At 48.6% G+C, this 57,671-nt stretch carries 55 protein-coding genes and 1 riboswitch (1 of these 56 running past the window's edge); of the genes, 41 read left to right on the forward strand and 14 right to left on the reverse strand.

All coding sequences use genetic code 11. The features are described 5' to 3' along the window. Together HNR77_RS29980 and HNR77_RS22665 are read left to right on the forward strand one after the other, a co-directional pair. On the forward strand, positions 1–233 hold a 233-nt coding region (locus HNR77_RS29980; protein ID WP_221443963.1), incomplete at its 5' end, for a hypothetical protein. 78 nt (positions 234–311) lie between these two features. After that, positions 312–1,835 (forward strand): HD-GYP domain-containing protein, encoded by a 1,524-nt coding sequence (locus HNR77_RS22665; protein ID WP_184189495.1) that lies wholly within the window; start codon positions 312–314, stop codon positions 1,833–1,835. Here the strand turns inward: HNR77_RS22665 and HNR77_RS22670 are convergent. Continuing rightward, the gene (locus HNR77_RS22670) at positions 1,828–2,481 is read right to left on the reverse strand and encodes a phosphatase PAP2 family protein (protein WP_184189497.1); all 654 of its coding nucleotides are present in this window, start codon (positions 2,479–2,481) and stop codon (positions 1,828–1,830) included. The two genes, HNR77_RS22665 and HNR77_RS22670, sit on opposite strands and share 8 nt — an antisense overlap. Positions 2,482–2,723: 242 nt before the next feature. On the opposite strand from HNR77_RS22670, the gene HNR77_RS22675 reads away from it, so the two are divergent. The 4 genes from HNR77_RS22675 to HNR77_RS22690 all read left to right on the forward strand — a co-directional run bounded on the left by HNR77_RS22675 (position 2,724) and on the right by HNR77_RS22690 (position 6,762). Then, complete coding sequence (locus tag HNR77_RS22675; protein WP_184189499.1) at positions 2,724–4,133, forward strand: sensor histidine kinase; 1,410 nt, start codon at positions 2,724–2,726, stop codon at positions 4,131–4,133. A gap of 124 nt (positions 4,134–4,257) precedes the next feature. Beyond that, positions 4,258–5,505, forward strand: coding sequence for an MFS transporter (locus HNR77_RS22680; protein ID WP_184189596.1), 1,248 nt, complete (start codon positions 4,258–4,260; stop codon positions 5,503–5,505). Between the two features lie 77 nt (positions 5,506–5,582). Further along, complete coding sequence (locus HNR77_RS22685) at positions 5,583–6,254, forward strand: oxidoreductase (RefSeq protein WP_184189598.1); 672 nt, start codon at positions 5,583–5,585, stop codon at positions 6,252–6,254. A gap of 133 nt (positions 6,255–6,387) precedes the next feature. Then, a complete protein-coding gene (locus tag HNR77_RS22690) occupies positions 6,388–6,762 on the forward strand; it encodes a RidA family protein (RefSeq protein WP_090918620.1) in 375 nt (124 codons plus the stop codon). 130 nt (positions 6,763–6,892) lie between these two features. Here the strand turns inward: HNR77_RS22690 and HNR77_RS22695 are convergent, their stop codons facing one another. After that, a complete protein-coding gene (locus HNR77_RS22695) occupies positions 6,893–7,651 on the reverse strand; it encodes a tryptophan-rich sensory protein (protein WP_184189501.1) in 759 nt (252 codons plus the stop codon). Between the two features lie 245 nt (positions 7,652–7,896). Here HNR77_RS22695 and HNR77_RS22700 point away from each other — a divergent pair, with 245 nt between their 5' ends. Further along, complete coding sequence (locus tag HNR77_RS22700) at positions 7,897–8,877, forward strand: arsenic resistance protein (protein ID WP_184189503.1); 981 nt, start codon at positions 7,897–7,899, stop codon at positions 8,875–8,877. Positions 8,878–8,957: 80 nt separating this feature from the next. Here the strand turns inward: HNR77_RS22700 and HNR77_RS22705 are convergent, their stop codons facing one another. Both HNR77_RS22705 and HNR77_RS22710 read right to left on the reverse strand, forming a co-directional pair. Continuing rightward, positions 8,958–10,586: a response regulator gene (locus tag HNR77_RS22705; RefSeq protein WP_184189505.1), complete on the reverse strand. Its 1,629-nt coding sequence runs from the start codon at positions 10,584–10,586 to the stop codon at positions 8,958–8,960. A 5-nt stretch (positions 10,587–10,591) separates the two neighbouring features. Beyond that, positions 10,592–12,427, reverse strand: a complete 1,836-nt coding sequence (locus tag HNR77_RS22710; RefSeq protein WP_184189507.1) for a cache domain-containing sensor histidine kinase — start codon at positions 12,425–12,427, stop codon at positions 10,592–10,594. Positions 12,428–12,571: 144 nt separating this feature from the next. Here HNR77_RS22710 and HNR77_RS22715 point away from each other — a divergent pair, with 144 nt between their 5' ends. From HNR77_RS22715 to HNR77_RS22760, 10 genes are all read left to right on the forward strand, one after another. Further along, complete coding sequence (locus HNR77_RS22715; protein WP_111269203.1) at positions 12,572–13,453, forward strand: carbohydrate ABC transporter permease; 882 nt, start codon at positions 12,572–12,574, stop codon at positions 13,451–13,453. Beyond that, complete coding sequence (locus HNR77_RS22720; protein WP_111269202.1) at positions 13,453–14,289, forward strand: carbohydrate ABC transporter permease; 837 nt, start codon at positions 13,453–13,455, stop codon at positions 14,287–14,289. Before HNR77_RS22715 ends, HNR77_RS22720 begins: the two co-directional genes overlap by 1 nt. A 585-nt stretch (positions 14,290–14,874) precedes the next feature. Further along, complete coding sequence (locus HNR77_RS22725; protein ID WP_184189509.1) at positions 14,875–16,176, forward strand: ABC transporter substrate-binding protein; 1,302 nt, start codon at positions 14,875–14,877, stop codon at positions 16,174–16,176. A gap of 338 nt (positions 16,177–16,514) precedes the next feature. Further along, the gene (locus tag HNR77_RS22730) at positions 16,515–17,081 is read left to right on the forward strand and encodes a TetR/AcrR family transcriptional regulator (RefSeq protein ID WP_184189511.1); all 567 of its coding nucleotides are present in this window, start codon (positions 16,515–16,517) and stop codon (positions 17,079–17,081) included. Between the two features lie 129 nt (positions 17,082–17,210). After that, complete coding sequence (locus HNR77_RS22735) at positions 17,211–19,157, forward strand: alpha/beta fold hydrolase (RefSeq protein ID WP_184189513.1); 1,947 nt, start codon at positions 17,211–17,213, stop codon at positions 19,155–19,157. Positions 19,158–19,621: 464 nt separating this feature from the next. Then, positions 19,622–20,059, forward strand: coding sequence for a chemotaxis protein CheW (locus tag HNR77_RS22740; protein WP_167434083.1), 438 nt, complete (start codon positions 19,622–19,624; stop codon positions 20,057–20,059). A 211-nt stretch (positions 20,060–20,270) separates the two neighbouring features. Next, positions 20,271–23,573: a DEAD/DEAH box helicase gene (locus tag HNR77_RS22745; protein ID WP_184189600.1), complete on the forward strand. Its 3,303-nt coding sequence runs from the start codon at positions 20,271–20,273 to the stop codon at positions 23,571–23,573. Between the two features lie 126 nt (positions 23,574–23,699). Further along, on the forward strand, positions 23,700–24,506 hold the full coding sequence (locus tag HNR77_RS22750; RefSeq protein WP_184189515.1) for a hypothetical protein: 807 nt from the start codon (positions 23,700–23,702) through the stop codon (positions 24,504–24,506). A 345-nt stretch (positions 24,507–24,851) separates the two neighbouring features. After that, positions 24,852–25,829, forward strand: coding sequence for a M15 family metallopeptidase (locus HNR77_RS22755; protein ID WP_184189517.1), 978 nt, complete (start codon positions 24,852–24,854; stop codon positions 25,827–25,829). A 168-nt stretch (positions 25,830–25,997) separates the two neighbouring features. Next, positions 25,998–26,387 carry a RidA family protein gene (locus tag HNR77_RS22760; RefSeq protein ID WP_145405712.1) on the forward strand — a complete coding sequence of 130 codons (390 nt, stop codon included), beginning with the start codon at positions 25,998–26,000 and terminating at the stop codon, positions 26,385–26,387. Between the two features lie 139 nt (positions 26,388–26,526). On the opposite strand, the gene HNR77_RS22765 is transcribed toward HNR77_RS22760, so the two are convergent. Further along, the gene (locus HNR77_RS22765) at positions 26,527–27,588 is read right to left on the reverse strand and encodes a copper amine oxidase N-terminal domain-containing protein (RefSeq protein ID WP_184189518.1); all 1,062 of its coding nucleotides are present in this window, start codon (positions 27,586–27,588) and stop codon (positions 26,527–26,529) included. 270 nt (positions 27,589–27,858) lie between these two features. Here HNR77_RS22765 and HNR77_RS22770 point away from each other — a divergent pair, with 270 nt between their 5' ends. After that, entirely contained in the window at positions 27,859–28,335 is a 477-nt protein-coding gene (locus tag HNR77_RS22770; protein ID WP_184189519.1) for a GNAT family N-acetyltransferase, read from the forward strand. A gap of 65 nt (positions 28,336–28,400) precedes the next feature. Further along, a complete protein-coding gene (locus tag HNR77_RS22775; protein WP_184189520.1) occupies positions 28,401–29,471 on the forward strand; it encodes a Gfo/Idh/MocA family protein in 1,071 nt (356 codons plus the stop codon). Between the two features lie 194 nt (positions 29,472–29,665). Here HNR77_RS22775 and HNR77_RS22780 read toward each other — a convergent pair whose 3' ends face one another. Together HNR77_RS22780 and HNR77_RS22790 are read right to left on the reverse strand one after the other, a co-directional pair. Beyond that, positions 29,666–30,034, reverse strand: coding sequence for a hypothetical protein (locus tag HNR77_RS22780; RefSeq protein WP_184189521.1), 369 nt, complete (start codon positions 30,032–30,034; stop codon positions 29,666–29,668). A gap of 241 nt (positions 30,035–30,275) precedes the next feature. Then, entirely contained in the window at positions 30,276–33,020 is a 2,745-nt protein-coding gene (locus tag HNR77_RS22790) for a UvrD-helicase domain-containing protein (RefSeq protein WP_260410787.1), read from the reverse strand. A 372-nt stretch (positions 33,021–33,392) separates the two neighbouring features. Between HNR77_RS22790 and HNR77_RS22795 the strand changes: the two genes are divergently transcribed. After that, on the forward strand, positions 33,393–34,208 hold the full coding sequence (locus HNR77_RS22795; protein WP_184189522.1) for a zinc ribbon domain-containing protein: 816 nt from the start codon (positions 33,393–33,395) through the stop codon (positions 34,206–34,208). 60 nt (positions 34,209–34,268) lie between these two features. Beyond that, a complete protein-coding gene (locus tag HNR77_RS22800; protein ID WP_184189523.1) occupies positions 34,269–35,072 on the forward strand; it encodes a TrmB family transcriptional regulator in 804 nt (267 codons plus the stop codon). 855 nt (positions 35,073–35,927) lie between these two features. Here HNR77_RS22800 and HNR77_RS22805 read toward each other — a convergent pair. Further along, a complete protein-coding gene (locus HNR77_RS22805; RefSeq protein ID WP_184189525.1) occupies positions 35,928–36,635 on the reverse strand; it encodes an NUDIX hydrolase in 708 nt (235 codons plus the stop codon). A 129-nt stretch (positions 36,636–36,764) separates the two neighbouring features. On the opposite strand from HNR77_RS22805, the gene HNR77_RS22810 reads away from it, so the two are divergent. After that, entirely contained in the window at positions 36,765–37,067 is a 303-nt protein-coding gene (locus tag HNR77_RS22810; RefSeq protein ID WP_184189527.1) for a hypothetical protein, read from the forward strand. 136 nt (positions 37,068–37,203) lie between these two features. On the opposite strand, the gene mscL is transcribed toward HNR77_RS22810, so the two are convergent. Continuing rightward, on the reverse strand, positions 37,204–37,698 hold the full coding sequence (mscL, locus tag HNR77_RS22815) for a large conductance mechanosensitive channel protein MscL (RefSeq protein WP_145405721.1): 495 nt from the start codon (positions 37,696–37,698) through the stop codon (positions 37,204–37,206). 268 nt (positions 37,699–37,966) lie between these two features. After that, positions 37,967–38,066, forward strand: a riboswitch (purine riboswitch). Between the two features lie 223 nt (positions 38,067–38,289). Here mscL and HNR77_RS22820 point away from each other — a divergent pair. Together HNR77_RS22820 and HNR77_RS22825 are read left to right on the forward strand one after the other, a co-directional pair. After that, positions 38,290–38,877, forward strand: coding sequence for a xanthine phosphoribosyltransferase (locus HNR77_RS22820; RefSeq protein WP_184189529.1), 588 nt, complete (start codon positions 38,290–38,292; stop codon positions 38,875–38,877). Between the two features lies 1 nt (position 38,878). After that, positions 38,879–40,240 carry a nucleobase:cation symporter-2 family protein gene (locus HNR77_RS22825; protein ID WP_184189531.1) on the forward strand — a complete coding sequence of 454 codons (1,362 nt, stop codon included), beginning with the start codon at positions 38,879–38,881 and terminating at the stop codon, positions 40,238–40,240. A gap of 358 nt (positions 40,241–40,598) precedes the next feature. Here HNR77_RS22825 and HNR77_RS22830 read toward each other — a convergent pair whose 3' ends face one another. Further along, positions 40,599–40,937 carry a DUF4870 domain-containing protein gene (locus tag HNR77_RS22830; RefSeq protein WP_184189533.1) on the reverse strand — a complete coding sequence of 113 codons (339 nt, stop codon included), beginning with the start codon at positions 40,935–40,937 and terminating at the stop codon, positions 40,599–40,601. 91 nt (positions 40,938–41,028) lie between these two features. Continuing rightward, positions 41,029–41,301, reverse strand: a complete 273-nt coding sequence (locus HNR77_RS22835; RefSeq protein WP_111272198.1) for a transposase — start codon at positions 41,299–41,301, stop codon at positions 41,029–41,031. Between the two features lie 395 nt (positions 41,302–41,696). On the opposite strand from HNR77_RS22835, the gene HNR77_RS22840 reads away from it, so the two are divergent. The 9 genes from HNR77_RS22840 (at position 41,697) to HNR77_RS30410 (ending at position 49,144) form a co-directional block, all read left to right on the forward strand. Beyond that, positions 41,697–41,885 carry a hypothetical protein gene (locus HNR77_RS22840; protein ID WP_017690840.1) on the forward strand — a complete coding sequence of 63 codons (189 nt, stop codon included), beginning with the start codon at positions 41,697–41,699 and terminating at the stop codon, positions 41,883–41,885. 207 nt (positions 41,886–42,092) lie between these two features. Continuing rightward, on the forward strand, positions 42,093–42,848 hold the full coding sequence (gene map, locus HNR77_RS22845; RefSeq protein WP_184189535.1) for a type I methionyl aminopeptidase: 756 nt from the start codon (positions 42,093–42,095) through the stop codon (positions 42,846–42,848). 564 nt (positions 42,849–43,412) lie between these two features. Continuing rightward, positions 43,413–44,465 carry a cytochrome c oxidase subunit II gene (gene coxB, locus HNR77_RS22850; RefSeq protein ID WP_184189537.1) on the forward strand — a complete coding sequence of 351 codons (1,053 nt, stop codon included), beginning with the start codon at positions 43,413–43,415 and terminating at the stop codon, positions 44,463–44,465. 71 nt (positions 44,466–44,536) lie between these two features. After that, complete coding sequence (gene ctaD, locus HNR77_RS22855; RefSeq protein WP_397367408.1) at positions 44,537–46,387, forward strand: cytochrome c oxidase subunit I; 1,851 nt, start codon at positions 44,537–44,539, stop codon at positions 46,385–46,387. After that, positions 46,384–47,010: a cytochrome (ubi)quinol oxidase subunit III gene (locus HNR77_RS22860; protein WP_111272194.1), complete on the forward strand. Its 627-nt coding sequence runs from the start codon at positions 46,384–46,386 to the stop codon at positions 47,008–47,010. Before ctaD ends, HNR77_RS22860 begins: the two co-directional genes overlap by 4 nt. Before the next feature lie 3 nt (positions 47,011–47,013). Next, the gene (locus tag HNR77_RS22865) at positions 47,014–47,334 is read left to right on the forward strand and encodes a cytochrome C oxidase subunit IV family protein (protein WP_145405727.1); all 321 of its coding nucleotides are present in this window, start codon (positions 47,014–47,016) and stop codon (positions 47,332–47,334) included. A gap of 108 nt (positions 47,335–47,442) precedes the next feature. Next, positions 47,443–48,372: a cytochrome c oxidase assembly factor CtaG gene (gene ctaG / locus HNR77_RS22870; protein ID WP_184189541.1), complete on the forward strand. Its 930-nt coding sequence runs from the start codon at positions 47,443–47,445 to the stop codon at positions 48,370–48,372. A gap of 43 nt (positions 48,373–48,415) precedes the next feature. Beyond that, positions 48,416–48,880, forward strand: coding sequence for a DUF420 domain-containing protein (locus HNR77_RS22875; RefSeq protein WP_111272191.1), 465 nt, complete (start codon positions 48,416–48,418; stop codon positions 48,878–48,880). A 138-nt stretch (positions 48,881–49,018) separates the two neighbouring features. Beyond that, positions 49,019–49,144 carry a hypothetical protein gene (locus HNR77_RS30410; RefSeq protein ID WP_260410788.1) on the forward strand — a complete coding sequence of 42 codons (126 nt, stop codon included), beginning with the start codon at positions 49,019–49,021 and terminating at the stop codon, positions 49,142–49,144. Between the two features lie 117 nt (positions 49,145–49,261). Here the strand turns inward: HNR77_RS30410 and HNR77_RS22880 are convergent, their stop codons facing one another. Next, entirely contained in the window at positions 49,262–49,627 is a 366-nt protein-coding gene (locus tag HNR77_RS22880) for a hypothetical protein (protein ID WP_184189543.1), read from the reverse strand. 219 nt (positions 49,628–49,846) lie between these two features. Between HNR77_RS22880 and HNR77_RS22885 the strand changes: the two genes are divergently transcribed. The 8 genes from HNR77_RS22885 (at position 49,847) to HNR77_RS22920 (ending at position 56,894) form a co-directional block, all read left to right on the forward strand. After that, positions 49,847–50,560, forward strand: coding sequence for a hypothetical protein (locus HNR77_RS22885; protein WP_184189545.1), 714 nt, complete (start codon positions 49,847–49,849; stop codon positions 50,558–50,560). 162 nt (positions 50,561–50,722) lie between these two features. After that, positions 50,723–51,112: a GntR family transcriptional regulator gene (locus HNR77_RS22890; protein ID WP_184189604.1), complete on the forward strand. Its 390-nt coding sequence runs from the start codon at positions 50,723–50,725 to the stop codon at positions 51,110–51,112. 17 nt (positions 51,113–51,129) lie between these two features. Continuing rightward, on the forward strand, positions 51,130–52,029 hold the full coding sequence (locus tag HNR77_RS22895; RefSeq protein ID WP_184189547.1) for an ABC transporter ATP-binding protein: 900 nt from the start codon (positions 51,130–51,132) through the stop codon (positions 52,027–52,029). Positions 52,030–52,049: 20 nt separating this feature from the next. Then, a complete protein-coding gene (locus tag HNR77_RS22900; protein ID WP_184189549.1) occupies positions 52,050–52,952 on the forward strand; it encodes an ABC transporter ATP-binding protein in 903 nt (300 codons plus the stop codon). Continuing rightward, positions 52,945–54,243 (forward strand): ABC transporter permease, encoded by a 1,299-nt coding sequence (locus tag HNR77_RS22905; RefSeq protein WP_184189551.1) that lies wholly within the window; start codon positions 52,945–52,947, stop codon positions 54,241–54,243. Before HNR77_RS22900 ends, HNR77_RS22905 begins: the two co-directional genes overlap by 8 nt. 715 nt (positions 54,244–54,958) lie before the next feature. Next, positions 54,959–55,816, forward strand: a complete 858-nt coding sequence (locus HNR77_RS22910) for a ParA family protein (protein WP_184189553.1) — start codon at positions 54,959–54,961, stop codon at positions 55,814–55,816. Further along, positions 55,785–56,183, forward strand: a complete 399-nt coding sequence (locus tag HNR77_RS22915; protein WP_184189555.1) for a hypothetical protein — start codon at positions 55,785–55,787, stop codon at positions 56,181–56,183. Before HNR77_RS22910 ends, HNR77_RS22915 begins: the two co-directional genes overlap by 32 nt. A 3-nt stretch (positions 56,184–56,186) precedes the next feature. Continuing rightward, on the forward strand, positions 56,187–56,894 hold the full coding sequence (locus HNR77_RS22920; protein ID WP_184189557.1) for a hypothetical protein: 708 nt from the start codon (positions 56,187–56,189) through the stop codon (positions 56,892–56,894). 278 nt (positions 56,895–57,172) lie between these two features. Here the strand turns inward: HNR77_RS22920 and HNR77_RS22925 are convergent, their stop codons facing one another. Together HNR77_RS22925 and HNR77_RS22930 are read right to left on the reverse strand one after the other, a co-directional pair. After that, entirely contained in the window at positions 57,173–57,421 is a 249-nt protein-coding gene (locus HNR77_RS22925) for a GNAT family N-acetyltransferase (protein ID WP_260410789.1), read from the reverse strand. Between the two features lie 115 nt (positions 57,422–57,536). After that, positions 57,537–57,671: the end of an NUDIX domain-containing protein gene (locus HNR77_RS22930; RefSeq protein ID WP_184189559.1), read on the reverse strand. Its footprint extends 387 nt past the window's final position; only the last 135 of its 522 coding nucleotides appear in the window; its start codon lies off the right edge, out of view; its stop codon occupies positions 57,537–57,539.

Here is a 57,671-nt window from a genome sequence, read left to right on the forward strand (position 1 = left end):
GCACGCAAGCGGTTGAACCGCCGTATACCGAACGGTACGTACGGTGGTGTGAGAGGTCGGCTACTCAACTAATGGGTAGCCTCCTACTCGATTGTTATCAGCCCCGAAGTCATTTAAAAATTACACATAACATCGAGGGAGATGACGATCATATCATTCGAGACAAGCTGCGGGTGAAGATGCAGGATAAATCAAATGACTTTATTAATTTTTTTGACCTGAGCAACCGATAAATAAATGGAGTGAGCATCCTATAATCTCCCTTTTTTATCAGGGCAGAACTGGTTAGACATAGAGAGCGAGGGATTAGATTGGAAGTATACCGTGCATTTATCTTCCGTCTGCTGCGCAACTATCTGATTGGTTCATTAACAGCCATCTTTGTTGTGGGCACAGTAATCATGGTTTCAACCTTGCAAGTACCCCATATCCAATATGTTCGATTAGTTGTCATCGTACTCATCTCCATTCTGTTCATGCTGGTTGCTGAGCTGATTACGCTGTGGTTTCAGCTGGGTCCGATCAGGCATTTTTTTGCCGCAGAGCACCATGAGAAGGCCGAATTAGAGCTAATGTACGAGAGAATTCACCGCTTTCCAGGACAGACCATATATCGTATTATCGGACCGCATATGTTAGGCTTCTCCCTGCCTGCAGCCGGTTTTACACTCTGGATGATCTGCACAGGCTGGTTAGAAATCCCGTATGAATTTGTTGGCATTGCAGCTGCGTGTGCGTTCCTGATCGGCATTATGCATGCACTGATTGAGTATTATCTTGCAGTAAGGGCAGTAAGACCTCTGTTACTTGAGGTACGTCGCAGGGGCAAGATATTGTACGGCGTTGAACCTTCATTAGGTGGACGAGTACTTGTTTCGATGAGACGAAAATTTCAAATCAGTACGGCACTTATCGGGTTATTTCCGCTATGTTTATTTTTTCTGGCTACGTATATAAGGCTTCAATACATAGATCAGCAGTTTGCTAAGGAATATACCTTTTGGGGTGTGCTTATCGTTATTCTGGGAGCCGGATTTGCTCTAGTGGGCAGCTGGCTGTTAATTCGGGATGTCCGTGATCCGGTGACGGAGCTGACCCAAGAGATGATTCGCATACAGGGGGGAGACTTTGGCAGAAGAACACCGGATCTGTATGCAGATGAATTTTCGGCCTTGATCTCCGGATTCAACGTGATGATTAACCGACTGGAGATGAGACAGGAGCGCAATCGGCAGCTGCTGCAAAGTTACTTCTCGCTGCTGGCTGCTGCCCTTGATGCCCGGGATAAATATACAGCGGGGCACTCCATGCGTGTAGCGGAGTATTCCATTCTGATCGGAAGACTGAGCGGAATGAACGAAGAACAGGCCGATTTGTTATACAAGTCTGCACTGCTTCACGACATCGGCAAAATTGGTATACCAGACGAGGTATTGTTAAAAGACGGTAAGCTCAGCGATGAGGAATTTGCCATTATTCGCACACACCCTGTGTTAGGCGAAAGTATTTTACTTCAGATTGAACCTGTGGATGCCATGGCTGACTTTTTACCAGGCGTACGATCCCACCACGAAAGATATGATGGCAAAGGATATCCGGATGGTATGGCAGGTGAGGATATTCCGCTGTTTGGACGAATTATTGCGGTGGCTGATGCTTTCGATGCGATGACGTCAGACCGTCCGTACCGGAATGGCATGAGTGATGAGAAAGCGTTGATGATTCTGGAAGAAGGAAAAGGGACCCAGTGGGATCCCTATTTTGCAGGATTGTTTATTGACGAGTGGAGAAGACAGAAACATCTGGAAACCAAGTCGAACGAGGGGATTAGCTGATCCCCTCCGTCCATTTGGATTCTTTTCTGCGCCGCCGGTGAAGGGCAAGTCCCGTAATGATGGTGAAGATACATTCACCGAGAACAATTGCGCCGAGTGCGTCGTAAATGACATGTTGTTTGATAAGCAGTGTTGATATAATGATCAGGGCTGCCCCGGCAGAGACCAGGACCTTGATGAATCTGCGGATATTGGAGACGGACAGGACAGCGCGCATAACGAGATAAGAGTGCAGGGCATGAATGCTGGGAAAACAGTTGAACGGTCGGTCCTGACTGTAGAGCCAGCTAATCACGGTCGAGCCTGGACCAGCCGCGGTCAGTTCAGGGCGAGGAACCATAGTCTGGAAGTTGAAATAGATCAGGTAACAGATCCAGACACAGATGTTCATGGACAACAGGACACGATAATACATAAGACGATCCTTCGCACAGAGATAAGCGAGCACACCGAACACAAACGGATACCATCCCAAATAAGGAATCGACATCGCAGGTATAAATGGAAGCATCTGATCCATCGGAGAGTTCAGGACAACATATCCGCGCTCCGGACTGTTCAGAATATCATAAAACATGCCCATGACAGCCAGTGATAACATCAGACTTAACGATAACCAATAGGATTTACTTTTTAACACGTGCATGGCCCAACTTCTCCTTTCATCATGTTTTGGAAACAAACATGAGTACAGCGGTAAAAGATAAAAATTAAACAACAATATATTTTACTACGTCCTGCACACATTTTAAATGTTGAATTTGTGCCTTTTTTTTGTTTCTTTTTTGATGGAGATTTCATGCCGTGGTGGTTTTAGCATGATATGATATAACCAAATACAAAAAAGCAAGCACTTGGGTTTAAACGTCGGACAACAGGAGTGAATCAATGCAATTTTCGAAGATGTTCGTACTCAATATGGGCATGCTTATTACGATCGCTTACCTGGCAAGTGTATTCTACAAATATATCGTAATACGTGCCTCGTCCCGAGTGAAACAGATCAGTTCCGTGTTCGCGCTTATTTTTGCCGGCTGGATCAGTACCGTATTTGGATTTCAGCTTACTGATGAAGTTGTGTTTGATCTTCGTTACGTACCTTTAATTGTCGCCGTATTGACGTACAGACAACCCTACAGTGTCATTATTGTAGGTGTAGGCATAGGTTTATCTAGGTTAACCTTTGGCATTACAGATGCTACGATTGCCGCGGTTTATAATATGACCATTCTTGGAGTGCTGTGTGCGGGCTTGAACATCTGGATGAGACGAAGCAGCTACAGACTGATTGTCAAAGGCATTGTGGTTACCGTCATCGTCAACGTTGTAAATAGTGTGAACATCGCTTTTCTTGGCGTCATTCCGCCCGCGTATTTCTTTTCCCATATTATGCCGTATACACTTCCGATCGGCATCGTGCTCAGTCTGATATTTGCGTTTATTTTGCGGGATTTTCAGAACGAGCAGAATCGGATTCTGCTCATTCAGAGTACAAATCGGCTATTGTCCCTCCAGAAGGAGGAACTTCAGAAGGCGCAGATTGTGCTGGAGGACCGGGCAAAGCAGCTCATGATTGCTTCCCAGTACAAGTCCGAGTTTCTGGCGAATATGTCCCATGAATTGCGGACACCGCTGAACAGTGTAATCAACTTTGCCCAGATGATTAGTGAAAATGCCGATACGATGGAGCAGGAGGAGATTATCCGTTTTGCAGACATGATTGATCAATCCGGGCAGGAGCTGCTCAGGCTGATTAATGATATTCTCGATTTATCCAAAGTCGAAGCAGGCCGGCTGGATATTGTACTGGAGGATATCAGCCTTAACCAGCTAGTTGAGGATGCGATGAATCATTTTCAGCTGGTTGCAGACAAAAAGGGGATCGAGCTCGTTCTGGATAAGAAAGCCGGACTGCCAGATACACTCTGGTCTGATCCACAGCGCGTGCAGCAGATTTTACGCAATCTGATGTCCAATGCAATCAAGTTTACTCCTCGGGGAAAGGTTACCCTTACAGTAAGCACCAAACAAACGAAGCAAGCGAATATTGTTAGCGACTGGCTCGTTTTCTCTGTACAGGACACCGGCATTGGCATTCCGGAGGACAAGCATCATTCCATATTTGAAGCATTTCAACAGGCGGACGGCTCTATAAGCCGGAAATTCGGGGGCACCGGGCTCGGCCTTTCCATCAGCAGGGATTTGGCCAGATTGCTCGGCGGTTCTATTGAACTTGAGAGCGCAGCAGGTAAAGGAAGCATCTTCCATCTTCACCTTCCGTTGACCGTGAAAAAATGAGTTGACAACCTTCGTGCCGTGAGTAGAATTTGGGGTGACAACTAGCATTGGCCGGCAAAGCATAACCCGGTCTAAGGAGTGTATCCCCATACAGAAGATGGTCAAGATGAACCCCTCTTCGTTCATGAGCAAGCCGCGGCGCAAGGGTTCGACACAACGCACGAATTTATCGATTGCAACATGGGAGGGCGTGCCGGCAATTATTTTGCAGACGCTGCTTGGCGGCCCATTTCTAACCGGGTTTTTGCTGTATCTTGGGGCGGGGTCAAGGCATATCGGCTTTGTGCTCGCCATTACGACCTTTGTTAACATCGCTCAGATCGGTGCTGCATACTGGATGCAGCGTATTCGCAGCCGGAAGCGCATGCTTCTGCTGTTTGTCGGGGCTCACCGTATTTTGTGGAGTGCAACGGGATTGATTCCGTTCATGTTCCCCAAGGAATGGTGGGTCAGTGTTTATATTGGCTTATATACTATCGCTTTTATATGTAATACCATCGGCGGTATGATCTGGACCTCCCTCATTGGGGATATCGTGCCTGCCAAGGTAAGAGGACGTTATTTCGGGATACGAAATACGATTCTGAATGCACTTGGAAGCGTATGCTTGTTTGGCGGAGGCATTCTGCTGGACCGTTATCCGGGGGAAACGGGTTTTCTGATCCTGTTCATTCCCGTTTGGATCTGTGCCATTGCCAATACGGTAATCTATTTCTTTTACCCCGATATGCCGTTTGAGCGCTCGACAGAAAAGTCATTTTCCCGTATGTTCATCAAGCCGTTTCAGGATCGGGCCTTCTTGAAGGCGACTGTTTTTCTGGCGCTGTGGCTGTTGATTCAGACATTAATTGTTCCCCTGTATTCCTACGTCATGCTGGACCTGTTGAAGGTAAGTTATCAGATGGTCTCCCTGATTACGGTGGTTCAGACCCTGGTGATGATGGCCGGATTTTATATCTGGGGCAATCTGAATGCAAGATACAGCAACAAAACGCTGTTATTCTGGACACTGCCTGTTATAGCGTTGTCCTGTCTGTCCTGGGGTTTGATGTCCTTTGCTCCGATATTGGTTGCATTGTTTCTGTCCCACATTTTCCTCGGCATCGGTGTAGGCGGCTTTAACCAGCTCGCATTTAATTTTACGATTGGAGATACACCAAAAAGTGAAAGACCGATGTTTGTCGCCGTATATTCGGCACTGACGGGGGTAACCTCGTTCATCGGTCCGCTGATTGGCGGTTGGCTCTATGAGAAGATGGAAACACTTTCGGAAGCGACGCTCTGGATTTCTACTTACGGGTTCCAGGTGGGTGTTGGTGCAGTTATGCTGCTGCTTACATTTACGTTGGGACGACGTGTGCTTTTGAAATAGAAACGGAAATGCTGATCACGACAATCATCGATTTGATTTTCAGCTTTATATATGAACAGATAGGGGTGGTTGGAGAGATGCATCATCCTGAGCGTAAAGCGATGGTGATCGGGGCTACCGGGCTGGTGGGCGGGCTTTTGGTTAACAGCCTGCTCGAGCACCCCGCATACAGTGAGGTTCGCATTCTGGTCAGACGCAGGCTTGATCTGGAAAACCCTAGACTGAAGCAATACGTTGTGGACTTCGAACAGCTCGAAGGTCAGGGATACTTGTTTGAAGGGATCGAAGATCTCTACTGCTGTCTGGGCACCACGATCAAAAAAGCGGGCAGTCAGGAGCAATTCCGCGAAGTCGATTTCCATTATCCGGTTCGTGCAGCTGTGCTGGCAAAGCAGCATGGTGTGGAACAGATGCTCGTTATTTCCTCTATGGGAGCCAATGCGAGTTCGCGTGTGTTTTACAGCCGAACCAAGGGAGAGATGGAGGATGCACTCTCCGATATCGGCTTCCGTTCCCTGCACATCTTCCGTCCGTCACTTATTCTGGGTGACCGCGGAGAGAAGCGCTTTGGTGAGGAACTCGCTGCCCATGCGATGAAATGGCTGGATCGCTGGACACCAGCCAAGTACCGTGCTGTACAAGCGTCAACGATTGCTCAAGCGATGAGGAATATCGCCATCGTTCAGACCGCAGGCATTCACGTGTATCCTAATGATGTGATTCATGTTGTTGGAGTGCAGGGGAATTAGGGCTTGTGTGATACAGGAAAACAAGCGTTTCTCCCCTGAATTGCAGCATGATATAATAGGTTTTAAAATAACAGCAACGCCTTGTACACCTAAATTGGCGGCAGGGCAGCGAACACAAAGGAGAAGCTGTCGAATGAAAAAAGCAATCTCGACCGAGCAGGCACCAGGTGCTATCGGTCCATACAGTCAGGCGGTAGATGCAGGTGACTTCATCTATACATCAGGTCAGCTTGGTCTGAATCCGCAAACGGGTGAATTCGGAGCAGATGTTCAGGAGCAGACTCGTTTGTCTCTAAGCAACGTGAAAGCCATTCTGGAAGCCGCAGGCACCAGCATGGATAAAGTGGTCAAAACAACGGTGTTCCTCAAAGACATGAATGATTTTGTTCCGGTCAATGAAGTATACAGCAGCTTCTTCACCCAGCCTTACCCTGCACGTAGTGCTGTAGAGGTTGCGCGTCTGCCCAAAGATGCTTTGGTGGAGATTGAAGTTATCGCATTGAAATAGCATGCTGGGTCGCCCTCTTACGGGGGTGCCATCCTGTCTGCATACGATTACAGCAAAAAGCCGATTCAAGGGTGAATTGACCCGCAATCGGCTTTTTGCTGTCGTTTTGTTTTATAATAAAAGGAGTTATTTAATCCCGGTCTTGATTACGGGCGAAGAACAGCCATACAGCATACACTGCGAGAACAATGGCCAGGATGATTCCTGTGTAATAGACCGAGGTGACGTCCTTTTGTTTCAGTGCAATGGCGATATATGCCCAGGTGAATACGAGCGGGTATACACTGTCGCGGTATCGGAAGCTGACCAGCACAGCCAATACGGAACCAACAATCAGCATAATGATTGTCCATGCGGTTTCACTGATGCCGAATCCATTCCAACCGATTTTGTATAGAAAGACCGCCGCGTTAACGATCGTAGCCACACTGACCCAGCCGAGATATATGCTAAACGGCAGTTTGACAAGCCATATTTCAGCAGTGGTGGGCATGGTGATCTCACGTGTTCTTACATACAGTACAATCAAGCTCAGCAGAAGAAGTATGATAATGATTAGCGCGAGTCCGATGTGCAGATTTTGAAAAGCAAAGATCCAGGCCACATTAAAAACACAGCTGATTAGAAACCAGTAGCCAAGGCGGGTAATCGAATCATTTTTCCAGGATGCAGGAACAAACTGATAGATGACGAAACCTGCCAGAAGCAGGTAGATCAGACCCCAGATCGCAAAGGCATAACCGGAAGGGGTCAGCAGTACAGGGTACATGTCCGATACTTCCTTGTTGGTCCTGCCGCCGATCGGCAGTGCATTGGAGAGATAGTTCACAATAATAACAGCAATAAAACCGAGGGCATTTAACCATTTGTACGGATTGTTGCGGGACATGGCGTCTCCTCCTTAGTTTAACAATTTCAAATGAACCGCGGGTCAGTCTACAATGAATTTACCCACGAATGGCGTGTTCTAATAATGACTGCATCAAAAGTAAGGGATACTTGTTTATTTTCGGGACGACGGGTTTGAAGCGATGTTACGGGAACGGAGCTGTCATCTGTCCCAATGTACGCCAGAACTGGCGCAAATATACCTATAGATGCTCATAGATGCCGGTCCACACGAAGGGGGAGCCAATGTTTACTAGAGAAATGATGGAGAAGCAGCAAACCTGGCTGTATGTAGCAGCCCTGCTTGCGGGAGCATGGATAGGTCTTTCCGCTCCGGAATCGGGAAACATTATTCATCAAGCAGTGTCTCCCATTCTGGCTGTGCTGTTATACAGCATGTTTGTCCAGATTCCTTTTCTGGAGCTCAAAGCGTCCTGGATGAATCTGCGTTTTATGTCTGCACTGCTCGTGGTTAATTTTATCGTTGTACCTGTTGTGGTGTGGCTGCTTACCTTTCTGTTTCCACAATCACCAGCCGTTCTGATCGGCGTATATCTTGTACTGCTAACCCCATGTATTGACTACGTTATCGTATTTACACAGTTAGGACGGGGGAATGAGAGATTGGTGCTGGCAGCGACCCCGGTGCTGTTCGTGGTACAGATGCTCCTGCTTCCTGTGTATCTCTGGATTTTCCTGGGCACAGATGCAGCTCGAATGATGCAGGCCCGGCCATTTGCAGAGGCTTTCCTGTTCCTGATCGTGATTCCGCTGCTGCTGGCGGTGCTTACTCTGGTTTTCTCCAAAAGAAATGTGACCGGACAACGAGTGCTTAATGTTACAGCATGGCTGCCAGTTCCAATGATGGCTCTTGCTTTAACCGCAGTCGTTGCCTCGCAGATCGGTAAGGTTTATCACGATTTGGGGACCGTTCTGAAGGTTATACCGTTCTATGTTGCTTTTCTAATCATTATGCCCCTGATATCCCGGATTATTGCAAAGCTCTTCCACTTGGATACAGGTGCAGGCCGGGCACTGATCTTCAGTGCTGCCACCCGTAATTCATTGGTTGTTCTGCCGCTGGCTTTATCGCTATCCCCGGAGTGGGCTTCCATCGCCGCGGCGGTCATTGTCACTCAGACAATGGTAGAGCTTGCGGGAGAACTGATTTATATCCGTCTAGTACCTGACGTAATCCTGCGGGATCAGAAAGTCGAAGGAGGGTGAAACCATCGATTGGTATTACGTGAAGAGGACTTCCTGACAGATGATGTCGAGAAGTCCTCTTTTCAATGCAAACAGATTTGTTATGTACCTGTGTGCAGTACCGTTTTTCGATATTCGGCAGGGGTGATGCCTTCGATCTTTTTGAACACCTTGCTGAAATACTTCTCATCCTGAAAACCAACCATCTCCGAGATGGCAGCAACTCGAAGTGACGGATTATGCAGCAGCAGCTTGGCGTTGTTAATTCGCAGCTTGCCCAGATATTCCGACCAGTTCAGCCCGAACTGCTGTTTGAATTTGCGGGAGATGTACTCTCTGCTCAGGTAGAAACGTGCGGCGATCTGCTGTAATGACAAGTCCTCCTGATAATGAGCGTCCATGTAGCGCGCAATTTCAGTCATTGGATCAGGATCGGTGTGATGCTGAGCGGTAATTGCTTTCCCGGCTGCGAGCAGACGGTGCTCCAGTAAAGATCGTAGCAGAGAAAAAGAGAGCAATCCTTCAGAATCAAACGGTAGCTCGGTCAACGGAGGCTCTTGTTCTTCATCAGATTTTTCTTCATGAACGGTAGTATGTTCTCTGTCTTCCAACCAGCGGCCCAGCATCCATTCCAGTTCCTGAATCCACAGCTGCAGCTGCTCTGCGCTGATGGCCTCAAGCTCTGTGAACGGATCAAGCCACTCAGCTACTGCAGCAGAAATACTGGCAGCGCTGCAGCTCATGGCTGCAATACGCATGGGCTCTTCGAAGGAGGTGAGCCGCTTGCCTTTATTTCTGCTAGTCGTTTCTGTGGTGGAGTGAATACGCTGACGTGTGAGCAAAATATTACGCCTCCACAATGTGGAGCTGGCTTCCAGGTAGGCTGCTGATATGCCTTCAGGGTAGTTCTTACAAGACGATATGCCAAAATGAAGCCGGCGCTGAATGGTCTGCTCCAATCCATCATTAATGGTACCAAGAATGTGTTCCAGTGAGGACTGCGAACCCCAGTGAAGCAGCACAATTTCATCAGGCTGATTAAGCTGATGGAAACTAACACCTTCTGCCGGGGTGCTCAGCATCTCTGCGCAGACATTCAGCACCGAGAATATCAGCAGGTCAGGCTGGCTGCGATATTTAGCCAGACAATCGGCGTCCAGATGCGACAGGCTGGTGACGGCCACGCTGCATACTGGAATATGGCAGGGCAGGTTCAATTCCTCCTGTAAACGCTGGATGTGCGCGGATCTGCTGCCTCTGCCGATCGCCAGCTCTGTCAGCAGACGATCCTGATAATGCGGCCGCATCCGGTTCACGACGATGGATTGTCTGGCAGATTCTGTACGTGAAGTCTCCTCATCCATCCAGGCCTTCACTGCCTTGAGCAAAGAGGCATTCAATTCTTCGGCCTCAACGGGCTTCAGCAAATAATCCATGCCGCCGTGGCGAATGGCGTGCCTGACCAGTTCAAAGTCGTCATACCCGCTGATGACAATGACCTTACTGTGGGGGTTATGAGCCGATATCCATTCAAGCAATGCCATGCCATCCTTGCCAGGCATGCGCATATCACTAAGTATGATTTCCGGCTGATGAGCTGTAATCGCTTCGATTGCTTCGTGTCCATCTGCTGCTTCCAGCAATACGTCTATGCCTACTTCCTCCCAATTACCGAGAAGCTGGATGGCATGACGGACATGTTGTTCATCATCGACAAGCAGTGCTTTCATGTAGTTCACTCTCCCGCGTATAGTTTGACTAGAAGTTTCACACCGCCTGACCGGATATTATGCATTTCGATTCTGGAAGGTTTGTCCGGGTGGGAGTTCAGAGCAAGTCTGCGTGCAACGTTTCGAAGGCCGATGGATTCCGTCATTTCCGATTCCTGCATCATTTCCGTTGCTGTTTCTTGTGGTTGAAGCCAGCTTCGGATTTCATTCAGTTTGTCTTCAGGAATAGCGGGCCCATTGTTGATCAATTCTATTTCGATCCAGTGTTCCTGCACGAAGCGGCTGGTGATTGAGATGTAGCCTTTTCCCGGCTGTATATCTGCACCATGTTTAAAGTAATTTTCAATTAACGGCTGCAGTGTCATCCGGGGCATCTGTACAGATAAGGTGTCCTCGGCAAATTGCATCTGCACCTCAAGGCGTTCACCGAAGCGTTCCTGCTGCAGCTCCAGATACAACCGGGCGTGCTCTGCTTCTTCACGGAGAGTTACACAGGTCTGGTCCCGCATGCTGTAGCGCAGCATTTTGGATAGAGAAGATAGCAGGGTGTAAGCCCGTTTTCCTTGCTGCTGCAATGCCAGTGTACCGATCGACTGCAAGGTGTTGTAGAGAAAATGCGGGTGAATCTGTGCTTGTAACGCTTTGAGCTGATTGGTCTTGTTAGCAAGCTCAAGCTGGTATTCCCGCAAAATCAGGTTATTGACCGTATCCATCATATCCCGGAAATGTCTAGCAAGTACCCCGAATTCATCCCGGCTCGACAGGTGAATATCCACATGCAGACGGCCTGCCTGAATCTGGTTCATATACCGCATCAGCTGTTTGAGCGGACCTGTGATGCGAATGGAAATAAACAAGGTCGCAACGATTACAAGTACAAGCGCTGCAATGGCAATCATGGCATTATTCCAGGTGAGCGAAGTAGCTCTTGCATATAACGTTTCGTTAGGAATCTGTTTCACGATGGTCCAGTCTGCATAGCTGTTTCCGAGCTGCTGATATACATACATCGAATGATCCTGCTCGAAATGCCCCTCTGCATTCCGCGCTTCGCCGGTATGAGCCTGACCGTCCTGCAGTGCGTTCGCTGCTACCGATTGCAGATGATTGGCATCACCCGCCCCTTGTACCTCTGTGCGTCCTTGATAGACAATCCGATTCTGTCCATCCACGACATAGATCTGTTCTTTGCCCGGGTCATATAGTCTGCTGCAGATTGCAGCAATGCTGTTCATGTTAAGATCAATAGCCAGCACACCAAGTCGTTCAGGGGAAGGGATGTCCCGAATGATTCGATGCAGGGTTATGACCGTTCTTGGTGAATCATCGGGAGAAGCGGCCTTGAAGCCATAGGTATGGCTCATATGTGCGGATTCCACCCAGATATCGGAGCTTCCTGACCCTGCCTGGCCATGCAGTGAATCGGAATAGGCTTGCTTGCGTTCCTCCCGTTTCGGAAAAGGGCTTGTTATCAAGGTGGACTGGTTGGATGCAAAGGAATGCAGGTAAAGCTGAAACACATCCGGTACAGCGGCCTTGATTGTTTGCAATGTGGTATATACCTCGGCAACGGCCCGATAATCACCTGGCAGTTTGGCGAGATTACGCAGGAAGTTAGGGTCGTTGTATACGGCGAGCGAGGCTCGTGCCACATTATCAACGTAATTGTTGAGATTGGTTGAAGCCTGATAGATAAGACGTTTATTCTCTTCCAGGGCCTGCTCCCGCAAGGCTGTCTTGGTTTGAATAAATGTCATGCTGATGGACGCCAGAAGCGGTATAGTGGTTGCAATCAGCATAAAGGCAATCAGCTTGGTGCGGATACTGTAATATTTGGACATCAGTTACACCCCTTCTGGCTGCTCGTCAAGAGAGGACAATATTTTACACCCAACTGTTCACGAGTGTCGGTGTTTCCCTTCACGATTTTGGAGTTTAATAAAAAAAGAGACCAATATCATCCATCTATAGAAGGGGAGAACGATATGAAGCATCGCAAGTCTTCACAGCTGTTACAGCAGCTTGTGTTCGTGGGTCCCTCCGTTGTGTTTTTTATTCTCATCATCGTGGTCCCTTTCCTGCTTGGCATGGTGTATTCCTTTACAGATTGGAATGGAGTATCCGCCAGCGTGAACTGGGTAGGCCTTGATAACTTCGTGCATATTTTTGCAAACGATCCCAAGTTTCAGACCGCGTTCTGGTTTACGGTGCGCTTTACTGTGGTGGGGGTGCTTCTCACCAATGTGATCGGTTTTTTTCTGGCTTATTTCCTGACCAAACCGCTCAAGACGAGAAATGTGCTGCGTACTATCTTTTTTATGCCTAACGTCATCGGCGGGTTGTTGCTCGGCTTTATCTGGCAGTTCATATTTGTGAAAGGGTTTTCAGCAGTAGGCGACGTGACCGGTTGGTCTTTTTTCAACCTCCCGTGGCTGGGCGATGAACCGACAGCCTTCTGGGGAATTGTCATCGTATTTGTATGGCAGACTGCTGGATATCTGATGGTTATCTACATCTCATCCTTGACGAATGTATCCCCTGATCTGCTGGAGGCCGCTGAAATTGATGGAGCCAGCCGCTGGCAGGTGTTACGGAGCATTATTTTACCACTCATTATGCCTGGTGTAACGATCTGTTTGTTCCTGGCGATCTCCTGGTCCTTCAAAATGTTCGATCTCAACCTGTCGCTCACCAAGGGTGGTCCGTTTGGATCAACCGAGTCGGTTGCACTGAACATCTATAACGAAGCCTTTGTTAACAACCGATACGGGATCGGAACTGCTAAAGCATTTATATTCTTTATCATTGTAGCGATCATCACGATGGTTCAGGTACGTGTGACGAAGAGCAAGGAGGTAGAAGCCTGATGGAGACGACGAAAAATTACCGCTTCGGTACTGTGATTACTGAAATTGTCATGGTGCTTATCGGGTTATTGTTCCTGATTCCGTTTTACTTCCTGTTTGTGAACTCGGTCAAAACGTTTGGTGATCTGCTAACCAACTCCGCTGCATGGCCTGAAGCATTCCAGTGGGGCAACTACGCTAATGCCTGGGAGAAAATCAGCTTTCCGTCAGCGCTCATCAATTCGCTAATCGTAACGATTGTCAGCAATCTGCTGCTCGTGCTGATCAGTTCTATGGCCGCATACCGCATGGTACGCAGCAATACACGCTTTAACCGGATTCTGTTCGGCTTGTTCATCGCTGCGATGGTGATTCCGTTTCAGTCTATCATGATTCCACTTGTTACGGTAACCAGCAATCTGGGGCTGATCGACAGTCTGGGTGGACTGATCATCTGTTATCTCGGGTTCGGGGCCCCGATGTCGATCTTTCTGTTTCACGGCTTCGTCAAATCGGTTCCCCTGGAAATTGAAGAGGCTGCCCGGGTTGATGGAAGCTCGGTATACGGGGTATTCTTTCGGATTGTTTTCCCGCTGATGAAACCGATGTATGTAACCGTCATTATTCTGAATACACTTTGGATCTGGAATGACTATCTGCTTCCTTCCCTGATCCTGCAAAGCTCCAATCTGCGCACCATTCCGATCGCAACCTTTGCGTTGTTCGGTCAATATACGAAGCAGTGGGATCTCGCACTGCCCGCTCTGGTGCTGGGCATCATGCCAATCATTATTTTCTTCCTGCTCATGCAGAAGTATATTATCCAGGGCATTACTGCGGGGTCCGTGAAAGGGTAGTGCGATGGCAGGTCGCTCCGGCTTTATGTGTGGGGGAGTGCGAGGGTTGGTCGCTCCGGCTTTATGTGCGCTTACGGTCGCTGTTGCTCCTCGGGGGCCTGAATGGTTGAGAGCAAGGAAGCCCCCGAGTATCAAAGGCGAACGCTGCGCTCCTCCAGCGCATCATAAAGCCTCCGCTCCGTGCCTCGCACGGAGGTGGCAAAGGGCCCATCTGCCCGCAGGGCTTGGGCAGATGCGTCAGAGCAGAGCGGGGAAGTACCTAAGCAAGGGATAAACAGAATGAGGTTCCGTAAAAGGTGAAGTGCGATGGCAGGTCGCTCCGGCTTTATGTGCGCTTACGGTCGCTGTTGCTTCTCGGGGCCTGAATGTGTGAGAGCAAGGAAGCCCCCGAGTATCAAAGCGAACGGATTTAACCTAAGATCAGCCGCGCATGCACACGTTGTGTGAATGTGTTGGTTCATCTATATAGTAATAAAGAGAAGAAGAGGGCAAGGCATGGGTCATTCGAAGTAAAAGCAGATCAAAGCAAGAGAGTAAGAACGAGCAAGCGGTTATACTGAAACTACGACAGGGGAGAGTGTATCTATGAAAAGAATGACAAAGTTATCGTTCCTGATGTTAATTGCTTTTTCGGTGATGCTTGCAGGGTGCGGGAATGGTGACAAGAGCGGCAGTCCAGTAAATACAGATGCTCAGAATGGCGGCGGTGAAGCTGCGGCCGGCACCAAAACGATAAAAATTTTCCAATACAAAGTTGAAATTGCCGAAGCACTTAATCGTCTCAAAGCTGAATATGAATCTTCCCATCCAGGCATCAAGCTGGATATTCAGACAGTAGGGGGCGGAAGTGACTACGGTGCAGCGCTCAAAGCCAAGTTTGCGGCAGGCGAACAGCCGGACATTTTCAACGTAGGTGGATACCGTGAACTGGATACCTGGCTTGAATATCTGGAGGACCTGTCCGACGAGCCATGGGTCAAAGATGTACTGGAAGTTGCCAAAGAGCCAATGACCAAGGATGGCAAGCTGTATGGACAGCCGCTCGCGCTGGAAGGGTACGGATTCATTTATAACAAGGATCTGTTCGCCAAAGCGGGCATCACAGAAATCCCGACAACGCTGGAACAGCTGGATCAAGCGGCGAAGAAGCTGCAGGACGCAGGCATTACACCATTCTCCAACGGTTATCAGGAGTGGTGGGTGCTGGGGAATCACAACGTCAATGTAGCCTTTGCGAATCAGGCAGACCCGGTAAAATTCATTCAAGGACTGAACGAAGGCACAGAGAAGATTCCAGGCAACCCTGTGTTTGATCAATGGCTGAATCTGCTGGACCTGACACTGAAATACAGCAACAAAAACCCGCTGACAACAGACTACAACACACAGGTAACGCTGTTTGCCAGCGGCGAAGCGGCGATGATGCAGCAGGGGAACTGGACACAGGTGCAGATTGACGGCATCAACCCGGACTTGAACCTGGGCATTCTGCCAATGCCGATCACGAATGAACCCAACGACAAGCTTTTTGTAGGCGTACCTAACAACTGGGTTGTGAACAAAAACTCCCAAGTGAAGACCGAAGCCAAGGCTTTTCTGGACTGGCTTGTTACATCCGACATTGGCAAGCAGTATTTGACGAAAGAATTCAAGTTTATCCCGGCATTCAGTTCGATTCAGGCTTCTGAGGAGGAGCTGGGTGATCTGGCGACAGATATCATGAAATACAGTCAGGCTAACAAAACGTTAAGCTGGAACTTCAGTCGTTTCCCTGAAGGGGTTCCACAAGAGTTCGGCAGCACAATTCAGGCATATGTAGCAGGTAAGTCTGACAAAAAGGCATTGCTTGATGGCTTGCAGCAGAACTGGGATAGTTTGAAAAAATAACGACAACATACGTACTCGAAGCCAGTTGCATCTTTTGCAGCTGGCTTCTTTGCTTCCCTGACATTGTATCGATGTATCTTGAAAATGTGGATAACTGTGCTGCTTTACAAATTTTAAAATAAAACTTTTACATCAGCTTGATACTATATGTGGATATCCTGTGTGTATATCATCTAAATGTGGACAACTTTTCAGGAAATAGGTTGGCGATATATTTTTATCAACAGATATGCTTGCATTTGTTAAAATAGTACTATATAGTTCTAGTTATGAATAACAAAAACGATAGTTCAAATCAAGAGTATTCTAAAACGTCCAGACCCAGAGGCTCTAATCCAGTGAACCGCACCAAAGCGGTTGAAGTGGCTGCACAGCTTTTTCTAAGGCAAGGTTATGCTTACGTCAGTATGGATGAGGTAGTCCGAGTCAGTGGTGTATCCAAATCCAATATCTATTATCATTTTAAAAACAAGGAGGAATTGCTTCAGGCAGTTGTTCAGTTCTGGATTGCCCAATACGAATCAGAGCTATTTCTGCTGCTCAGCCAGCGTGAACGGGGCGTGGAGGAACGAATTAACTCCTTCCTGGCACTGCTTTCGGCAGGTATAGAGAGTCGAAACTTTGAAGGGTCATGTCCGTTTGTCACTCTTTATATGCAGGCACCCGATAGTGCCTCCCATGCGAAGGAAAGCATCTCGATCTTTTTCCGAGAGCTTATGCCTATGGTGGAAAAGCTGCTCCAGCAAGGGGTAGAACGCGGAGAATTCCGCAAAGGAGTTGAGCCTGCAGCGGCAGCAGCCCTGTTCGTTGCTGCGCTTGAAGGTTCGCTGATTCTAGCAGGAACTTCTCGTAATCTGGGTATCATTGAACAGTCGGCACGAACGTTTTGTCAAATGCTTCGCTAAGCGAGGCTCTTTTTTTGAATATTTGTAGTACTGTATGGTACTAATTAAGATGGTATCATATGAGGCTAAGACGAAATGAAGACGGAACTCAAAACTAAAAAAAGACTAAATAGTGTGGAGGTTTAATAGATGAATCAAACAGCGTTGGCACAAACCGTTCTACTGATGACAGGCAGCACCGGTTTTATTGGAAGGGAAACCGTCAAACAACTTGTGGAAAAAACAGATATACATATGCTGCTTTTGGTTCGCTCTGAAGAGCGGGCCAGAACCGTACTGGAGAGCTACGGTGTGAGCAGCTTTGAACGGATTACGTTTATCGTAGGCGATTTATCTCTGACAGGTCTCGGGCTTGTTCAAGCGGATCGTGAACGGATCAGGGAGGCGAATGTCATACTTCATGCAGGGGGCACGATGGACATTACACTGGGACGAGAGACAGCGAACAGAATCTTTATGCATGGGGCGAGAGAAATAGCGCAGTTAGCAAAGGATATCCAGGATAACGGAGGATTGCGGCATTTTATTCATGTCGTTGGTTATATGAGTCCTTACGGGCAGGAGGGCGAGCAGCAAGAACAGACAAAGGTGGAACATGCAGACAGCCAAGAGAGCGCGTATGAAGAGATGAAATTTCAAGCGGATGGGTTTATTCGAACGCATGCGCAGACACATGGATACCCTTTATCTGTCGTAAATCCCAGTACGGTGGTTGGCCCCCGTCCGACGGGTGAGACGGAGCAGACAGGCGGCATTGGATTGCTGATTGGCGCTGTGCAGAGAGGTTTCATGCCGGTTGTACCTGGTGGTTCATCTTACTGGCTGCCGCTCGTGGAGAATGATGTGGTGGCAGAGACACTGGTGTTTTTGACCCAGGATGAGACTCCTCTTGGGGGGACTTACCCGCTGTTGGCACGTAAAGAGGATAGTCCGAACATGAAGGAAATGCTGAATCTGATCACAAAGCAGCTGGATGTGCCCACACCGGTAGGAGTACTGCCGCTATCTTGGATTCAACGCCTTATGAAGCTTGGGGGAAGCCGCATCAGTGGTATTCCCGCACAGTCACTGGCTTTTATTACAGATAGGAGATTTCCGGTACAAGAGACAGAGATGCTGTTGAAGCGAATGGGGAGAAGCTGGCCTGATATTCGGGAGCAGCTCCCGTTCATTATTGCGGATCTGGACTACCGTCTTCTGCCCAAGCACGAAATGAAGGCTTATCCAGGCCATTATACTCGTTCACGATTAGGGAATTTGGCGATGTTAGGCTGGGAAGGTGAAGGGGAGCCGTGGGTGATTGTACATGGTTTACTCCAAAGTGCCGATGACTTGCTTCCCTTGGGATCACGGCTGAGGGAACTGACGGGCAATCCCGTCTGGATTGTTGATCTCGCAGGGTTTGGTCGCTCACCTGTTCACCAGGAACAAGATGCATTTAACGGTCAGGTGAATGCACTTGTGCATGCTTTGGCAGAAATGCCGGTTCCCATCAAACTTGTTGGTCTTTCTGTAGGTGCTGCTGTCGCAGCCGCAGCATTGAAGCGAAGCGGGCGTACCGATATTCGTCTCGCCTTGCTCCAGCCTGCTGCGGACAACGGAGGAGATGCACGTTTAAAACAGATGCTTCGCCTGCCGCGTCGTGTAGGTCGCGCGTTGCTTCGCTCCAGATCTCAGCAAAGTTGGGCACGAATGTTTCGTGAGGGTAGCAGCAGATCTGTTGATAATGAGAACATAGCCGCGGGAACAGCCCAGAGGGTACATTCCTATCTTCGCTCACCTCGTATAGCGGGCGCACATCTGGATCTGCTGAGGTGGATTCACTTGGGGCACACCAAAGGGACGGGCAGCTTCTGGGAGAAATACGGAAGCTTTCAGGGAATGGACTATGAAAAGGAACAATTGGTTGTTTGGGCTGACAAGGATAAGGAATATCAATTTCCAACTGCATTACACAACGGTTACAGGAAGATTGATGTGCCTTACGGGCACTATTTTCCAGTATTCCAGTTTGACCAGACAGCGGAAATCCTCGTCAATTGGGCTGGTGGCACACATGTGAATAACATTAGATAGGGAGTCTGTAATCCAGTACTGTAAGTGAAAGGCTTTCCACAATATGTCCACAGGAGAGGATAAGCAGACGAAAAAAGACAAAGTTTACGTTAGATTTACAAACAAATACACAACATGTCCACATTGAAATTGCGAATATCCACATAAAAGGATGTATATATCCACAGATTGTGAGCAATATGTGCACAACTTATCCACAAAACAGGTATAACTCACTCTTTTCATCTGGAAAAAGCAAAATCAAAGCAGGATTTGATGAGTTGTCCACAGAAATTAGAATATATTTCAGCATACGTTGAACCCGGAAACGAAAACGGATCATAAGCGCGATTCTTGTTGTGGAAAGCCTAAACATTTGCACCAAAAGTGCCGATACAACATGTAACGACTAATCGTCTCACGACGACAGCCAAAAGTATGTTGAAGATTCTGATTTTACGGAATGAGAGGGTATGGGGACAATTATGAGTGAAGATGTAGTAATGCAATATATTAATTTCTCGGTCGGAGAACAGATTTTTGCACTTCGTATTGATGAGGTGCATGAAATTATCAGAATGGTAGAGGTTACAACGGTTCCTTTTGGCAGTCCCGAGATCAGAGGATTCGCTTCATTGTACGGTAAGGTGGTTTCGGTCGTGAGCCTTCGTGTGCTGCTGGGCATGCCGGAGCAGGAGGACACGCCATCGACACGGATTATCGTTGTTCCCTACAAGAACGGGTTTGTGCCTTTGATTGTGGATATGGTGGATTCGGTGGTGACATATGATCGTTTTGAGGAGCCTGCTGAGGAGCATCGCCGTTTCATGATTGGTGTGTTTGATAAAATCGGTTTCTGTGCAGATCACCGCGCGGGTATTCTGAATCTGGATGTGCTGCTGGGCAGTCTGGTCAGATCTTAATTATTAATAAAAAAATATAGCGGCAGCTTGGCTGCTTCATTGTTTCATCTTAATAACGAAATGTTCCTCATCCGATTCCTGGATCAGGGGCATTTTTTTATGCAGCAAAAGAGTGATATCCGCATTTTTTAAGTGTAAAGGTTTTTAAATCCGTTCATTTTCGTATATGATGGAGAGTAACAATGCGAAGGGATGACGGGAGACTGTAATGATGCAATCGCTGTATGGAGTATGGCTTGGAGACGTATTTTTTTGTTTTTCCGGTGAGACATCGGAACCGCGTGTAGATGCTTGGAGCCACGTGGTGAGAAGGCTGCAATTCGGCGACGAGGGTCGTCTGTTTCAGCCTGCCGCGCTGCGTCTTGCAGAGCTGCGCTGGCCGAATCCGCTTCGGAATGCGGCCGAAGCCAAAAATACGAAACGGCGGCAGCTGCTTGGTCGCACTCTGGAAGGGCTCGCGGTTTCCCCGAAGGATGCCTTCAGGCTGCTGCTGCAGTGGGACGATCAGATGCTGCATGCAGCCGGAATTCAAGCCGGAGAAGAGATGCGTTACTGGGTTAAGGCAGCACAGTTCACTCAGGAACTGCTGCTCCGCGGAGCAATCGCTCCAGCGGCTGCGTTTGCGGCCAAGACCGGTGCAAGACGCAGAACCGGACAGGAGACTTTAACAGGTGTATGGCGCCCGAGACTGCAGCTCGAAGAGGATCAGGAGCGTTTTAGAAGTCTTGCAGAGTCCATGCCGCCAATCGCGTTATCTGCTCCGGGAGCATATGCCTCCACGGAGCCAGAGACACGTGAGGAAGCGGCTGGGGCGGTCTTATTTTCATTTATGAGTGGAATCATTCATGCGGTGGTGACGAGTGAACTGGAGGGCATGGATAGCGCGCTGTCTCGTTATCGGACGTCGTTCCGACGTGGCTCATCACCTGTGTCAGAGCTTTGGTGGAATAGCCTGATCTCGATGTTTCGCCCTGTCACCGTGCAGGGACCGACCGAGGAAATGGCAGACTTCGTGGATACGCTTCATGAAGCGGGGGGAACGAGGATGCCTGCATTTGGTATCGAAGAGACTCCGCCCGTGGAAGGCAAATTGAAGCTGGTACTGCGTCTGGAACCGCCGCTGGGGGAGCAGGATTCAATCTGGGGTATCAGCTTCTGGGTTGATAGTGATCAGGAGTCTGGACTCAGACTGCCTGCGCGAAGCATATGGGCACACCCGGAGCGTGACCTGGACCGGGGCAAGGTGCTCTATGTGTCCGCAGCCGAGCAGCTGCTAATGGCCATCGGTCAAGCGTCGGAGCTGGCCCCGGAACTGGAGACCGCATTACTGCATGCGCGTCCTGAGGCAATACAGCTGGAGCAGCAGAGCTTTTTTGAATTTCTGACCCATGCGGTTCCCAAGCTGCAGAAGGCGGGCATAACGGTGCTGATGCCTTCAAGATGGAGCCGTGCCGGGAAACGCCGTGCGGGTCTGCGTTTGCAGATGATGAATGGTTCGCCGGAGCGTCAGCCGGGTGCTGGTTCTGCGCTGGGCATGGAGCAGCTGGTTGCTTTTACAGCAGAGCCGATGCTGGATGGCAAGCCGATTACGGCGGAGGAACTGGCTGCACTGGCTGAATCAACCGTTCCTTATGTGATGTTCCGCGGGGAATGGATCGAGGTAGACACAAAAGAGATTCGCCAAGTGCTTCGTTATATGAAAAAAGAAGAGGAGCAGTATATGCCGCTTTCCGAGTGGCTGCATCTGGCTGCAGATGAAGGAGAAGATTCCATCTGGAAAGGCATGTCCGTTTTCGGAGCGGAATCGGAAGGCATGCTCGCTTTTCTGTTGGATGGGCAGGTGCTCCGCAGCATTGAGCCGCGATCTGTACCAGCAGAGCTGCATGGTGAACTGCGCCCGTATCAGGAACGCGGATTTCAATGGTTATCCGCTATGGGTGAGCTTGGGTTCGGCGTGTGTCTCGCTGATGATATGGGTCTTGGGAAGACGATCCAGGTTATTACCTGCCTGCTGGATCGCAAGCAGGAGGAACGGCAGGCTGCACTGACCGAAGCGCAAGAGACACAAGGATTAAATGAGGCGTCCGCAGATCAGGCTGCAGATCGAGGATGGATCGCTGAGAGATCGGAAGGCAAAGTGTCTGGGCTGCACAAATTGTCCAAATCCGGCGACTCCCATTCGGCCCTCAAGACGACTGCTTCACAGAGATCTGATGTAATTCCAGCAGAACAATGGCCTGCACTGATTGTCTGCCCCACATCGCTGCTTGGAAACTGGCAGCGGGAGCTGAAGCGCTTTGCGCCAAACCTGTCCCTGTACATTCATCACGGCGGACAGCGGCTGCATGGGGATGCGTTCCAGGAAGAAGCCCGGAGGCATGATATCGTGCTCACCACGTATCATCTGGCTGGCCGTGACGGTCCCGACCTGGCTTCACTGCACTGGTCAACGGTGGTGCTCGATGAGGCGCAGTATATTAAAAATTATCGAACAAAGCAGGCGCAGAGTGTAATGCGGCTGTCTACTTCACATCGTATTGCGATGACAGGAACGCCGGTGGAGAACCGGCTGAGTGAGCTTTGGTCGATTTTTCAATTTCTCAATCCGGGATATCTCGGCACATCATCATCATTTCGCCAGCGTTATACAGGCTTGGGCCCATCAGAAGAAAGTGCGGCCTCGCTGCGAGAGCTGCATCGTCTGGTATCCCCGTTTATGCTGCGCAGGCTGAAGAGTGACCCGGATATCCGCAAGGATCTGCCGGAGAAGCTGGAGCTGAAATCCTATTGCTCACTCACGCCGGAGCAGGCGATCCTGTACCAGCGTGTGGTGGATGAGCTGATGGGCGGGCTGGACGGCCGCAATGGCATTGCACGCAAGGGCATCGTGTTATCCTCTCTCACCAAGCTGAAGCAGATCTGTGATCATCCTGTGTTAGCAGACAACAGTCGGAAGGACCATGGCAAGACAGAGGCATCTGGCAAGATGGAGCGGCTGCTGGAATTACTGGATGCGATTCGGGACAATGGAGAATCGGCACTGGTATTTACTCAGTATGTGTCCATGGGAGAGCTTCTCGTATCCAGACTGGCCCGGCGTTATGAAGAGGAGCCTTATTTCCTGCACGGCGGTGTTTCCAAGGCGCAGCGGGATGAAATGGTGGAGACGTTCCAGAAGGGAGAAGGCCCGTCGATGTTTGTTCTGTCGCTGCGTGCTGGCGGGGTTGGCCTGAATCTGACACGGGCAAGTCATGTCATTCACTATGACCGCTGGTGGAATCCGGCGGTGGAGAATCAGGCAACAGACCGTGTATTCCGCATCGGGCAGAATCGTAATGTACAGGTACACAAGTTGATCTGCCAAGGGACATTAGAGGAACGGATTGATGAATTGATCGAGAGCAAGAAAGCTCTCTCCGAGCAGGTTGTCGGATCGGGAGAGAACTGGCTGACCGAGATGTCGGATGACGAGCTGCGCAGTCTGATCTCCCTGCAGGGGGAGACGTGGCTGTAACGGGCGGCAAAGCAGAGGTGTACCGAGGTACAAGGAACAGTCCAGGTATAGGTATAGGTATAGGTCAGGACATTGTACGGTGACACAAGGAAAGCTCGGAGGAGCAACGTAGAAAGGGGCATGATGATGAGCGAAAAATGGAAAATAGAGCTGCATATGTCCCCCGGGGTGTGGACAGCAGAGGTAGATACATCGATGGATCGGGCAGCGTCTGCCCCCGAAGCCGCCGATGCCTTCCAGACCGGAACCGCCGACTCCGGCGTGTTCACGGTCACCGGCGCGCTGTCGCAGCTCAGCGAGGCGCAGCGCGAGGCCGTGCTGTCGCAGCTGCGCAAGCGCCCGCTGGCGCTGTACGCCCTGCTGCGCGGCGGCCCGGCACCGGCGGAGCTCGCCGGGCTGCTGCCCGCGCCCGCTGGCGCGCAGGGCGCCGCCTTGCCCGGCGCTGCTGCGCCAGCGGCGTGCACCTGCGGCCGCGCGGGCTGCGCGCATGCCGCGGCGGCGGAGCGCGCCGTTGCCGCGCGCCTCGCGGGCGAGCCGCTGCTGCAGCTGGCGCACGCCGGCCTGCCGCGCGAAGCGCTGCTCGCCGGCGTGCTGGGATCGTGGGCAGCGGAGCTTGCCCATGATCCCAGCGGCGCGGGCCGCGCCGCGGAGACGGCGGGCCGCCCGCAGGCGCGGGCTGGCGAAGGCGGCGCAGCCGTCGGCGAGTGGATCGCCGAGGCTGCCGCGGACGGCGCCATGCACCAGCCGGGGCCGGGCTTCGGCGCCGTGCAGGTGCGGCTCGCGCAGCCGGGCAAGCCGCCTGCGCTGCCCGAGCTGACCGCGCTGCTGCCGGGAGTGCCTGCAGCAGCGGGTCTGGATCTGATCCGCGAGCGTGTGGCAGCGCGGATGTGGCAGGCTGTCCAGAAGCACAAGGACAGCCCGGCCGCCAAATAATGCAGTATGCCAATACAGCGGGGGTGATCGCAGATCGCCCCTGCTTGTTTTGGTTAACCGCATGAACAGACCTGTGCAGCCAAGTAAAGTGTGCCTTACGCAAGCTGCCCGGATTTTCTTTTCCCAAACGGTAAAGTGATGTGTTCATGTATTGAAAATGAAAGAAAACAAGCCTACAGGCTGTATTCAGGGTATACACTTGCGCAGATTCCGGAAGATCGCTGTCTTTGCTGGTGGAGGTTTGTACGCAATTAAGGTATACTGTCGCAGTGAACACTGTCGGAATTGGTGTGTATATGAAACAGCAATAATCCGCTCGAATACTACGTTGATGGGAGTTTTACGATGAAATCAGGAACAGGAAGACAGCGCCGGATTGTGGTTCTGCTGTCCTCACTTATGATATGTGGAGCTTTGCTGGCTGCGTGCCAGAACGGCTCCGACTCAAACGAAAATGCAAACGCGAACGGACCCTCCAGCACAGAGCAGGGAGCCGATGGCACCACCGTTCATCTAACCGACCAATCTGGCTCGGATGGCAAGGGTGGAGCGGAAGGAGATCAGACGTCCAAGCCGGGCAGTGATGAAGGCACAGGCCAAGGCTCGGACTCTGCATCCGCTGGAGAGGAACAGGGCTCCTCGAGCAATGGTAATGGGGAGGCGGCATCAGAAGACCCGCTGCTGGAGAAGCGCAGCATCAGTGCGCTGCAGACCACGGTAGATGCCCAGTCGGTTGTGACTAACGCGCAGGCAATGACGGTCATCGTCAACAAGCAGCGCAGTCTGCCAGAGGGATATGTGCCGAGTGATCTGGTTGAGCCTGACGTACCGTTCTCCTTCGAGGGACCGCATGAGAAGCGGCATATGCGCAAGGAAGCGGCTGAAGCGCTGGAGAAGCTGTTTGCCGGTGCCAAGGCAGACGGGATTGAGCTTCGTGCCGTGTCCGGTTATCGGTCCTACAAACGTCAGGTCGCCATCTACAACAACAATGTCAAAACCAAGGGAGAAGAGTACGCTTCCCGCGTAAGTGCCGTTCCCGGCCGAAGTGAGCATCAGACAGGACTTGCGATAGATGTGTCCAGTCCAAGTGTAGGCAATGTGCTGGAAGAGGTGTTTGGCTCGTCCAAAGAGGGCAAATGGCTGGATGAGCATGCTGCCGAGTATGGCTTTGTTATCCGTTATCCGAAAGGCCAGGAGAGCAAGACGGGTTACGTATATGAGCCTTGGCATATTCGCTATGTAGGCACAGATATTGCACCAGATGTCGTGAAGAGTGGTTTGACGCTGGAAGATTACTTTGACGAGGCTAATATTAAACTGTAATAGGCGTGTCTCAATACTCATATCCCCTGAACACTCGACCATACTCAAGGTAAAAGTGAGCTGTTCAGGGGATGTTTAATTTTAATTTGTTGATTGCGCTGCAGACAGCCTGATATAATTCATCTTTAATCCAAGAACCAGACTACATAACAAAGCGAGGCGTGAAGAATGAGCAGACAGCAGGTATTTACCGGCTCCCCTTGGGAACCACTGGTGGGGTATTGCCGTGCAATCCGTGTTGGAAACCGGGTTGAGGTTGCTGGAACAACAGCAATGCAGGAGGGTGTTGTAGTTGGAGCGGGTGATCCTTACGTGCAGACCAAGTTTATTTTGCAGACGATTGAAAAAGCGCTGAATGAGCTGGGTGCCAGCTTGAACGATGTCGTAAGAACTCGTATGTTCGTCACGGATATTACGCGGTGGGAAGAAGTGGGGAAGGCACATGGAGAATTTTTCGGGCAAATTCAACCCGTGGCTACCATGGTCGAAGTCAGCGCGCTTATTGATCCCTTGCTTATGGTTGAGATTGAGGCTGAAGCCATTATTGATACAGAGTGATATGAGACATGCTTTTTGAATATGAGAGATAATCTAAAAGTCTAAAAACGAACAAAAGACCTTACCCTCCTTGTCCGATGACAGGAGAGTAAGGTTTTTTATTTCATACAGTAATCGATTTGCACGGGTTGTATCGTCTTTACTCTGCTTTAGGCTGAACCGTTGGAAGGTCTACAACCACTCTCCAGGCAGTGCCAATTGGGGGAAGGCTGCGAGTCAGCATCGGACTGTAATATCCAATGACCTTGGCACCTTTGGTCAGCTGCTCTGCTTTTACCGATTCACCATTTTGGTCCAACAGCGAGGTATCTTTGTTGATATTTAAAACGACATGATCCGGGGCTGTTTCGGTCAAGCGTGTGCCTGTAATTTCAATCTGGGACACAGCACTGCCTTCCATTTTAACCTGTTCAATCGTGCCTGCTGTACCGAAAAGTTCTTTGGGCTGTGCTGCCAATTCAGCGGCTGAATCAAACACCGTCACTTTATACGTTGGCGTCTGTGGCGGCAAACTGCGAGTAGTCATCAGAGAATGCTCAGCCTCCACAACCATGCCGATGGACAGATCGGCAAGCGTAAGCTCTTTACCCTCCGCAGAGAGCAATTGACTGTCCTTGCTCAGATTCAGCACGATTCCATCCTGATTTGCACCGCCAATCTGAATGGACTGGTACTGCTCCTGATTGGAGATACGTGTAATTACACCTCGCTCGGTAACGGTCTTCACCTCTTCCTCACTTGTGATACTCACCTGATTCCCGGTTGTAGTCAATTGTGCGTGAAGCACCTTTTCTGCAAATACAGCAGGCACATAAAGTGTTCCATCCTTGATCTCGGGAGCTGTGCCAAGCGTGAGCAGCATTTTATTCACGGAATAACGGTCCTTGCCTGTAAAAACCTGAGTCCAAAGTGCATCACGAGTCAGCTCAGCTGACTTGTCCGCCTTGTTCCATTGCAGCTCGATTCCGAGGGCTTCGGTCAGGGCGCGGAGCGGAATCATCGCTGTTTGGTTATCCTTGCTCCAGTACCCGTCAGCGACAGCCGTGCCATTAACGGACACCTGAACCGTTCCAGCCGCGCTGCTGCTGGTAGAAACGATGCTTTGCTTCACAGGCGGTGCTGTGTTATCCAGTGATGCAGCATAAGCCGCTCCCCCGCTCAGCGCCATGGAAAGGGCCATCACGGTGCTTACTTTTTTCATGTTGTTTTTCATTAGGATCATCCCTTCTCATCTGCGTTGTGTCACGGTAAACTCTTATACAGAGGTCCGTATCTCATGATTACTGACGGGACACCTCGCCTCGAAGTTGCAGCTGAAAGTAATAAATGTAACGAGGCATGTCGGTTTTCATTTGATGTAATGCGATAAAATCAGGTTATCGGCAGCGGGGACAGGTTAATTTTATGGTGGAACGGATTTGCGTACTGTGGATTGGATTCATACTTCAGATGTGAGGGAGGATACAAAACGATGAGTGATATGTTGGTTGCGCTGTATCGTTTACCGGAGCAGGATAGCGGATTGGAGAGGCTAAAGGCGAACTCCATTGTCGTCCGCAGAGCCATTGCCCCGGAGAAGCAGCAGGTACTGGACTGGGTGAGGTCCCATTTTAGCCAGCCCTGGGTGGATGAATGTGATGTTGCTTTTGCACGTCAGCCCGTAACTTGTTATATTGCGCTCGAACATGGGAAAATGATTGGCTTTGCCTGTTATGAAGCAACCTGTCGCAATTTCTTTGGCCCGACAGGAGTGAGTCCGAGTGCCCGAGGTAAGGGCGTGGGGACCGCTTTGCTGTTGGCCTGCATGCATGCTATGAGAGCGGACGGATACGGTTACGCCATTATCGGATCGGCTGGGCCAGTGGACTTCTACAAACGAACGCTGGGAGCGGTGGAGATTGAAAATTCAACACCGGGTATTTATGAAGGCATGCTGCGGGCAGAATAAACGTTAATAAAGATCTGAAAGAGGAAGTCGTTAATGGAGTTTTGGTAAAAGGAGGCAGGACGAAGATGAGCAACAGGCAAATGCTGCACATCGGTATGATCGGTACAGGTTCCATCTCGGATCTTCATATGAGGTATTATGCCAAAAATGAGGATGCGGTCATCTATGCCATCTGTGATCTGAATGAAGAGAGAGCTAAGGCCGCTGCAGAGAAATATAATGCTCAGTCCGTGTACACCAACTATCGTGAGATGCTGAATGACCCGCATGTGGATGCCGTCAGTATCTGTACATGGAATAACACCCATGCGGAATTTGCTATTGCTGCACTGGAGGCAGGCAAGCATGTCCTGCTGGAGAAACCGGTCGCTACGAATGTAGAGGATGCATTGCGAATTGAGGAAGCTGTGAAGAAGAGCGGACGTACGTTTGTTGTCGGTTTTGTACGCCGTTACGATAACAACATGCAGATGTTGCGCAGATTTATTGATGCCGGGGAGTTTGGCGAGCTGTATTATGCAAAAGCGTCCATCCTGCGGCGTCTGGGTAATCCGGGCGGCTGGTTCGCAGATAAAGCCCGTTCAGGCGGCGGTCCCTTAATTGATCTGGGTGTACATATCATCGACCAATGCTGGTATCTGATGGGCAGACCGAAGCCAGTGTCGGTCAGCGGTAATACGTATCGAAAGCTCGGCAATCGTGCGAATATTGACCATCTTTCATTTTATAAAGCGGCGGATTACAGCGCAGCCATCAACAACGTGGAAGATATGGCAAATGCCCTGATCCGCTTTGAGAATGGGGCATCACTGGCGGTAGATGTGAGCTTCACCCTGCATGCCCGAGAGGATGAGTCCTATGTTAAGCTTTACGGTGAGCGTGGCGGCTTTGAACTGGAACCCAGAACACTGATCGTCACCGAGAAACATGACACGATCATGAACATTGAACCCCAGACGGACCATCCCGGTCTGGACATTCACGGTGCATTCCAGAATCAGATCGACCACTTTGTTGAATGCTGCCTGAATGGTACGCCGCCCATCAGTCCGATCGCAGATGGTGTGACCTCCACCCGCATGCTGTGTGCTATCTACGAGTCTGCCGAGAAAGGGCAGGAGATCAGGCTGGATTAAAAGCAGAACGATACAAATAATCGGTTATTTAAACGTAAGATTATTAACACGTAACGTGGGAAATCCACTGAGCAAATACCCTCCTTCTAAAAGTTCTCTTACTCAGAAGGAGGGTTGTTGATTGTGTCTTTGAATATACAGGCCGTCAGAACCTGTTCATGCCAGGCATTCATGCTTTTTTTTTCGCATAACGCTCATTTATTCATTGGTGAATCCTCGTATCCCGGGTCATCGTAGTCGGTATTCTGCAGCTTGGGGAGAACATTCATACCATCTATAGCTTGTCTGGTCTCAGGAGTCCCGTGATCGTAGAGAAAGGTGTACAGCATCATCACACCGTCCGTAAACCGCTCATTCCCCTCATCATGATCTGCCGATTTGTAAGGCACCGGTGCCCGCTGCAGCGAATAGTCGTCCCCCTTTTCCAACACTTTCATCAAGTCCTGTAACGTAGCTAATTGTCCGTCATCCACGAGAACTTCAAACGGTGTAGATTCGTTCCTCGTCTGCTCAATAAGGTTGTGAGTTACCGATACATACAGATGCTGTTTACCGTCCTGCATAATCCAACCCCCCATTTCATTATTGAAAAATCCGTTAACACAGTTCATTAAAAAAAGATCCTTTTGCTGTTAAATTGAAAATAAAAGACCGCTACTCTGATGAATTGGAAAAAAGACGCTTCTACTGTTAATAAACAGCAGCAAGCGCCCTGAAACGATCGATGAAGCCAGTCTAAGGCTGAGGATGGTGTTCCCATTTTTAGAGTATAGGTAAACCGTCTAGCGAATACTTTACTATATTTTACTTTCCAAAGCGATTAGTAACGGGAACCTCCCGAGTGCCAGCAATCATCGTTCCTGAGCATAATGGACAGGCGGGCGGGCCAGAGGTAGTCTTCTTCGATACTTTACCGGAAGGCACCGCCGGCTTTTGTCTTAACCATGCTTTGCACGAAGCAGAGCTGCATTTCCAGACAGCTACGGTTTCGGTCCGCTCGGCCCTGCTTACACCTGCCGCAGCAGAGTGTGAGTCGGAACGGGAAGGGCTTGAGGTTGAGGTGGCTTGGGCGGCCTTTGGATGAAGCCCTGGTGTACTAAAAGCTTTATGATCTCGAATGATTCCGCTGCCGCGCTGCTCACTCAGGCGATCCTCATCCCGCTCGTCCAGCATCTCCATCTCCCGCTGATCCTTATGGTTTATCGCACTGCGCTGCCGATCATGCTGTACATGCGAGGCTCGTTGACCTGTGCCACCCTGAATGGGTGGGCGCTGAATCAACGCATTGGCTGGCTGTGAATCGGCAGTGTAACGTGTCCCTGCTTTCTTCTTATGTTCACGTGTGCCTTCATATCTGTTTCCGTTCCCGGTGCGGCTGTAATTGTCACGTCCGCTGTAGCTGCGACTTCCATGATCTCTATAGGATGCCTGATTATTGCCTTGTCCTTCTTCACGTATCTTGCGTTTATCCGGTACCTCCATGCCAAAAGCTTCAAGCAGGAAACGCGAGACATCCGCAGGTTTGCCATGATGACTTGCTGGCGAGGTCACATACAGATGCTGCTTGGCCCGAGTGATGGCGACATAAGCAAGCCTGCGCTCTTCCTCCAGAGCCATATCCAGCTCGGCATCTGTCTGCTGTACAGCGAGTGCCGCTTTCTGATCTTCGGGGATATCGTGGCGCAGAGCCGTGCTGTGGGGCACGATGCCTTCGCTGGCTCCGATCCAGTAGACGCAGGGGAACTCCAGCCCCTTGGCCCGGTGAATCGTCATGAGCTGCACGGCATCACTGTCCTGCGAGCGGCGCAGCGATTCCATTTCGCGGTGTCTGCGGGACAGCTCGTCTGCAAATTGCACAAATTCCTCTACCGTTTCGAACTTTTTGACTGCTGCCTCGAATTCATCCAGCGTTTCCAGCATCGTTTCCTTATAATGGGTAAAAATGGTCGGGTCGCCGCTCTCCATATACTTGTCGTAGAATTGCCGTCGCATCTCCTGAACCGCGATGATCGGTTTCAGCTTGTGCAGGGATTTGATCAGCTTGATCCGTTCCTTGACCTGCTCCTGTTGAAAAGGCTTCAGCTTGTCCCATTTGCTCAGATGAATCAGCGGATATTTCTTGGCCTGCTCCTGCTCACAGCGCTGAATCCACTCCAGCCCCGCATCCCGGGACACATACAGCGGCCCAAGAGCACTAGGGAGGGCATCCATGGCCCGTGGGTTCAACGACAGTCGCATATGGTCCATCAGCGGTTTAATCAGGGACTGATCATAGAACACGGGGGAGGCCCCATGCTGTACAAAAGGCACATCCTTCAGCACCAGCTGCTCAAATACCGCCCGGCTGCTGCTGGCTGTCCGATGCAGAATCGCCATATCGCGATAAGTATACAGCCCTTCCTCGACCTGCTGGCAGATCTGATTGACCACCCAGGCTGCCTCTTCCTCGGCGTTGGCCGGAGTAGCGAAGCGCGGTGCATCCCCGCGCTGTCCTGCCGCACGCAGCCGTTTGTCTCGTCTGCGTTTGTTGTGTGCAACAAGCTCACTGCCGAGACCCAGAATACGCGCATCACTGCGGTAATTGATATCCAGCGTCACGATGCGTGCGCCGGGGTATACTTTATCGAATTCCAAAATCGATTCCTGCCGTGCGCCGTTAAACGTATAGATCGTCTGGTCGTCGTCACCGACCACCATCAGATTGCGATGGGCCGCAGCGAGCAGCTGTACAATCTCGTATTGCAGCCGATTGGTATCCTGAAATTCATCAACCATTATATATTGAAAACGCCGCTGAAGCGGCTTTAACACCTCTGGATCACGAAGCAGCGCAGCCGCGCGCAGCAGGATGTCATCAAAATCCATTTTGCCGCGCTCCTGCTTCCAGGTCTCGTAGCCGAGCAGCACCTTTTTCGCATCCCGTTCCTCCTGGGATTGCTCAGGCAAGTCCGCCGTGTCCGAGCCCTGCATCTTCCACGCGGACAGCATCGCCAGCAGGCTTTCCGGCTGGAACGCCTCACTCATGCCATGCTGGCGCAGCAGCATTTTCAGCACCGTGTGCTGGGCGCGCGGCTCGCCAAAAATATCTTCCTGCACGCCATAATGGCGAAGCAGAGTCAGCGCGAACGAGTGGAAGGTGCGAGCCTGCACCGCTCTGGCTGCAGCAGGTCGTATGCCAGGCAGGGCAGCTATACGGTCCTTCATCTCGGCCGCAGCTTTGTTGGTGAAGGTAACGAGCAGAATGCTGCCAGCGTGTACGCCGCTAACCTCCATCAGGTAGCCTGCTCTTGCCGCAAGCACGGTTGTTTTGCCGCAGCCTGCACCTGCAAGGGTGAGTATAGGTCCTCTGCCGTGGCGCACGGCCGAGATTTGCGGACCGTTGAGTTTGATGCCCGCTTCTTCCAGCGAGCGAAAATAATAGGCATCCTGCTGATCATCACCCACAAGCTGCCGGCTTGTTTCCAGCGGTGCAGAGGGAGACTGGGGCAGAGATGCGGCAGGGGTCACCCCGAGTGGACGGGGGTAAAACGTTGAGTTCGGACTTAACATATTTCATCCACCTCTATATGCATTCAGGGATAGGACTATCCCGTTTCAAAAGTAAACCATTTGCCCTTTTCACAATCACATTGTAAATTGGTATGATAGAGTTAGCAGGCAGGCAATCAAGCATGCATTCAGTTAGTATAACTCCATTCGTATGGGGCCAAAGTTCCATTATACCGAACGTATGGTCTTGACGAAAGCCCCTGTTTCTATCCAAAATCCGCATCTACCAGGGGAACTGCGCAAGTTTTCGCAACTTTTTGGCTTCATATCGTATAAGTAATATATCCGGGCCGTTCGCATGCCGCGAATGGCTGATCAACGACGAATGAAAAATGAAATGATATTGTTTTGACGGGACAGAGGAGGATGAATATGAATCTGCTTCAGCGCATCAGAAACGGAGCAAACAAAGCAACAGAGCGTGCACAGCACGCGGTTGAGATTGGCAAAATAAACAATCAGATTGTGGGCTTGCAGCAGGAACAGGAAGTCCATTTTACCGATATGGGACGTATCTTCTACGAAGGTTATCGTGCTCAGGATATGACACGGGCCGAAAAAGAGATGGTGGACCTGTCTCATCTGTGTGACGAGCTGCAGGACGAGATTGACGCACTGCGTGGCAAGATTGCCGAGTTGAAAAATGAACGGCTGTGCGAGTGTGGACACGTTGCCTCGCTGGATGCCAACTTCTGTCCGAAATGTGGACGCAAGCTGGGCGAATTCAAACCAGGTGCAGCTGCATCGGGAACGGCAGGAGCTTCAGGAGCGGCGAAAACGGCGAGAAATGAGGCCGCAGTTGCTCAGAATTCGGCTGCGGAGCAGTCCATTTTCAATGGACCCGCTGTAGATGAGCATGAAGAGAACGAACCGTATCACACGGTAATTCCGTCCATTGCCGATCTGGAGACCGAGCCGGGATTTAACAGCACCGAGTTCACGCTGGAAGAGAAGGAAGCGTTCGATGCGGAATGGGAGCGCCGCAGAGAAGAGGAGATGCAGCGGGAACGGGAGCGCCAGCAGGAGCTGGATGAGCGCATTCGTTACTGGAAAGAGAACAATCCAATCGTGAGCACAGTAGATGTGCAGACCGAAGTGCCTCGTGAAATGGTGAAATGTCAGATTTGCGCTTCCGAATTGCCCAAAGGCTCGAAGTGGTGCCCGCGCTGCGGAGCCGAGCAGATTTGATGCAGTAGAAGCACTGCCATATGGCAATGCTGGTTGCTGACAGCATGGGGGGACAGAAATATGGACCAACTGCTGCATCATTTGCGTCATCTCGGATTCACCGAGATGGAATCTAAAATTATGGTCGAGCTGGCCCGTCAGGGATCAGCTTCGGGATATGAGGTTGCCAAACGGCTGGGCGTTTCACGTTCGAATGTGTATGCTACCTTGCAGCGGCTGGAGCAGCGAGGATTTCTCAGGTGCAGCCCCGGAGAACCTGCGAAGTACAGCATGTTGAAGCCCGAAGAGATGACACGTATGATCTCGGATCAGATGCACACTTCTCTGGCGTATGTGGAGAGAAGCATGCCACAGAGCGAGCCGGAGAAGCCTGTGTTTTACAATGTGGAAGGCGACAAAAATGTGTTTGAGAACCTGAGTCGTGAGCTTGCCGCGGCGCAGCATGAGATTGTGGTTGACGTCTGGCGGGAGGAGGCAGAGCTGCTTCGGGAAGACCTGCAGCGTGCCGAGTCTCGGGGGGTGCGCCTGTTGTGGTCTTGTGAAGGCGGGGAAGGCATGCTGGACCAGCCACTGCCTTTGCCGGGGCTGCCCATAAGCGTGGCGGGCACAGGCCGCAAGTTCTCGCTGGTCGTGGATCGCCGCTGGTGCATGCTTGGCATGCGCGGAGAGTCCTGTCCGACCCAGGCGGTGGTCACAGAGCATCCGGTAATGACCGGACTGCTGCTGAGCCATTTTGCACAGGAGCTGGTGCTGTATGAGCTGGAGCAGGACATGGGCAGAGAACTGGAAAGCCGATACGGAGGGCGGTATGCAGATATTGCTGCGCGATACTGGTCCTCCTTTTCATCAGAGAATGAACAGTAACGGGTGCAAACAGGGTAAGAATCAGAGGGAGTCAGGAAGAGAATAAGAGGAATAAGAGGAAATTAGAAAGAGAACAAGGTAGAGGGAAAGTTCGAGAAAAAAGGACAAGGCCTGCGAAAAATTCGTGCTGCCTTGTCCTTCTTTTTTTTAGTTGCTAGTGTAACTTGACCCAAGCCGTAGCTTGCTCGACGCCAGCTTCCAATGTACTTTTATGCCCCCACGTTCCCAGCGTCCCGCTGCAGTGGCATCCACACGATGCAACATATCCTACGTTCCTGCGACCCGCGACAGCAGAACTTACATGAAGTAACCTATGCCCCCACGTTCCCCGCGTTCCGCGGCAGCAGCACTCACACAATGCAACGTTTGATGCTTCCAAACTATGTAATCTCCGTAATCACCACCATAGCCTGAGCGCTAACGATTCCTACAAACCTTATTTGGCAGAAAATCGCCTTATCTACTTTTTAACGATTCCCAGGAACGCTATTTAGTGCAAGGAGTGACTTTTCAACGCAAATCAGGCTATTTTCGGCCGAATAACCTCTCTGGGAATCGTTACGTTTTCAAACACTCCAAAATGAGGCAAATAGCGCTTTCTGGAATCGTTAGATTATCAGGAGCATCGTGGAATTTTGTGTGCTCAATGTATCGTTGACGGTGTGCGGTTACCGCAGATGCTGTGACGTTTATCACAGCATCCGTTGGCCGCCCGGTGAATAGTAGAGGTATGATGTGGAGCTGTTGTGGAGATATGAATAGTGCTGTTGTACAGATATAAGTGGTGTTGTCAGTCAGATATAAAGTGATGTTGTCAGGCAGGTATGAAGCGGTACGATTTTTGAGAAAATGAAGTTATGTGCTCTGCATACATTTCAGTGCTTCAAGCACATCCATATAATATTTTGTGCCGTGCGGCACAAAATCTGTTGCTCGTACGTCGCTGGTGATCCGTGCAGAATTCGCGAATGGATTGTCACCGTTGCAATTGACGTGTACCGCGTTTGGAGATGCTGTGCCTTCCGGCTTCAAGGCAGACAACTGCGGGCGTATGCCTGATGCTCGAACCACATCTGTCTCTTGGCGGAAAAGGGCGAGTAACTCGTCCAGCGGTGCTTCGAACAGGCTGTCCACCTCGCTTGCTTGCAGCACATAAGACTCCAGAGGCTGGTTCAGGCATAAGCCATAGACGGAGCTGATCTCCCGATCTATAAATGGAACTCCACGTACCTCACCCTGAAGCTGCTGCTCGGCTGTAAGCAAATAAGTCAGCGCATCAAAGGGAGCGTGTACACCGAGCTCTTCCTCGAGTTCGCGGCTTGCATCCTGGAGCTGCTCGCCCGCAGCAAGATGACCAGCAGCGGTGATGTCATAATAGCCGGGGAACGTATCCTTGATATCCCGCCGCCGTTGAAACAGAACCATGCGTGTGTCACCTTCATCGCGCACGATCCAGCAGTGGAAGGAACGATGCCAATATCCACGGGCATGCACCTCGCTTCGCGGCGCTGTACCAATCCATTGCTGCTGATTGTCATAAATGTCGAAACGTTCTTGGGTCATGAAACGTATCTCCTTATATAGCAGAATTTAAAGTTCAAAATTTCACAAAGTTTTTATTTTAGATGGAATTATCTCAAACTAAAATGTTTCAAGAAAAAAGCTTGTTTTTAACGAAAGGGGAACGATTGTATGGAATGCATTGTACACTTTCAGGTGATTTATCCGCAACCTCAGGAGCGTAAAACCCTTCGGGGACTTATATTTGTAGGGCAGGGTCAGGAGCCTGCGAACAACCAGCTTGTAACGATGTTTAAAGACATGGGATTTCATGTTCGTCTGGAGGACGAGGCGCAATTGTTGTTCAAACCAATCGATGCAAGCGCAAATTTCGAGTTTATTCGGGTAACCGAGCTGGACACGGGGGAAGAGGTATACAAGGAAGACAAGGACCTCAAAGCGATTTTGGAGCATCTGCTGCCACGGCGCTTCTAGGTTTTTTACAAATTGCACAACAATTCATAGGGTCCCGGTTGCTATAAGAAGGAAAAAAGGCCCCACCTGTAAGGTGGAACCTGAATATCCGCAGGTCTGATTACATATCCTGATCTCATGATAACTTGCTTTTTAACTATGCCGGAGCGTTGCTGCCTTCTGCTTCCAGCTGTGAAGTACAGTGGGAGCAGCGGGTAGCTGCAGCCGGAATTTCAGACAGACAGTATTTGCATGCTTTGGTTGTCTTTTCGGGTTCTGGCTTGGTGTGCTCTTTGCGCTTCAGATAGTTAATGCCCTTAACCAGCATGAAAATACAGAATGCCACGATGATGAAATCAATCAATACGTTGATAAATTGGCCATACGCAATGACCGTTGCGCCCGCTTCGTTCGCTTGAGCCAGTGTTGTGATATCTTGTCCGCTTGCTGTTTTCACGCCGGGGTCAAGATTAATGATTTTTTGGCTGAAATCGATCCCGCCGAGCAATTTTCCCACTGGAGGCATGATGATGTCATTGACGAGGGACGTCACGATTTTACCGAATGCCGCTCCGATAATAACACCGACCGCCAGGTCAATGACGTTGCCGCGAACGGCAAACTCCTTGAATTCTTTCAATATACCTTTCATTGTGACAAACTCCTTTAACCTCTGGATTCAAGTTGCCGCCTCCTCTATCGATTCCCTCAAGGACGCGCTTTGTCCTCATATTGTACAAAAAAAATGAAAATCAATCATCCCCTGTTTGCAAATAAAACACATTTTCCGCAAATTCCATGAAAATACTACTTTATTTCAAGCGGCAGATTCGGTATACTTCTAACATTGTCCGTGATATTTAACTTTTTATATTCAAGGTTCGCAATTATACAATTGAGATCGAATCATGGAGTTAAAATGAATAGAATATGCCGTTACTCGTATATGTGCAGGAATAGGCCTGCATGTCTCTACCCGATCACCGGAATGATTGGACTACGGGAAGAATGCTGCTGCACCCTGTGTGGACGAAGGTCAGGTATACCGCTGGTATGCTGGCTGAGACTCGCCCAAGGTGTTTGCAGTGTTCGCGCGGCTTGTCCAACCAGGAACAAGCCCGTCTTTCCCGTCTCCGGTTCATGCCGCAGGTGTGAAAAGGCGGGCTTTTTGCTTTTTATCCAAGCGGGAGAGATATGAACTGACTGTACTTGCAGGTAAAGGGCTACTTGGGAGGAAAAAATGATGCAATTGTTAAAAGACAAAGTAAGACAGGAAGGCATTGTTCTGTCCGAGCAGGTACTGAAAGTAGACTCATTCCTGAACCATCAGATGGACCCGGTGCTGATGAAGGAAGTGGGGAAAGAGTTTATTCGCCGCTTTGAGGGCGAGAGTATCACACGCGTGCTGACGATTGAATCATCCGGGATCGCGCCGGGCATTATGACTGCACTTGAACTCAACGTTCCGCTGATCTTCGCCCGGAAGCAGAAGTCCCTTACATTGACTGAAGATATTCTGGTGGAGAAGGTGTACTCTTTCACCAAGCAGGAGACGAATGAGATTACGGTTGCCAAAAAGTTTATGCACCCCGGGGATCGCGTACTGATTATTGATGATTTTCTGGCGAACGGCGAAGCCGCCTTTGGTCTGGCGCGTATTGTGGAGCAGGTTGGCGCAGAAGTGGTCGGCATCGGGATCGTCATTGAAAAAGCATTTCAGCCTGGAGGTCGCCTCTTGAAGGAAGCGGGATACCGGGTGGAATCCCTGGTTCGCATTGGGGCATTGTCCAATGGACAAGTAACTTTTGCGGATGAGGAGGGCACGAACTGATATGGCACGGGAACGTATTTTTCAGCGTCATCGGCATCCGGTCAAAACCTTCTCGCTTGGACTTCAGCATGTGCTTGCGATGTATGCCGGTGCTGTGGTTGTACCGCTAATCGTCAGCAGCGCACTTGGATTCACACAGGAGCAACTTACCTATTTGATTGCAATTGACCTGCTTGCCTGTGGAGTAGCGACGCTGCTTCAGGTTTGGGGCAATAAATATTTCGGCGTAGGGCTGCCAGTCATGCTCGGCTGTGCTTTTCAGGCGGTATCCCCGATGATTATGATCGGACAGAGCAGTGGAGTATCTGCCATTTACGGTGCAATCATTGCCTCCGGTCTGTTTGTGCTCATTTTTTCAGGTATTTTCGGCAAATTAATTCGGCTCTTTCCACCAGTCGTTACAGGTTCCGTCGTCACCATTATTGGGCTGACACTGATTCCGGTCGCATTTAACGATTTGGGTGGCGGTCAAGGTGCTGAGGACTTTGGCAGCGGCGTGCACCTGCTGCTTGGTTTCGGTGTGCTGGTCTTTATCATTCTGATGACTCGTTTCACTACAGGGTTTGTACGTTCCATCTCGGTATTGATTGGTCTGTTCGTTGGTACAGTGGCTGCCGGCTTTATGGGGGAGGTTAACTTTGCACCCATTCGTGACGCAAGCTGGTTCCATATGGTTCAGCCCTTCTATTTCGGGAGACCGACCTTTGAGATAGTTCCTATTCTGACGATGATTCTGGTCGCGATTGTCAGTGTGGCCGAATCTACGGGTGTATTTATGGCGCTGGGCAAAATCATGGACAAGGATCTGACTTCCAAGGATTTGGCGCGTGGATATCGTGCAGAGGGACTGGCTATTGTGCTTGGCGGGATTTTTAACTCCTTCCCGTATACGACGTATTCGCAAAATGTAGGCCTTGTGCAGATGACCCGTGTCAAGACACGTGATGTCATCGTTGTTGCAGGTGGATTGCTGATTGTCATCGGCTTTGTACCGAAAATTGCCGCCCTTGCGCAGCTTGTACCGGGTTCGGTGCTCGGCGGTGCGATGGTTGCACTGTTTGGTATGGTCGTTTCCTCAGGCATTCGTATTATTGGTACTCAGGTAGACCTGAGCCGGCATGAGAACCTGTTCATTATTGCTTGTTCAGTTGGTATGGGGCTAGGTGTCACCGTAGTACCTCAGCTGTTCGCGGGTGCGCCAGCCTGGGCTCAGATTATGCTGGGCAATGGTATTATTGCAGGCAGCTTTACAGCAATCTTTATGAATCTGTTGTTTAATGGTCTTGGCAGCAAAGATACCGCTGCGGAGCTGGCTGAATCACATACAGATGGCATGGTTGAGGCTTCAGGCAAGTCAGCATAAAACGGAGATTTATGATCATGCAAGGGCGAGCTGCGGCTTAACATCTAAGCCTTAAAAAGGCTGCCAACAAGCTACCTGAAATCAAGGTGCAATCGATGTTTGGATCACGAGTTAACATTTGGTCAGTGCGATCATTATGTAAACTGTATAGTGTGAAATATTCACGACGTAACATATTTTGATCAAGGGCATGAATGATTCATTACCTTTATAATTTATGCGCTAAAATATGAATCAGGATAAATCAGGTTTTTGAGGCTGGTTAACATAATATATATACACACAGGAAACACCGAAACACAGGCTTCTGATTAGCCTGTTGTTTCGGTGTTTTTGGTTAGAGCGTGTCTTGGAATGACTACAGATGCCGCAGCTGCTTCTCGGCAAAGTCCCCGACCCAAGGCAGCTTGAGCCATCTTCCCTGCAGGCTGGCAATAACCGTCAGGAGCCATACAATGACGCCAAGCAGAGATAACAGAGATGCGACCAGTGGACCGAACAGGGGGAGAAAGGCAGAGAGCACATGCCCGACCATAATCAGGCCAAACACCGTTACGGATTGCAGGGCATGGAATAACACAAACCGGCTGCGCTTCTCCACAGCGAGAAAGATGATGCCGCCTACGAAGGTGAAGAGATAACACAGCATGCCGGCTATATTTTCATCCAGACCGCTGGACGATTTCATGGGTGACATTCGGCCCAGCCTCCTTTGTCCTTTTTATATAGGCTATGTAGGAGGTGGACAGAACTGAACCGGCGAATATGGATTGCATCCAGCGGAATTGCTACGTTTGAATCTGTCTCCGGGGACTTGTGATTTTTCCCTTTTTGTCCTCGTCATCTTCCTTGGGAACAAGGCGCTCATCGGTTTTTCCTTCGTGATGGTTATCAAAAGAATATTCGGTCAGCTTCCATTCGGTCTTGCCGAGTACCGGATCGGCAGGGAAATGCTGACCCCGATGCAGGTGCTCTTCCTGTCCTGCTTCATTGACATAAACACCGTCAACCTCGACTATTTCATGCGAAAGGGGCAGCATATCCTGTTCTTTGCGCTCCATAACAGGTCCTCCTTTAATTTCCAGATCTTTTACTGATTTGGTGATCCAAAATAATATCCCCCGAATAGTCGTGGGTTATGCTGGATAGATTAATCCGTATAGAATAAACATTTTCAGAAAGATGATTCGGAATTAAACTTTTTGGGCAGTAAAACCGTTATATATATTAGGAAAAATCGTCAAGTCGTAACGAGGTTCCGAATATGATACAATAAGATTATGATTCAAACAGAATCATATCGGGTATTTATAGTGTCAGGTACTTGCTATTCGGCGAGGTTCCCGACCTAAAGCTTGCTTTAAGCCGCGCACACAACTTCATGAATGGCATTTAAGACTTATTCGGCGTTCTCTAAACGGAGCATTCACTTTCAACGTTTTGGGAGGGAATTACAATGGCAACGAAAGGTCACAATGAGGTCAAAGAAAGTTTGAGGGAAATGACTCGGATTTTCCGTCCTAAAGATCCAAAAAAATTCGTGAAGGAGTATGTGAGAAAATACCGGATTACGGGTGGATATGAGGAAGAATTGACTTCTGTGGTTGAGCATGAGCTTGTCAAGATGGATTCTTCCGTGTCCTGAAACAACACCAACTCTGATTATACTGTTCCGATATGAATAGAACCGTCTCTCGGGCCTCATGGCTCCGGCAGACGGTTTTTTTTGCTTCTCGGCTTTGGTCGAATATTCATTAACCAGTCTTATTTTGTTACTTGTCACTTTAGGGCTTTGTTCTGAACTTCTTGCATATATATGGAAGTACACTTACAGCAGGAAGGATGAAGGCATGTGGACCCTATTTTAAAAACAAAAGAAGAGATTGGCTACATGCGGGAAGCGGGACGCATATTACACAGCTGTCATCAGCATATCGAACAGTGGATGGTCCCGGGCATAACAACAGCAGAGATTGATGAACGGGTAGAGGACTTTCTGGCTGATCATGGCGCCGCACCTGAGCAAAAAGGGTACAAAGGGTATCCGTATGCTACCTGTGCTTCAGTGAATGAAGTTGTTTGCCACGGTTTTCCGGGAAAGCGTTCGCTCGCCAGCGGGGATGTTGTGACGATAGATATGGTAGTGAACAAGGACGGCTGGCTTGCTGACTCGGCCTGGACATATGCAATTGATGAACCTGCCAGATCCATTCGCAAATTAATGAGACGTACGGAGAAAGCACTGCATAAAGCAATAGCCCAGGCCGTTCCGGGCAATACGCTTGGAGACATCGGCAATGCAATTGAACGAACCGCGAGATTTTACCGCTACGGGATTGTGAAGTCGCTCATCGGTCACGGAATCGGTCAGTATATCCACGAGCCGCCGAATGTGCTGCCTTACGGAAAACGTAAAACAGGAATGATGCTTACAGAAGGCATGGTCATCACCATTGAGCCGATCTTTACCAAAGGCAGCTCGGGTGCTGTCATATGGGATGAGGACGGCTGGACTGTTCGAACGCTGGACGGAAGCTGGGGTGTGCAGTATGAGCATACGATAGCCATCACGGGGGAGGGGCCGTTAATTCTGACAGATGGATCGTAAGGGTAAGGGTGCTTATCATTGGAGTCTTTTAACAGGAAAAACAGTAATATTGCTCCATGCTAAAATGAGCGTGAACAGGCATGGGGCAGATTCGTTCATTTCCAGCAAACGTGGTAATGATTTCCTGTACGAGAGGCGGCTTCTTTTTGCATAATACCGCATGTTTTAATTGTGATAAAAATCGCTAAGAAACTTTAGTTTATCACCGAAATTTGGCAAAATTTTTCAGGAGAAGAGAGTAATACTTTTAAGTGAAATCGTTTGCAAAGCAAGTTGCAGAGCGGTTTTATACATAAAGTGAACAATTTGTGAACATGTGTCCAAAGATTGACAAAATCATACCCTCAACTTATATTTAATAAGTGATTGAAGCATATAGAATGAATTGGAAGAATGCGCAGACATGCCCTGGGCAGGAAATGACGGGAGTACTGGAAGCGTTATTTTTGTAAGCATTCTGTATGATGAAGAGGATTATGTTTATCGTACTGTAACGTACACGCGCTATCATTGTACCGAACGACAACCGTAATCTACGAAAACGTAAAAAAGTGGGGTAGATCAATGATGAAACAGTGGCAGGTTGCAAAGCGAATCCTCCCCTTGCTGGCGGTGTTCTCTTTGCTGCTATCCGCATGCGGGCGGGAAGACTTGTCGGTAATGAAACCTCAGGGTCCTGTGGCACAAGACCAATTAGATCTGATGAAGCTATCTATTGCGATTATGATCGTGGTGCTCATCATTGTATTTGCTATTGCTGCCTATGTCCTGATCAGGTTTCGCAGACGAGCCGGGCAGAACGAAGTGCCCGAGCAGGTTGAAGGAAACTTCAAGCTGGAAGTAATATGGACAGCCATTCCGCTTCTGCTCGTAATTATTTTGGCTGTGCCGACGGTACAGACGATTTTTGCCCACGGTGAAGATCTGTCAAATGACAAGAACGCAGTTAAGGTCCAAGTTACCTCACATCAGTATTGGTGGGAATTTACTTATCCTCAGTACGACATTACCACCGCTCAAGACCTCATCATCCCGACCGGAAAAAAAATTGCATTCGAATTGAAAACCGCTGACGTGCTTCATTCCTTCTGGGTGCCGTCACTTGCGGGCAAAATGGACACAAACCCGGATGGAACATTAAACAAGTTCAGCTTCTCTGCACCGAATGAAGGCGTTTACCGTGGTAAATGTGCCGAGTTATGCGGCAGATCACATGCGTTCATGGAGTTCAAGGTTAAGGCCGTTAGCCAGGATTCCTTTGACCGCTGGGTTAACGAGATGAAGGCTCCTGCTGTCCTTCCCGAGGACGCGCAGCTTGCCGAGAAGTTCAAAACCAATTGCCTTTCTTGCCACGCAGTAGGCGATCAAGGCGGACCTGTTGCTCCGAACCTTACAGGCATCGGCGGCAAGGAATCCGTTGCAGGCATTTTGCTGAATCAGCGTGAAGGTCAGGAAGAAGGCAAGCCTGTACTGGATAACATGAAAGAATGGCTTCATGATCCACAAGCCGTGAAGCCGGGCAATACGATGCCAAGTCCGAAGAGTCTGGGACTGACGGATGAAGAGATCGACGGTATTGCCGAGTATCTGGCGAACTACAAATTGGATTACGAATAGCACAGCAAGGATGAAGAAGGGGGTACACAACCTTGGCTCATGCGCATAGCGTCAAGCGGTACAGGGGCTTGATGGACTGGATTACCACCGTCGATCACAAAAAAATTGCCGTTCTTTACTTAATTGCGGGCGGACTTTTCTTCGGCATCGGCGGGATTGAAGCCATTTTGATCCGGATTCAACTGATGAAGCCGATGAATGATTTTGTGTCGGCGCAAGTGTTCAACGAATTGATTACGATGCACGGAACCACGATGATTTTCCTTGGTGTCATGCCGATTATTTTTGCCATTATGAATGCGGTTGTTCCTTTGCAGATCGGGGCACGTGACGTAGCGTTCCCTTTTGTTAATGCTTTGGGCTTTTGGACCTTTCTGTTCGGCGGCCTGCTGCTCAATCTGAGCTGGGTTATGGGCGGTGCGCCGGATGCAGGCTGGACCGCGTATACACCGCTTTCCAGCACGCAGTATAGCGGAACGCATGGTGTGGACTTCTATACGATAGGTCTTCAGATTGCCGGTTTGGGCACACTCATCGGCGGTATTAACTTCCTGGCGACCATTATTACGATGCGTGCGCCAGGCATGTCTTATATGCGGATGCCGATGTTTACCTGGACAACATTTATTACTTCAGCCATTATCTTGTTTGCTTTTCCGGCCATTACGGTAGGCCTTGTGCTTCTTACGTTTGACCGGGTTCTCGATGCGAATTTCTTCGATGTTGCAGGCGGCGGTAACCCCGTGTTATGGCAGCATATCTTCTGGATTTTCGGACACCCTGAAGTGTATATTCTGATCCTGCCAGCCTTTGGTATTATCTCGGAGGTTATTCCAACCTTCGCACGCAAGCGGCTGTTTGGATACAGCTCGATGGTATTTGCTACGATCCTGATTGCTTTCCTGGGCTTCATGGTATGGGCGCACCATATGTTCACTACAGGTCTCGGTACTGTCGCAAACGCGCTGTTCTCCATTTCGACCATGCTGATTGCGGTACCGACAGGTATCAAAATCTTCAACTGGCTCTTCACGATGTGGGGCGGACAGATTCGCTTCACGGCGGCAAACCTTTTTGCTGTCGGATTTGTTCCAACCTTCGTTATGGGTGGAGTTACCGGTGTCATGCTCGCTTCTGCTCCTGCAGACTTTCAGTTCCATGACACATACTTTGTCGTTGCTCACTTCCACTATGTAATCGTAGGTGGACTGGTGCTTGGATTATTCGCCGGACTTCATTACTGGTGGCCAAAAATGTTTGGTCGCATTCTGAGTGAATCCCTTGGGAAGTGGACGTTCTGGACATTTATGATCGGGTTCCAGTTAACCTTCTTTGTACAGCATTTCCTCGGTCTGATGGGGATGCAGCGCCGGATCGTTACATATTTGCCGAATCAGGATTTTGACCTGCTCAATCTGGTCAGCTCCATCGGTGCATTCCTGATGGGTGTCGGGGTTATTATTTTCCTGGTAAACATCGTGATTACAAGCAGAAAACCGGCGGATGCACCGAACGATCCTTGGGAAGATGGGCGTACGTTGGAATGGACTATTCCATCACCGCCGCCAGAGTACAACTTCAAACAAACACCGCTTGTACGCGGTATTGATGCTTATTGGAAAGAGAAGATGGCAGGCAACAAGGAGATGACTCCGGCAGAACCGGTAGGCTCTATCCATATGCCATCTGCAACACCGTTGCCATTTGTGATGTCGGTAGGTATTTTTATCGCCGGACTTGGACTGATGTTCAGCAAGGATAAGTTTCAAATGGAATTCATGAATATGATCTTTAACAATTATATTGTCGTGATTATCGGTCTTCTGATTACATTTGGTGCGATGGCTCTGCGCTCCTTATATGATGATCATGGCTGGCACATTGAACCGGAGGATCAGGACGAGAAGGGGGCGAGAACATGACAACCTCACACGCCGAGCCGGTAAACGGCAAGCTGCCGCATGAACCGGAGAAGGCAACGCTGGAGGGACGCAACAAGCTGATCGGCTTTTGGCTGTTCCTTGGCGGCGAGACGGTACTGTTCGGTACACTATTCGCCACCTTCCTGGCTCTCCGCGGACAGACCAACGAAGGACCCACGGCCAATGAATTGTTCCATTTGCCGCTTGTAGCGGCAGCGACGTTTATTCTCTTGGTCAGCAGTTTGACGAGTGTATTCGCCATTCAGGCGATGCACAAAGGGAAACGCAACGCGCTTGCTTTGTGGCTGGGCATTACCGTTGTTCTGGGCCTGGGATTCCTTGGTCTGGAAATTTACGAGTTCTACGAGTATGTGAAACATAAAGAGTTTGGCATGACCACGAGTGCCTTCAGTTCAGCATTCTATACGCTGGTCGGGTTCCACGGAGCTCACGTTGCATTCGGTATTGTGTGGATCGGAATCATTATCGGGCAGCTGTTCAAAAAAGGATTAACGGTCGTAACCGCACCAAAGGTCTATGTGTCTGCTATGTATTGGCATTTCATCGACGTTGTGTGGGTGTTCATCTTTACGGTCGTGTACCTGCTCGGAAAGGTGGGATAACACATGTCCGCTCAGGATCAAACGGATCAACAGCCGGTGAAGCACCGCCACCGGGCGGAAGGGCCGCAGAAGCATGTCGTCGTGTTTATTTTCTCGATTATACTCACGTTGATTGCCTTTGCAGCGGCAGCAGCCGGAGGGGTTAACACAACCTTTACGATCATTCTTATGGTTGTGATGGCGATCTTGCAGGTATTTGTGCAGTTGGGCTACTGGATGCACTTGAAAGACAAAGGTCACTTGATGCCGATTCTGTTTATGGCCTTTGGATTTTTCGTAGCTTTTACATGTATTATTATGGCCCTGTTCTGGGTTTGGTGGTAAGAGAGATGGCGGCGGCGAATTGCCGCCGTCTTTTCCCCTTTTATACGAACACAGTGCAGTGATGGTTATTCATATTCACCAAAACAGGTTCACGGGGAGGTTTCCCGTATGCTCGGGTTGCAATATTTCAGTTTTGATGATTTATGGAGTCCGCTTGTTCTTGCTCTGTTTCTGATTATCGCGGCGGCTTATCTGGTGCTGGTCGGACCGTTCAGTGAGAAAGTACAGGGTGCAGCGCCAGCAACAGTCGGGCAGAAGGTGCTGTTTCTCACAGGTCTGACTGTCCTGTATCTGGCACAGGCCGGGCCCTTCAATCTGCTGGGGCATGTCATGTTCAGCTTTCATATGATCAGCATGGCCTTGTCTTATCTGGTTGCTCCACCGCTGATGATGAAGGGCTTGCCTGTCTGGGTGTGGCGCAGCATCGTGCGCTGGCTGCCGAAGCGCGGACTTTCTTTTCTGGCACATCCGATTGTAGCAGCTGTGCTGTTCAACGGATTGTTTTCCCTGTACCATCTGCCGATTGTGCATGATTATGTCATGTTGAATTTTACCGTTCACCGGCTGTACTATATCGTGCTGTTTATTACATCCATGCTGATGTGGTGGACGCTGCTCAATCCTTTGCCTGAAGGCAGACAAGCATCGGGCTTGTCGAAGGTTGGGTTTATCTTTTTGAATATGGTGCTCCTGACACCTGCATGCGGTTTGATTATTTTTGCCTCCGAACCGTTGTATCAGACATATAGCAATCCGGCTGCATGGGCCGAAGCGATGAGGTACTGCGTATCTGGCGACTCCTCGGCGCTGCTTCGTTCGTTCGGCGGGCCGGCCTTCTTTAACTTTCTGTCTTCCGCGAAGGAGGATCAGCAGGTGGGCGGTATCCTGATGAAGTTTATCCAGGAGGGGATATTTGTCTCCATGCTGGCCTATGTATTTGCACAGTGGTACCGGAAGGAGAGACAGGAAGAGGACGATGATCTTACACCTTCTGGCGATGAAGAGCGGGGCCCGCTCAATCCTGCTGCCAAATCGTGAGTGTATCGTGAGCACAATGTGATGACAAAAGGGGGAACACACGATGGATATGTATTTCTGGCTGCCTACGATCAGTACTTCTTTCATTGTGATTAGTGCGGTACTTGTGGCAATTGGCTGGGCTTTGATTATACGGGGCAAACGTGAGGCACACCAGTCTGCTATGGTAGCGGGAGCGATTGCAGCTCTGATCTTTTTTGTAATATACATGTCCCGCACGGTATTTGTAGGTAATACAGCCTGGGGTGGAGACCCCGATATGGAGATTTTTTACCGGATTTTTCTGATCTTTCATATTATTCTGGCTACAGTGGCTGCTGTATTTGGTATCTCAACTCTGGTGCTCGGCTTCAAAAAGAAATTCAAAACACATCGTCGCTGGGGACGATTTACTTCCTTGATCTGGTTCGGTTCAGCTCTGACAGGGGTTGTCGTTTATGTGTTGTTATATATTCTATATCCAGGTGGACATACACGTCCGGTATGGGAAGCGATTCTCGGGGTGTAAGGGGGACAGGGCTGTTATAACGCTCTTCTTTCTGTGAGTATATGAAATAGACGATTCTTGCAGATGATTGGTCCATACCTTCTCTCTTATTCATTCATAGAATGAGTTTGAGAGGAGGGAAACACGAACCTGAGAGATTTGGATGACTTGATCCGCGGTAATGACGTGGAATCGTTGATCTCCACCAACGAGCGTCTTACGCTGGCCGAGATTCGGGCCATTCGTCGGAACCGCCGCCTGCCCGCAGGCTACACTCTTGTATAAAGCTCATGCCTCTTCTGCGATAAGATGATCGGAATTAAAAGAGCCGTACCCGCTGTGATTCATTCACAGTACCGGGTATGGCTCTTTTTTTGGTTGCATTGCATTGCAGCAGGTACGTCAATCCCCGCCACCTCCGCCACTATCTCCTCCGCCACCGCTGTCCCCGCCGCTGTCGCTGCTTCCATGATCACTGCTGGAATGGTGATGAGACCCCGATGAAGAATTCGTATCGTGATGTTGGTGATCATGGTGATGATGATGTCGATGATCGTGAGAATGCCTGGGATGAGCATCCGTAGAAAAATCAGAGGTCATCATCGAAGTAGAGGATGCAGCCGAACCGGACTGGCGCCCGTTCTGTCTGGCTTCCTGTTTGGTTTTGTGTTTCGCCGTATGCTGCCGATCAGAATCACTTCGAATGATAAGCCAGATCATCGCCAAAATAAAAATGAAAACAAGTATGGGCTCAATTAGCCACCCCATAGGGAATCATTCCTCTCTTCTATGCTCGCAGGTTTATTTTATCGCAGAATGAATGTTTTTCCTATGCTGCTTTCCTGATTCAGGAAAAAAGGAGTTGACGGAATTAGAGATTGGTCTGTATACTGTGTATATTGATATATACAGTAGATACAGTGAAACAATTAAAAGCACAGTAGAGCAATGAACATAATGTAAGACAGTTGAAAGGCAGGCATGAATATGGATGCATGGAAGCAAGCGTGGTGGCTGACCCGCAATGAGTTCAAGAAGGATAAGCTGCAGTGGTTATGGACCGCCATATTTATGATCTATACGGGCAGTATGAGCGGTGTGCTGTTGATTGGGCAACAGGAAAGCAATTTTGTTAATCCGGTGGTGGATGCGTTTTTTTTGATAATGCTGCCGTTCCAAGGATTTCTCTTTAGCAGACGTTCCTTCCGATACATACAGGAGGACTCTTACACACAGATGCTGGCCTATTATCGCAGACTTCCGATCCCGAATGAGACGGTGATGTGGTCAAGACTGCAGCAATCTCTGATTGCGTTTGCGTACAATGGATTCTTTTTCTACGGATCACTATATGCTGTCAGACTGCATACGGAGAACTTCACATGGGATCAGTATTTGGCCTTTGCGCTAAGCTGCACAGGATATGGGCTGTTGATTACGGGTTTGTACATTTACGGGGAGTTTTTGTTTAGCGGGAAAAAATATTTGCTGCTCAGCTTTTTGTTTCTGCCAATGGCGATTGTTATATCCTTGGTGATTCGTATGTCGGGCAACTATGGATTCTGGTATGTCATTCACTATAGTAAAGCCTGGGGCTTGTTATCTCCGATGATGTGGATTGCAATGGTTGCCGGATTAGCAGTGTTATGGGGATTCAGTCGATTAACACTAAAGAAGCTGACCGTAAGGGATCTGAATTAGAGACAGTTGGGATGAATTGAATTAATAGAGAAGATTAATGGAATTAAAGATAAAAGATAAATGGAGTTAAAAAAGAAGAGATAAATACAATTTAAAAGAATATGGATGAAGCCGGCACGTTCAGGCAAGTGAATGAAGTGTACCGGAGGCGAGGTGCAAGTTGTGAAAATACCCATTCAAATCAATGAAAATAGCGCTGAACCTTTGTATCACCAGATTGAGAATCAGTTAAGGTCGTTAATTATAACGGGTCAATTGGGGGAGGGGACACATTTGCCGTCCATTCGTGAGTTTGCCGGGGCACTGAATTGCAGTGTAATTACGGTTAGACGAGTCTATCAGGATCTGGAGAATGAAGGTCTGCTTCGTACGAAGCAGGGGACAGGTACATTTGTGGCCCAGGTTGAGGCAGGAGAGCGGGAAAATTACAGGCTGAAGGCTGCGGAGGAAGCGATGCAGGCTGCGGTACAGTCGGGCAAGGCTGTTGGTTGTACAGAAGAAGAGATGGAAAGCTTGTTTCGGGAAGTGCTGAGAGCAATCTATTCCAAATAAGGGGGGGAGGTATTCATATGGCAGAACCGATAGCTATTCAATTAAACGGGGTATCCAAAATGCGTAAGCGCAGGATTATCGGACCGATTGATCTGACCATCCCGGAGGGCTATGTGGTGGCTATTCTGGGGCATAACGGTTCTGGCAAAAGCACACTTCTGAATATGCTGCAGCAAATTGTACTGCCGGACAGCGGAGAGATCATATGGTTTGGACAGGAGCATTCGGGATCGCTCCCGATTGAGCTGAGGCAGCAGATCGGCTTTGTGACCGATAACAGTGGTCTCGAAGAGAACCGGATGACACCGCAGGAGGCTGCTGATTTTCGATCACATTGGTACCCGAGGTGGGATATGAAGCTGTTCAAACAGCTGATAGAAGACATGGATGTACCAAGTGATGTGAAGCTCAACAAGATGTCCAAGGGAGAACGGCGGAAATTCGAGATTGCCGCGGCACTTGCGGCTCGTCCGAAGCTTCTGCTGCTGGATGAACCTTCATCCGGTCTTGATCCTTTTGCATGGAAGGTTATGGTTGAACAGTTCCGTGATTATATGGAAGGTGGAGACACGACCATTCTCATTGCCACTCATATTGCAGATGAAGTGAAGCGGCTTGCGGACTATATCGTATTGATGCATCGCGGTCAGGTTCTGGGTATGGCAGAGAAGGACCTTGTGCTCGAGCAGTGGAAGGAAATCTGGTATGAAGGGGACCTGCGGCCTGAGAGTATTCCGGGGGTCGTGGAATCTTTTCGGGAAGAGAATGGCTTGATTCGTGTCATTACAACCCGGGTGAGCGAGGCTCAGGAAAGGCTGGAGTTGTCCAATCACCGGGTGCTTCAGATTCGCAATCTGGAGCTGGGAGAAGTGCTGGAATATTGGATTGCCGGGTATGCACCCGTACAGTGGAGATAACCGAAGGGAGACGATTCTGAATGAACCGATTGGAATTGAAGCAAGTCGTCAAACAGTATGCAGACAAGACAGCCGTTAATGGAGTAACACTGAATGTCAAAGAGGGTGAGATTTACGGGCTGCTCGGAGCCAATGGCGCAGGTAAAACAACCACAATGCGAATGGTGCTGGGGCTGATTCACCCGGATGGCGGTAACATTTTATACAATGGCAAGCCGTATAACACGGAGCTGCAGCAGATCATGGGGTACTTGCCTGAAGAACGAGGGTTGTATCCGAAAGTAAAGGTAAGTGAACAGATCAATTATCTGGCACGCCTGCGGGGCATGAAAGCCAAAGATGCGGATGAGAGCTTGAAATACTGGTTAAAGCGGTTTGAAGTGCCGGAATATTACGATAAAAAGATTGAGGAGTTATCCAAAGGGAACCAGCAGAAGATGGGTTTTATTGCAGCAGTGGTGCACAGACCTCAGATTCTGATTCTGGATGAGGCGTTTAGCGGACTTGATCCGGTTAACGTGGAGCTGCTTAAATCTACGGTCAAGGAACTGCGTGATGAAGGTACGGCGATCCTGTTCTCCACGCATCGTATGGAACATGTTGAGGAGCTGTGCCGTCAGATCACGATACTGCATCGCTCTAACACAGTAGTGCAGGGTGAGATCAAGGAAATTAAAAGCCGTTATCCGCGTGAACAGGTGTATCTCAGCACGATCGGACAGGTGGAAGGATTGGAGCAGCTGGAAGGTGTAAAACACGTGGAGCACAACGAACGCGGATATCTGATCCATGTCAGCCAGGCTGAGGTGGCTCAGGAGATTCTGAAGAAGGCGATGAGTCAGACGACCGTAGAGCATTTTGAGATCAAGGAACCAACGCTTAACCAAATCTTTATTCGTGAGGTAGGTGAGTCGAATGAATAAAATGGGCACAATTACAGGTTTTACGTTCAAAAATAAAGTAAAAACGAAGTCGTTTATGGTCACGACCATTGTACTTGCACTTTTAATTACGATTGGACTCAATGTTCCATATTTCATTACCTTATTTAATGGCGGCTCCATTGGTGGCGGAGCTTCTGGCAATAATCCCGTAAACATTGGAGTTCTGGCAACAGAGCAGCAGGACGTGGCACAGAAGCTGGAGGACTTCTCTTCTGCACAGGGTAATCAGGCTTATCGTCTGGTTATGGGTGGAGATAAGGATGAAGCCGCGCTGAAAGAAGACGTGAAGAAAGGCCTTATCGATGGTTATTTGAAGCTTGAAACGGTACAAGGGCAGGAGTTCCCGCAGCCTGTGCTCTATTCCTCAGACGATATTTCACCGCAGATTATTACGTCGCTTGAAGCGGCCTTGCAAAGTGTGAAGCTGGATGTAGTCGTTAAGGATGTACTGACCGCTGAGCAAAAGGCGCTGATTACCACACCTGTGAAGCTGACTGCTCAAAGTCTGAGCACAGATGAAGGAGAAGCTGGAGCTGGCTCGGAAAAAGCGATGAGTCCGATTAACTACATCGTAGTCTATCTCTTAATCATCCTTCTTTTCACATCCACAATGATGACAGGCAATATGATTGCTTCCGAGATTACAGCCGAGAAAAGCTCGCGTATCATGGAAATTCTGATTACAAGTGTGTCTCCGCTCAGTCAGATGTTCGGCAAAATTATCGGTATCTTCATGGTAGGCCTCCTGCAGATCGGTATCTTCGGAGCTGTTGTAGCCGGTAACATCATGCTGCCGCACAACCGTGCAGTGCTGGGTGATCTTAATATGAGTGTTAACGACATTAATATGGCGGTGATCGTATACGGGCTTATTTTCTACATTCTGGGTTACTTCCTCTATGCCGTTATGTTCGCAGCCATTGGTTCCATGGTAAGCCGTACGGAAGAGCTCGGTCAGGCTGTGCTGCCAATCACGATGCTCTCGCTGGTGTCCTTCTATATTGCGATCTTCAGCATCTCTACACCGAATATTTTGTTGTTAAAAATCGCAAGCTTCATTCCGTTCACCTCGCCAACGGCGATTCTGGTACGGATCGGGGCAGGGGTCGCACCAACCTGGGAGATTCTGCTCTCCCTTGCCATTCTGGCCGTATCCATTCTGGTCTTCGGCTGGCTGGCAGCCAAGATCTATCGTACGGGCGTACTGATGTACGGCAAACGTCCAACCTTCAAAGAGCTGTTCAAAGCGATGAAGGCGTACAAGATTTAAAAGAGGTAAGGGTAACTGTTAACTTTAAAATAAAATGTCGGTAACTTGATGGTGTTTTGTCGTTAACTTCAATTTAAAATGTCGTTTCACCTTGATAAATCAAGGTTTTTCATCGAAGCAACCATGAATCCAGAACTAAATTGTCTTTATAGTATTATGTCGTTTTTATGAGTGAAGCTGTGGTCAAGTTTATAATTGATTTTATAGTAGAAGGTGCTCTTCATTTTCAAGAAGAGCACCCTCTCATTATCAATATTGCATTAGCTCACATAAAACTTCTATTCTGTGCAAAGAGTTCAAAGATTTTGGAGTTTTTGATGTAATTCCTCTTCAGCGGATGATCCGTTTGCTATCTTCAAGCTTTGGATAATAGAATGCACTAGGTAAACTGAAGTAGTAAAGTTACTTTATGTGTAATTCTCCTCTATATAAGCAATTTAGCAGGGAACTTTGATGATCAATTTGTGATCGATTGAATTCCAAAGTAATGTCACTTAAAGTAAAAAAGCAATTGAAAACAATAAAAATAACTATGGTCAGGATGAAAGTCCTGGCCTTTTACTGTGTTCAGTTGACTAATGTATTAACTGAAGAAAATTCAGAAAAGTGCGAGAGGAAATATTATAGTAAATTGGTTGATAAGTCCCTTGTATTACAGGTATATTTGATTTAACAATAAACAAGCTAGTTGATCTTTTATCAAGGAGGGGTATATATGGGGCACGTTATTTCTTTTTTAAATATGAAAGGCGGAGTAGGTAAAACAACACTTTGTAGAGAAATAGCTTATTATTTACAGAATAGCGGTAAAAAAGTTTTGGTGGTTGATGTAGATCCTCAATCAAATTGTACTCAGTCTCTATTTGAAAAGTTTTCTGTAGATACAGTAAATGATGAGGGAGTTAAATTTGAGGGCATGCCAACAATTCAAAATATGTATGAGTCAAAATTAGTAAATATTCAAAGGCAAAATGTTATTTTGAAATTGACAGAAAACCTAAGTATAATTCCAGGTGATCTTTCTACAGTTTTTATGGAAAGAGAAGTAAACAGTAAGAACGAGCAAAGACTCCTTACTTTAATTGATCAGTGGGAGCTAAAAAGAGAGTTTGATTATATATTTATAGACTGTCCTCCTACATACTCATTTTATACAGTTTCAGCATTATTAGCTTCCGATTTTTATCTAGCCCCAGCTCAACCAGATTTGTACTCTATTTTGGGACTTGATTTACTGAATAATGTAGTAGAAAACTTTAAAAATGATGATCAGGCTGCTTTAATGAAATCTAGGACTCTCTTGTGTCTAGGGGTAGTTTTAACGAAGGTGGACCTTGATGGTGGCGTCAGTAAAATAATCAGTAGTATAGATACTTTTGCAAGGAAGAAAGGTTTATATAGATTTAAACAAGAATTTAAGTACATGCCGAAAATCGCAACAAGCCGAATGGATACTTTTGTAACTGACAGAAATGATGCTCTTTTGTTGCAGACCATACAAAACATTTGTGAAGAGTTCGAAGGGAGGATCGATGCTGCTAATGGACAAGAAAAATTTAATCAACAAGTTTAAGGAAGTTAAAAAAATACAAAATGAGAACACTTTGAGAGTAAATCTGTATGGCTATTTATCTGAAATTATTCTCTCAACTGAGTTATTTAAAAGTAACAAAGATTTACCTGAATTTTTTGAGTTCATTAGCATAGCACATAGAGAATATCTTTATTCTAATCGAACTTCATTAATAGCCATGACGATTAGAAAATTGCAAAAAATGGATTTGAAAAATCTTATGGTATTGCAGTCTAAAACCATGGACTTTTTGTATAAACACGGTGATATTAATGATGATAACTACGATCTTGAGAATGCCAAGCGATCAAATTCTTCTGACGATTATGTAAATGATATTGTGAATAAATACAGTCGAGGTAAATAGTTAATGTCTAAGCAAAATGAACTTACTCGCTATAAAGAATTTATTGATACACATTTCCCTTCAAATGTATGGACAGCGAAACAAGGAAGGCTTAAAACAATAGATAAACTGCATTCGTTAGCCTATGATAATTTGATTCTGATTGAAGTTTTTCAAAATTGGATTGAAGAGCATGCATGCCAGTGTAACAAGCAATTTTTAAGTGATTTTAAAGAATATATAAATTCGATTCTTGTTGCTTTACCAGTCAATCACGTTGGATTTGTAGGATATCTCATTCGTTCGGCAGTAGAAACTTTGCTAAAGTTGCTTTACTCATTAGCATTTCCTGATAAAGATCAGGGTACTATAGCTCGGACTGCTTTTAGAAATTTAAAAGATGAATTGAAAGAGGCATACAAAATAAAAGAAAGTACTAAACTGCCTAAACTTTCACAACTGTTTTCTTTGTATGGAACATATTCAAAAGAAATTCATGCTCATTTAACGAACAATTTTAATGCTTTAGGCACTCTTGATTACTATGTAAGTAATTATTTCGAAAAAATGAACCACTTTGTCAAAGATGTGAATGCTATGTTTAAATTATTTATAGAGCTTCTTTGTGAAGCAATAAACTTTAAATTTCAAGAACTTACCTTTGCCTCTATTATTCGTTTAGAGAGAAATTTAGACCCAGAAAATTTGGCTATAATTAAAGAGATGGCATGACCTTGTTCGAGTTTCGCTAATTTAGTCTGTAGATAATAGAGTAATGTAAAAGTAAAGATTAAAATTTTATCCAAACGAAGTCGCTAGTTTAGCGGCTTTTTTCGCTTTAGAACTTGTCAGCGATTCTATGGATTTATGTTTTGGAACTTCAATTCAGAGATTACCGATAGATATTAATCCATACTAGTTACATATCAATACTTATAATTTTATCTCCATCGCCATCACATCTACAAATTTCCTTCTAAAACGCTTTGATTCTGAAATAGACTTACTTCTTAGTATCTAGCATTATGATATAAGCTCTGACCAAGCGTATTAAATGGAAAGGTGAAAAGAAGAAATTTATAAAAGTTATTCTGCTTACCGATTTCCTCTAATTTCTGAAGTAACTGTTTTCCAACCCCTTTTCCACGATGATCACGATGAATATAAATGGAGAGGTCACTGACACCGTCATACGCGCTTCTTGGGCTATACGTAACATAGTCTGAACACCGATTAGATGAACATCTAACTGAAATCAACAGCGCTATTACATTAAACTAATGGGGGGTTAGTTGAATAATAGGCACGCAACTCTTGTGCCTGTCTATGCAATAGCTGCGTGCCTTACTGATTAAATTGCTTTTTACGTTCTAATTAAAAGATTAATTCAGATGCAATCAACTCCAAAACAATCGTCTCTCTTTCAATGGAAAATCCCATGGAAGCCTCTTTATTCTTTATTACCTGCCGATTATGCTTAATGGCCTGATGAATGTCGATCCAAACGGC

This window comes from Paenibacillus sp. JGP012 (assembly GCF_014203995.1).
In the GTDB taxonomy this organism is placed as follows: Bacteria; Bacillota; Bacilli; order Paenibacillales; family Paenibacillaceae; genus Paenibacillus; species Paenibacillus silvae.

Bases quoted from the DNA above. Each gene is read 5' to 3' on its own strand.
- HNR77_RS22720 (WP_111269202.1), top strand. From the start codon at position 13,453: ATGGAGACGACGAAAAATTACCGCTTCGGTACTGTGATTACTGAAATT.
- HNR77_RS22710 (WP_184189507.1), bottom strand. From the start codon at position 12,427: ATGTCCAAATATTACAGTATCCGCACCAAGCTGATTGCCTTTATGCTG.
- HNR77_RS22805 (WP_184189525.1), bottom strand. From the start codon at position 36,635: ATGACCCAAGAACGTTTCGACATTTATGACAATCAGCAGCAATGGATT.
- ctaG (WP_184189541.1), top strand. From the start codon at position 47,443: ATGCTCGGGTTGCAATATTTCAGTTTTGATGATTTATGGAGTCCGCTT.
- HNR77_RS22680 (WP_184189596.1), top strand. From the start codon at position 4,258: ATGAGCAAGCCGCGGCGCAAGGGTTCGACACAACGCACGAATTTATCG.
- HNR77_RS22700 (WP_184189503.1), top strand. From the start codon at position 7,897: ATGTTTACTAGAGAAATGATGGAGAAGCAGCAAACCTGGCTGTATGTA.
- HNR77_RS22725 (WP_184189509.1), top strand. From the start codon at position 14,875: ATGAAAAGAATGACAAAGTTATCGTTCCTGATGTTAATTGCTTTTTCG.
- HNR77_RS22695 (WP_184189501.1), bottom strand. From the start codon at position 7,651: ATGTCCCGCAACAATCCGTACAAATGGTTAAATGCCCTCGGTTTTATT.
- HNR77_RS22685 (WP_184189598.1), top strand. From the start codon at position 5,583: ATGCATCATCCTGAGCGTAAAGCGATGGTGATCGGGGCTACCGGGCTG.
- HNR77_RS22880 (WP_184189543.1), bottom strand. From the start codon at position 49,627: ATGGGGTGGCTAATTGAGCCCATACTTGTTTTCATTTTTATTTTGGCG.
- HNR77_RS22670 (WP_184189497.1), bottom strand. From the start codon at position 2,481: ATGCACGTGTTAAAAAGTAAATCCTATTGGTTATCGTTAAGTCTGATG.
- HNR77_RS22915 (WP_184189555.1), top strand. From the start codon at position 55,785: ATGGACAAGAAAAATTTAATCAACAAGTTTAAGGAAGTTAAAAAAATA.
- HNR77_RS22775 (WP_184189520.1), top strand. From the start codon at position 28,401: ATGAGCAACAGGCAAATGCTGCACATCGGTATGATCGGTACAGGTTCC.
- HNR77_RS22840 (WP_017690840.1), top strand. From the start codon at position 41,697: ATGGCAACGAAAGGTCACAATGAGGTCAAAGAAAGTTTGAGGGAAATG.
- HNR77_RS22895 (WP_184189547.1), top strand. From the start codon at position 51,130: ATGGCAGAACCGATAGCTATTCAATTAAACGGGGTATCCAAAATGCGT.
- HNR77_RS22745 (WP_184189600.1), top strand. From the start codon at position 20,271: ATGCAATCGCTGTATGGAGTATGGCTTGGAGACGTATTTTTTTGTTTT.
- HNR77_RS22900 (WP_184189549.1), top strand. From the start codon at position 52,050: ATGAACCGATTGGAATTGAAGCAAGTCGTCAAACAGTATGCAGACAAG.
- HNR77_RS22865 (WP_145405727.1), top strand. From the start codon at position 47,014: ATGTCCGCTCAGGATCAAACGGATCAACAGCCGGTGAAGCACCGCCAC.
- HNR77_RS22810 (WP_184189527.1), top strand. From the start codon at position 36,765: ATGGAATGCATTGTACACTTTCAGGTGATTTATCCGCAACCTCAGGAG.
- HNR77_RS22835 (WP_111272198.1), bottom strand. From the start codon at position 41,301: ATGGAGCGCAAAGAACAGGATATGCTGCCCCTTTCGCATGAAATAGTC.
- HNR77_RS22860 (WP_111272194.1), top strand. From the start codon at position 46,384: ATGACAACCTCACACGCCGAGCCGGTAAACGGCAAGCTGCCGCATGAA.
- HNR77_RS22690 (WP_090918620.1), top strand. From the start codon at position 6,388: ATGAAAAAAGCAATCTCGACCGAGCAGGCACCAGGTGCTATCGGTCCA.
- HNR77_RS22715 (WP_111269203.1), top strand. From the start codon at position 12,572: ATGAAGCATCGCAAGTCTTCACAGCTGTTACAGCAGCTTGTGTTCGTG.
- HNR77_RS22790 (WP_260410787.1), bottom strand. From the start codon at position 33,020: ATGTTAAGTCCGAACTCAACGTTTTACCCCCGTCCACTCGGGGTGACC.
- HNR77_RS22735 (WP_184189513.1), top strand. From the start codon at position 17,211: ATGAATCAAACAGCGTTGGCACAAACCGTTCTACTGATGACAGGCAGC.
- HNR77_RS22780 (WP_184189521.1), bottom strand. From the start codon at position 30,034: ATGCAGGACGGTAAACAGCATCTGTATGTATCGGTAACTCACAACCTT.
- HNR77_RS22825 (WP_184189531.1), top strand. From the start codon at position 38,879: ATGGCACGGGAACGTATTTTTCAGCGTCATCGGCATCCGGTCAAAACC.
- HNR77_RS22800 (WP_184189523.1), top strand. From the start codon at position 34,269: ATGGACCAACTGCTGCATCATTTGCGTCATCTCGGATTCACCGAGATG.
- HNR77_RS22820 (WP_184189529.1), top strand. From the start codon at position 38,290: ATGCAATTGTTAAAAGACAAAGTAAGACAGGAAGGCATTGTTCTGTCC.
- HNR77_RS22770 (WP_184189519.1), top strand. From the start codon at position 27,859: ATGAGTGATATGTTGGTTGCGCTGTATCGTTTACCGGAGCAGGATAGC.
- coxB (WP_184189537.1), top strand. From the start codon at position 43,413: ATGATGAAACAGTGGCAGGTTGCAAAGCGAATCCTCCCCTTGCTGGCG.
- mscL (WP_145405721.1), bottom strand. From the start codon at position 37,698: ATGAAAGGTATATTGAAAGAATTCAAGGAGTTTGCCGTTCGCGGCAAC.
- HNR77_RS22705 (WP_184189505.1), bottom strand. From the start codon at position 10,586: ATGAAAGCACTGCTTGTCGATGATGAACAACATGTCCGTCATGCCATC.
- HNR77_RS22885 (WP_184189545.1), top strand. From the start codon at position 49,847: ATGGATGCATGGAAGCAAGCGTGGTGGCTGACCCGCAATGAGTTCAAG.
- HNR77_RS22830 (WP_184189533.1), bottom strand. From the start codon at position 40,937: ATGTCACCCATGAAATCGTCCAGCGGTCTGGATGAAAATATAGCCGGC.
- HNR77_RS22795 (WP_184189522.1), top strand. From the start codon at position 33,393: ATGAATCTGCTTCAGCGCATCAGAAACGGAGCAAACAAAGCAACAGAG.
- HNR77_RS22875 (WP_111272191.1), top strand. From the start codon at position 48,416: ATGGATATGTATTTCTGGCTGCCTACGATCAGTACTTCTTTCATTGTG.
- HNR77_RS22920 (WP_184189557.1), top strand. From the start codon at position 56,187: ATGTCTAAGCAAAATGAACTTACTCGCTATAAAGAATTTATTGATACA.
- HNR77_RS22905 (WP_184189551.1), top strand. From the start codon at position 52,945: ATGAATAAAATGGGCACAATTACAGGTTTTACGTTCAAAAATAAAGTA.
- HNR77_RS22675 (WP_184189499.1), top strand. From the start codon at position 2,724: ATGCAATTTTCGAAGATGTTCGTACTCAATATGGGCATGCTTATTACG.
- HNR77_RS22740 (WP_167434083.1), top strand. From the start codon at position 19,622: ATGAGTGAAGATGTAGTAATGCAATATATTAATTTCTCGGTCGGAGAA.
- HNR77_RS22760 (WP_145405712.1), top strand. From the start codon at position 25,998: ATGAGCAGACAGCAGGTATTTACCGGCTCCCCTTGGGAACCACTGGTG.
- HNR77_RS22755 (WP_184189517.1), top strand. From the start codon at position 24,852: ATGAAATCAGGAACAGGAAGACAGCGCCGGATTGTGGTTCTGCTGTCC.
- HNR77_RS22910 (WP_184189553.1), top strand. From the start codon at position 54,959: ATGGGGCACGTTATTTCTTTTTTAAATATGAAAGGCGGAGTAGGTAAA.
- HNR77_RS22765 (WP_184189518.1), bottom strand. From the start codon at position 27,588: ATGAAAAAAGTAAGCACCGTGATGGCCCTTTCCATGGCGCTGAGCGGG.
- ctaD (WP_397367408.1), top strand. From the start codon at position 44,537: ATGGACTGGATTACCACCGTCGATCACAAAAAAATTGCCGTTCTTTAC.
- HNR77_RS22750 (WP_184189515.1), top strand. From the start codon at position 23,700: ATGAGCGAAAAATGGAAAATAGAGCTGCATATGTCCCCCGGGGTGTGG.